Annotated in this window: 53 protein-coding genes, 1 tRNA gene and 1 pseudogene (2 of these 55 cut by a window edge); 32 read left to right on the plus strand and 23 right to left on the minus strand. The window is 69.0% G+C overall.

Annotated features, from left to right (window positions below; genetic code table 11):
* Window positions 1-629, plus strand: the 3' portion of a protein-coding gene (locus tag ACZ6DL_RS00820; protein WP_466048101.1) for a universal stress protein. Its footprint begins 277 nt before the window's first position; only the last 629 of its 906 coding nucleotides appear in the window; its start codon lies beyond the left edge, outside the window; it ends in the stop codon at window positions 627-629.
* Window positions 630-632: 3 nt separating this feature from the next.
* Here the strand turns inward: ACZ6DL_RS00820 and ACZ6DL_RS00825 are convergent, their stop codons facing one another.
* Window positions 633-1,088, minus strand: coding sequence for a hypothetical protein (locus ACZ6DL_RS00825; protein WP_357033133.1), 456 nt, complete (start codon window positions 1,086-1,088; stop codon window positions 633-635).
* Between the two features lie 152 nt (window positions 1,089-1,240).
* On the opposite strand from ACZ6DL_RS00825, the gene ACZ6DL_RS00830 reads away from it, so the two are divergent.
* Window positions 1,241-2,203: a GlxA family transcriptional regulator gene (locus ACZ6DL_RS00830; protein WP_466048103.1), complete on the plus strand. Its 963-nt coding sequence runs from the start codon at window positions 1,241-1,243 to the stop codon at window positions 2,201-2,203.
* Between the two features lie 114 nt (window positions 2,204-2,317).
* Window positions 2,318-2,932 (plus strand): dihydrofolate reductase family protein, encoded by a 615-nt coding sequence (locus ACZ6DL_RS00835; RefSeq protein ID WP_466048105.1) that lies wholly within the window; start codon window positions 2,318-2,320, stop codon window positions 2,930-2,932.
* A gap of 39 nt (window positions 2,933-2,971) precedes the next feature.
* Here ACZ6DL_RS00835 and ACZ6DL_RS00840 read toward each other — a convergent pair whose 3' ends face one another.
* Window positions 2,972-3,901 carry a hypothetical protein gene (locus tag ACZ6DL_RS00840; protein ID WP_466048107.1) on the minus strand — a complete coding sequence of 310 codons (930 nt, stop codon included), beginning with the start codon at window positions 3,899-3,901 and terminating at the stop codon, window positions 2,972-2,974.
* Between the two features lie 306 nt (window positions 3,902-4,207).
* Here ACZ6DL_RS00840 and ACZ6DL_RS00845 point away from each other — a divergent pair, with 306 nt between their 5' ends.
* Window positions 4,208-4,999 carry a DJ-1/PfpI family protein gene (locus ACZ6DL_RS00845; protein ID WP_466048109.1) on the plus strand — a complete coding sequence of 264 codons (792 nt, stop codon included), beginning with the start codon at window positions 4,208-4,210 and terminating at the stop codon, window positions 4,997-4,999.
* Here the strand turns inward: ACZ6DL_RS00845 and ACZ6DL_RS00850 are convergent.
* The 3 genes from ACZ6DL_RS00850 to ACZ6DL_RS00860 all read right to left on the minus strand — a co-directional run bounded on the left by ACZ6DL_RS00850 (window position 4,980) and on the right by ACZ6DL_RS00860 (window position 7,997).
* Window positions 4,980-5,528 (minus strand): thioredoxin family protein, encoded by a 549-nt coding sequence (locus tag ACZ6DL_RS00850; protein WP_466048111.1) that lies wholly within the window; start codon window positions 5,526-5,528, stop codon window positions 4,980-4,982. The two genes, ACZ6DL_RS00845 and ACZ6DL_RS00850, sit on opposite strands and share 20 nt — an antisense overlap.
* Window positions 5,529-5,612: 84 nt before the next feature.
* Window positions 5,613-6,569, minus strand: coding sequence for a threonine/serine dehydratase (locus tag ACZ6DL_RS00855; protein ID WP_466048113.1), 957 nt, complete (start codon window positions 6,567-6,569; stop codon window positions 5,613-5,615).
* Window positions 6,570-6,602: 33 nt separating this feature from the next.
* Window positions 6,603-7,997 carry a bifunctional lysylphosphatidylglycerol flippase/synthetase MprF gene (locus tag ACZ6DL_RS00860; protein ID WP_466048114.1) on the minus strand — a complete coding sequence of 465 codons (1,395 nt, stop codon included), beginning with the start codon at window positions 7,995-7,997 and terminating at the stop codon, window positions 6,603-6,605.
* Window positions 7,998-8,593: 596 nt separating this feature from the next.
* Here ACZ6DL_RS00860 and ACZ6DL_RS00865 point away from each other — a divergent pair.
* Window positions 8,594-9,103 (plus strand): hypothetical protein, encoded by a 510-nt coding sequence (locus ACZ6DL_RS00865; protein ID WP_466048116.1) that lies wholly within the window; start codon window positions 8,594-8,596, stop codon window positions 9,101-9,103.
* A gap of 17 nt (window positions 9,104-9,120) precedes the next feature.
* Here the strand turns inward: ACZ6DL_RS00865 and ACZ6DL_RS00870 are convergent, their stop codons facing one another.
* Window positions 9,121-10,287 (minus strand): FAD-dependent monooxygenase, encoded by a 1,167-nt coding sequence (locus tag ACZ6DL_RS00870; protein WP_466048118.1) that lies wholly within the window; start codon window positions 10,285-10,287, stop codon window positions 9,121-9,123.
* Between the two features lie 87 nt (window positions 10,288-10,374).
* Between ACZ6DL_RS00870 and ACZ6DL_RS00875 the strand changes: the two genes are divergently transcribed.
* Both ACZ6DL_RS00875 and ACZ6DL_RS00880 read left to right on the plus strand, forming a co-directional pair.
* Entirely contained in the window at window positions 10,375-11,076 is a 702-nt protein-coding gene (locus tag ACZ6DL_RS00875) for a TetR family transcriptional regulator (RefSeq protein WP_466048120.1), read from the plus strand.
* A gap of 72 nt (window positions 11,077-11,148) precedes the next feature.
* Window positions 11,149-11,853: a helix-turn-helix transcriptional regulator gene (locus tag ACZ6DL_RS00880; protein ID WP_466048122.1), complete on the plus strand. Its 705-nt coding sequence runs from the start codon at window positions 11,149-11,151 to the stop codon at window positions 11,851-11,853.
* Window positions 11,854-11,980: 127 nt separating this feature from the next.
* On the opposite strand, the gene ACZ6DL_RS00885 is transcribed toward ACZ6DL_RS00880, so the two are convergent.
* The 3 genes from ACZ6DL_RS00885 to ACZ6DL_RS00895 all read right to left on the minus strand — a co-directional run bounded on the left by ACZ6DL_RS00885 (window position 11,981) and on the right by ACZ6DL_RS00895 (window position 14,245).
* A complete protein-coding gene (locus ACZ6DL_RS00885) occupies window positions 11,981-12,385 on the minus strand; it encodes a VOC family protein (protein ID WP_466048124.1) in 405 nt (134 codons plus the stop codon).
* A gap of 54 nt (window positions 12,386-12,439) precedes the next feature.
* Window positions 12,440-12,853: an arsenate reductase ArsC gene (locus ACZ6DL_RS00890; RefSeq protein ID WP_040868829.1), complete on the minus strand. Its 414-nt coding sequence runs from the start codon at window positions 12,851-12,853 to the stop codon at window positions 12,440-12,442.
* Between the two features lie 480 nt (window positions 12,854-13,333).
* Window positions 13,334-14,245, minus strand: coding sequence for an oxygenase MpaB family protein (locus ACZ6DL_RS00895; protein ID WP_466048126.1), 912 nt, complete (start codon window positions 14,243-14,245; stop codon window positions 13,334-13,336).
* Between the two features lie 111 nt (window positions 14,246-14,356).
* On the opposite strand from ACZ6DL_RS00895, the gene ACZ6DL_RS00900 reads away from it, so the two are divergent.
* Window positions 14,357-15,103 (plus strand): SIR2 family NAD-dependent protein deacylase, encoded by a 747-nt coding sequence (locus ACZ6DL_RS00900; protein WP_466048128.1) that lies wholly within the window; start codon window positions 14,357-14,359, stop codon window positions 15,101-15,103.
* Between the two features lie 27 nt (window positions 15,104-15,130).
* Here ACZ6DL_RS00900 and ACZ6DL_RS00905 read toward each other — a convergent pair whose 3' ends face one another.
* Both ACZ6DL_RS00905 and ACZ6DL_RS00910 read right to left on the minus strand, forming a co-directional pair.
* Window positions 15,131-16,429, minus strand: a complete 1,299-nt coding sequence (locus ACZ6DL_RS00905) for a D-arabinono-1,4-lactone oxidase (RefSeq protein WP_466048130.1) — start codon at window positions 16,427-16,429, stop codon at window positions 15,131-15,133.
* Window positions 16,430-16,483: 54 nt separating this feature from the next.
* The gene (locus ACZ6DL_RS00910; protein WP_357116757.1) at window positions 16,484-17,164 is read right to left on the minus strand and encodes a TetR/AcrR family transcriptional regulator; all 681 of its coding nucleotides are present in this window, start codon (window positions 17,162-17,164) and stop codon (window positions 16,484-16,486) included.
* Window positions 17,165-17,281: 117 nt separating this feature from the next.
* Here ACZ6DL_RS00910 and ACZ6DL_RS00915 point away from each other — a divergent pair, with 117 nt between their 5' ends.
* From ACZ6DL_RS00915 to ACZ6DL_RS00950, 8 genes and pseudogenes are all read left to right on the plus strand, one after another.
* Window positions 17,282-18,781: an MFS transporter gene (locus ACZ6DL_RS00915; RefSeq protein WP_466048132.1), complete on the plus strand. Its 1,500-nt coding sequence runs from the start codon at window positions 17,282-17,284 to the stop codon at window positions 18,779-18,781.
* 694 nt (window positions 18,782-19,475) lie between these two features.
* Complete coding sequence (locus ACZ6DL_RS00920; RefSeq protein WP_357116753.1) at window positions 19,476-19,838, plus strand: DUF190 domain-containing protein; 363 nt, start codon at window positions 19,476-19,478, stop codon at window positions 19,836-19,838.
* On the plus strand, window positions 19,835-20,122 hold the full coding sequence (locus tag ACZ6DL_RS00925) for a hypothetical protein (protein ID WP_466048134.1): 288 nt from the start codon (window positions 19,835-19,837) through the stop codon (window positions 20,120-20,122). The genes ACZ6DL_RS00920 and ACZ6DL_RS00925 overlap by 4 nt, the downstream gene beginning before the upstream one ends.
* A gap of 47 nt (window positions 20,123-20,169) precedes the next feature.
* Window positions 20,170-21,813 (plus strand): phosphoglucomutase (alpha-D-glucose-1,6-bisphosphate-dependent), encoded by a 1,644-nt coding sequence (gene pgm / locus ACZ6DL_RS00930; RefSeq protein ID WP_466048136.1) that lies wholly within the window; start codon window positions 20,170-20,172, stop codon window positions 21,811-21,813.
* Window positions 21,803-23,044: pseudogene (locus ACZ6DL_RS00935) on the plus strand (MFS transporter); the annotation flags it as partial. The gene pgm and the pseudogene ACZ6DL_RS00935, both read left to right, overlap by 11 nt.
* A gap of 518 nt (window positions 23,045-23,562) precedes the next feature.
* Window positions 23,563-24,264 (plus strand): DsbA family protein, encoded by a 702-nt coding sequence (locus ACZ6DL_RS00940; protein ID WP_466048138.1) that lies wholly within the window; start codon window positions 23,563-23,565, stop codon window positions 24,262-24,264.
* 722 nt (window positions 24,265-24,986) lie between these two features.
* Window positions 24,987-25,059 (plus strand) — tRNA-Ala (locus tag ACZ6DL_RS00945).
* Window positions 25,060-25,220: 161 nt separating this feature from the next.
* Window positions 25,221-26,042 (plus strand): DUF1206 domain-containing protein, encoded by an 822-nt coding sequence (locus ACZ6DL_RS00950; RefSeq protein ID WP_466048140.1) that lies wholly within the window; start codon window positions 25,221-25,223, stop codon window positions 26,040-26,042.
* A 6-nt stretch (window positions 26,043-26,048) separates the two neighbouring features.
* Here the strand turns inward: ACZ6DL_RS00950 and ACZ6DL_RS00955 are convergent, their stop codons facing one another.
* Both ACZ6DL_RS00955 and ACZ6DL_RS00960 read right to left on the minus strand, forming a co-directional pair.
* The gene (locus ACZ6DL_RS00955; protein ID WP_466048142.1) at window positions 26,049-26,939 is read right to left on the minus strand and encodes a class I SAM-dependent methyltransferase; all 891 of its coding nucleotides are present in this window, start codon (window positions 26,937-26,939) and stop codon (window positions 26,049-26,051) included.
* Between the two features lie 17 nt (window positions 26,940-26,956).
* On the minus strand, window positions 26,957-28,321 hold the full coding sequence (locus tag ACZ6DL_RS00960; protein ID WP_466048144.1) for a flavin monoamine oxidase family protein: 1,365 nt from the start codon (window positions 28,319-28,321) through the stop codon (window positions 26,957-26,959).
* Window positions 28,322-28,551: 230 nt separating this feature from the next.
* On the opposite strand from ACZ6DL_RS00960, the gene ACZ6DL_RS00965 reads away from it, so the two are divergent.
* The 5 genes from ACZ6DL_RS00965 (at window position 28,552) to ACZ6DL_RS00985 (ending at window position 33,776) form a co-directional block, all read left to right on the plus strand.
* On the plus strand, window positions 28,552-29,799 hold the full coding sequence (locus ACZ6DL_RS00965) for a cytochrome P450 (RefSeq protein WP_466048146.1): 1,248 nt from the start codon (window positions 28,552-28,554) through the stop codon (window positions 29,797-29,799).
* A gap of 90 nt (window positions 29,800-29,889) precedes the next feature.
* Entirely contained in the window at window positions 29,890-30,834 is a 945-nt protein-coding gene (locus ACZ6DL_RS00970; RefSeq protein ID WP_466048148.1) for a metal ABC transporter substrate-binding protein, read from the plus strand.
* The gene (locus tag ACZ6DL_RS00975; RefSeq protein ID WP_466048150.1) at window positions 30,831-31,565 is read left to right on the plus strand and encodes a metal ABC transporter ATP-binding protein; all 735 of its coding nucleotides are present in this window, start codon (window positions 30,831-30,833) and stop codon (window positions 31,563-31,565) included. Before ACZ6DL_RS00970 ends, ACZ6DL_RS00975 begins: the two co-directional genes overlap by 4 nt.
* A gap of 25 nt (window positions 31,566-31,590) precedes the next feature.
* Window positions 31,591-32,460, plus strand: a complete 870-nt coding sequence (locus ACZ6DL_RS00980; RefSeq protein ID WP_466048152.1) for a metal ABC transporter permease — start codon at window positions 31,591-31,593, stop codon at window positions 32,458-32,460.
* Window positions 32,461-32,699: 239 nt separating this feature from the next.
* Window positions 32,700-33,776, plus strand: coding sequence for an ADP-ribosylglycohydrolase family protein (locus ACZ6DL_RS00985; protein WP_466048154.1), 1,077 nt, complete (start codon window positions 32,700-32,702; stop codon window positions 33,774-33,776).
* 6 nt (window positions 33,777-33,782) lie between these two features.
* Here ACZ6DL_RS00985 and ACZ6DL_RS00990 read toward each other — a convergent pair whose 3' ends face one another.
* Window positions 33,783-34,721, minus strand: a complete 939-nt coding sequence (locus ACZ6DL_RS00990) for a LysR family transcriptional regulator (protein WP_466048156.1) — start codon at window positions 34,719-34,721, stop codon at window positions 33,783-33,785.
* Window positions 34,722-34,855: 134 nt separating this feature from the next.
* Here ACZ6DL_RS00990 and ACZ6DL_RS00995 point away from each other — a divergent pair, with 134 nt between their 5' ends.
* Window positions 34,856-36,331 (plus strand): MFS transporter, encoded by a 1,476-nt coding sequence (locus ACZ6DL_RS00995; RefSeq protein ID WP_466048158.1) that lies wholly within the window; start codon window positions 34,856-34,858, stop codon window positions 36,329-36,331.
* A gap of 138 nt (window positions 36,332-36,469) precedes the next feature.
* Here ACZ6DL_RS00995 and ACZ6DL_RS01000 read toward each other — a convergent pair whose 3' ends face one another.
* The 4 genes from ACZ6DL_RS01000 to ACZ6DL_RS01015 all read right to left on the minus strand — a co-directional run bounded on the left by ACZ6DL_RS01000 (window position 36,470) and on the right by ACZ6DL_RS01015 (window position 39,505).
* Window positions 36,470-37,420, minus strand: coding sequence for an alpha/beta hydrolase (locus tag ACZ6DL_RS01000; RefSeq protein ID WP_466048160.1), 951 nt, complete (start codon window positions 37,418-37,420; stop codon window positions 36,470-36,472).
* 140 nt (window positions 37,421-37,560) lie between these two features.
* A complete protein-coding gene (locus tag ACZ6DL_RS01005) occupies window positions 37,561-38,100 on the minus strand; it encodes a DoxX family protein (RefSeq protein ID WP_466048162.1) in 540 nt (179 codons plus the stop codon).
* On the minus strand, window positions 38,100-38,546 hold the full coding sequence (locus tag ACZ6DL_RS01010; protein ID WP_466048164.1) for an ABA4-like family protein: 447 nt from the start codon (window positions 38,544-38,546) through the stop codon (window positions 38,100-38,102). Before ACZ6DL_RS01010 ends, ACZ6DL_RS01005 begins: the two co-directional genes overlap by 1 nt.
* Window positions 38,543-39,505 carry a hypothetical protein gene (locus ACZ6DL_RS01015; protein ID WP_466048166.1) on the minus strand — a complete coding sequence of 321 codons (963 nt, stop codon included), beginning with the start codon at window positions 39,503-39,505 and terminating at the stop codon, window positions 38,543-38,545. Before ACZ6DL_RS01015 ends, ACZ6DL_RS01010 begins: the two co-directional genes overlap by 4 nt.
* Window positions 39,506-39,615: 110 nt before the next feature.
* On the opposite strand from ACZ6DL_RS01015, the gene ACZ6DL_RS01020 reads away from it, so the two are divergent.
* Both ACZ6DL_RS01020 and ACZ6DL_RS01025 read left to right on the plus strand, forming a co-directional pair.
* Window positions 39,616-40,275 (plus strand): MerR family transcriptional regulator, encoded by a 660-nt coding sequence (locus tag ACZ6DL_RS01020; RefSeq protein WP_466048168.1) that lies wholly within the window; start codon window positions 39,616-39,618, stop codon window positions 40,273-40,275.
* 60 nt (window positions 40,276-40,335) lie between these two features.
* Window positions 40,336-40,902, plus strand: coding sequence for a type 1 glutamine amidotransferase domain-containing protein (locus ACZ6DL_RS01025; protein WP_466048170.1), 567 nt, complete (start codon window positions 40,336-40,338; stop codon window positions 40,900-40,902).
* A gap of 26 nt (window positions 40,903-40,928) precedes the next feature.
* Here the strand turns inward: ACZ6DL_RS01025 and ACZ6DL_RS01030 are convergent, their stop codons facing one another.
* Window positions 40,929-41,600, minus strand: a complete 672-nt coding sequence (locus ACZ6DL_RS01030; protein ID WP_466048172.1) for a TetR/AcrR family transcriptional regulator — start codon at window positions 41,598-41,600, stop codon at window positions 40,929-40,931.
* Between the two features lie 112 nt (window positions 41,601-41,712).
* On the opposite strand from ACZ6DL_RS01030, the gene ACZ6DL_RS01035 reads away from it, so the two are divergent.
* The 3 genes from ACZ6DL_RS01035 (at window position 41,713) to ACZ6DL_RS01045 (ending at window position 44,479) form a co-directional block, all read left to right on the plus strand.
* Window positions 41,713-42,858 (plus strand): acyl-CoA dehydrogenase family protein, encoded by a 1,146-nt coding sequence (locus tag ACZ6DL_RS01035; RefSeq protein ID WP_357116715.1) that lies wholly within the window; start codon window positions 41,713-41,715, stop codon window positions 42,856-42,858.
* 143 nt (window positions 42,859-43,001) lie between these two features.
* Window positions 43,002-43,466, plus strand: a complete 465-nt coding sequence (locus tag ACZ6DL_RS01040) for a PaaI family thioesterase (RefSeq protein ID WP_466048174.1) — start codon at window positions 43,002-43,004, stop codon at window positions 43,464-43,466.
* Window positions 43,467-44,149: 683 nt separating this feature from the next.
* Window positions 44,150-44,479: a transglycosylase family protein gene (locus ACZ6DL_RS01045; protein ID WP_062969504.1), complete on the plus strand. Its 330-nt coding sequence runs from the start codon at window positions 44,150-44,152 to the stop codon at window positions 44,477-44,479.
* A gap of 210 nt (window positions 44,480-44,689) precedes the next feature.
* On the opposite strand, the gene ACZ6DL_RS01050 is transcribed toward ACZ6DL_RS01045, so the two are convergent.
* From ACZ6DL_RS01050 to ACZ6DL_RS01065, 4 genes are all read right to left on the minus strand, one after another.
* Window positions 44,690-45,430 (minus strand): SDR family NAD(P)-dependent oxidoreductase, encoded by a 741-nt coding sequence (locus ACZ6DL_RS01050; RefSeq protein WP_466048176.1) that lies wholly within the window; start codon window positions 45,428-45,430, stop codon window positions 44,690-44,692.
* The gene (locus ACZ6DL_RS01055; RefSeq protein WP_466048178.1) at window positions 45,427-46,596 is read right to left on the minus strand and encodes a thiolase family protein; all 1,170 of its coding nucleotides are present in this window, start codon (window positions 46,594-46,596) and stop codon (window positions 45,427-45,429) included. Before ACZ6DL_RS01055 ends, ACZ6DL_RS01050 begins: the two co-directional genes overlap by 4 nt.
* A gap of 213 nt (window positions 46,597-46,809) precedes the next feature.
* Window positions 46,810-47,505: a hypothetical protein gene (locus tag ACZ6DL_RS01060; RefSeq protein ID WP_466048180.1), complete on the minus strand. Its 696-nt coding sequence runs from the start codon at window positions 47,503-47,505 to the stop codon at window positions 46,810-46,812.
* Between the two features lie 48 nt (window positions 47,506-47,553).
* Complete coding sequence (locus tag ACZ6DL_RS01065; RefSeq protein WP_466048182.1) at window positions 47,554-48,801, minus strand: PucR family transcriptional regulator; 1,248 nt, start codon at window positions 48,799-48,801, stop codon at window positions 47,554-47,556.
* Between the two features lie 273 nt (window positions 48,802-49,074).
* Here ACZ6DL_RS01065 and ACZ6DL_RS01070 point away from each other — a divergent pair, with 273 nt between their 5' ends.
* From ACZ6DL_RS01070 to ACZ6DL_RS01090, 5 genes are all read left to right on the plus strand, one after another.
* The gene (locus tag ACZ6DL_RS01070; RefSeq protein WP_466049499.1) at window positions 49,075-50,214 is read left to right on the plus strand and encodes a lipase family alpha/beta hydrolase; all 1,140 of its coding nucleotides are present in this window, start codon (window positions 49,075-49,077) and stop codon (window positions 50,212-50,214) included.
* A 165-nt stretch (window positions 50,215-50,379) separates the two neighbouring features.
* Window positions 50,380-51,768, plus strand: coding sequence for a lipase family protein (locus ACZ6DL_RS01075; protein ID WP_466048184.1), 1,389 nt, complete (start codon window positions 50,380-50,382; stop codon window positions 51,766-51,768).
* Between the two features lie 140 nt (window positions 51,769-51,908).
* Window positions 51,909-53,273 carry a glutamine synthetase family protein gene (locus tag ACZ6DL_RS01080; protein WP_466048186.1) on the plus strand — a complete coding sequence of 455 codons (1,365 nt, stop codon included), beginning with the start codon at window positions 51,909-51,911 and terminating at the stop codon, window positions 53,271-53,273.
* Window positions 53,254-54,000: a gamma-glutamyl-gamma-aminobutyrate hydrolase family protein gene (locus ACZ6DL_RS01085; RefSeq protein WP_466048188.1), complete on the plus strand. Its 747-nt coding sequence runs from the start codon at window positions 53,254-53,256 to the stop codon at window positions 53,998-54,000. Before ACZ6DL_RS01080 ends, ACZ6DL_RS01085 begins: the two co-directional genes overlap by 20 nt.
* Window positions 53,997-55,253, plus strand: the 5' portion of a protein-coding gene (locus ACZ6DL_RS01090; RefSeq protein WP_466048190.1) for an aldehyde dehydrogenase family protein. It continues 105 nt past the right edge of the window; only the first 1,257 of its 1,362 coding nucleotides appear in the window; it begins with the start codon at window positions 53,997-53,999; its stop codon lies off the right edge, out of view. Before ACZ6DL_RS01085 ends, ACZ6DL_RS01090 begins: the two co-directional genes overlap by 4 nt.

Genomic DNA, 55,253 nt, shown 5'->3' on the forward strand with positions numbered 1-55,253 from the left:
AGTTGGTGCACGAGCCGGTCGGTCCGGCGCTGCTCGACCGCACCGGCGGAGCTCGGATGATGGTGGTCGGCACCCGCGGTCGCGGGACCGTACAGCGTGCTCTGCTGGGATCGGTCAGTGCGGCGCTGGCGCGACGTGCGCGCTGCCCGGTGGTCGTGGTCCGGGAGGGCGCGCCGCTCACCGCGGAAGCCAGGAAGAACCTGATCGTCGTCGGCGTAGACGGCACCGAGATCAGCGAACCCGCTATCGAAGCGGCGCTGCACGAAGCCTCGGCGCGGGGTGTGCCCCTGCTGGCCCTGCATGTGTGGACGGGTGTCGAACTGCCGTCGGTGAGCGCTGAACTCGCGGTGGATACCGAGAAGCAGATCGTGCTGGCGGAAAGCCTCGCCGGATGGCAGGAGCGGTTTCCCGATGTCGAGATCCGGCGCGAGATCGTGACCGACCGGCCCGAGCGCTGCCTGCTGGAACGTTCCGGGCAGGCCCAGTTGCTGGTGGTGGGCAGCCGCGGTCGAGGCGGGTTCGCCGGCATGCTGTTCGGTTCGACCAGTCAGGCACTGCTGCTGTCGGTGGCGTGCCCCATCATGATCGTTCGCGACGTCTCGATGGCGATCCGCTACCTGCCCGACTGAGCGTCACACTCCGGTCGTCGAGCCCGGCCGCACGATCATCAGAACGGTGACCGCCGCCCACAGCAGGTTGAACACTCCCGTGTCCATGGCGAGACGGCGGATCAGCGCCGGAGTGGTGCCGGTGAGGTCGGCGAGGACTTTCTGCTGCCCGGGCAGCACGAGCAGTGCGAGCACGCCCGCCGCGGCCGCGGTCAATCCGATCGACACCACCAGCCAGGTGTCGCCGAGCACGCCGAGAGCGAGCGCGGTGAGCACGCCGAAAGCCGGGACCGCCACGCCGAGCAGGGCATAGACGCGGCAGATGCGATGCAGCGTGCCGAGGACGGCCGGATCGTGCCCGGTCGCGGTGGCGGCGAGGGCGCGGCGGGTGGTGGCGGGAAACATGCTGGCCGCCACCGTCACCGGGCCGACGGCGATGATCACGGCGAGCACGTGGACCGAGAGCAGGAACTTCGTCACGGCGGTCGACACTAGCCAGGATCTGGCGGGGGCGAAATTGGCGAAAGTGCCATATACCGCTCGATTCTCGCCAAGGCCCGTGAAATGCGGATATTCGGCAGAAGCCAGTTCAGCGCATTGGCTGGAATCAGCCGGACGCCTAAACTATCGCCATGCACACCGTGGTCGTCCTCGCGCTGGACCAGGTGATCGCGTTCGATCTGGCCACGCCGGTGGAAGTGTTCGGGCGTACCTGTCTCCCCGATGGCAGGCCCGCCTATCGCGTGCTGGTCTGCGCGGGCGCCCCGACGGTCGACGCGGGGCTGTTCACGATGCGAGCCCCGCGCGGGCTCGACGCGCTGGGCGAAGCCGACACGATCGTGCTGCCCGGCTGCGCCGACCCGGCCCTTCCGGTGCCGGACGAGGTGCTCGAGGCGCTGCGCCGCGCCGCGGCCGCGGGCACCCGTCTCGCGTCGATCTGTTCCGGCGCCTTCATCCTGGCGGCGACCGGATTGCTGAACGGGCACCGCGCGACCACGCACTGGCTCGCCGCCGCGGACCTCGCGGCCCGCTACCCGGACATCGACGTGGACCCCGACGTGCTGTACGTGGACAACGGCTCGCTGCTCACCTCGGCGGGCGCCGCGGCCGGAATCGATCTGTGCCTGCACATGATCCGCCGGGACTACGGCTCGGCGGTCGCGGCCGACGCGGCCAGGAAGTCGGTCGTCCCGCTGGAGCGGGAAGGGGGGCAGGCGCAGTTCATCGTGCACGACCAGCCGCCGACGCCGCGCGGCTCGGCGCTGGAGCCGGTGCTGCGGTGGATCCAGGACAACTCCGCGCGGGATCTCACCCTCGACGACATCGCCGCCCAGGCCGGGATGAGCACCCGCACGCTCAACCGGCGGTTCCGCGAGCACACCGGGACCACGCCCCTGCAGTGGCTGCTGCGCGCGCGAATCCGGCAGGCCCAGCATCTGCTGGAAGCCACCAGCCACCCGGTCGACCGGATCGCGGGCCAGGTCGGATTCGGCTCGCCCACCGCGTTCCGCGACCGCTTCAAGCGAGTGGTCGGGACGAGTCCGCACAACTATCGCGCGGCATTTCACGGCTCCGATGCGAACCTGTCCGGCTAGCGCGAGCGCGTGCCGGATGGGGCGCGGCGACGGCGGCCGCGCCGACCGATGAGTTCTCGCGCGTCGTCCCGTCGGATCAAGCGACATCGCAACACCGATCCAGGAGCAACGCACATGAGGAAAATCACCGCCGGCCTGTTCATCGCCCTCGACGGCGTCATCGAGGACCCGCAGGACTGGCACTTCCCCTACTTCGACGACGCCATGGGCGCGGCGGTCGACGCCCAGCTCGGCGCCGCCGACACCCTGTTGCTCGGCCGCAAGACCTACGACAGCTTCGCGGGCGCGTGGCCGGAGCGCGAAGCGGCGGGCGGCCCGGAGGCGGCGTTCGCGAAGAAATTGGGCGACGCGCGCAAGATCGTGGTTACCCGGCAGGATCTCGACTTCACCTGGCGCAACTCCGAAGTGATCGACGGCGATCTGATCGACGCGGTGACGGCGCTGAAGAACGAGCCCGGCGGCGACATCGGCATGAGCGGCTCGGTCTCGGTGGTCCGTCAGCTCCTGTCCGCCGGTCTGCTCGACGAGTTGCACCTGCTGGTGCACCCGATCGCGGTCGGGAAGGGCGATCGCCTGTTCCAGGACGGCGCGGCCACGGTCCCGCTGCGCCTGCTGTCCTCGGAGACCTTCCCCACCGGCGTGCTGCATCTGGTCTACACCCGCGACCAGGCCGCGTCCACCGCGTCCTATGACGACGCGAAAGCCCATCTGTCGCAGAGCGTTCAGTAGGCGTCGGCGCCGTCCGGTCGGGCCGTCACGGTGAAGCCCCTAGTGCCCCAGTGCTTTCGCGACGATTCCGCCCGTGACTGCTTTGATGAGATAGCTGGTCGAGTCGTGTGGCGACGCGCCGTTGTCGAAATGCTGTTCGGTGACCGGGATGACGGCGCTGCCGGGGTACGGCGGAAAGAACGAAGTGAGGTCGAGATGTGCCGCCACGAGGTCGTCCTCATCGACCAAGTTGTGCCATTCCGTCACCGATTTCGGCACGGCGCTCGGCTGGGGGCGCAGCCGGTCGTACACCACCGAGCGCAACCCGAGCGGCGAGCCCATGGTCAGCAGGGTCACCGGATGGTCGGTGCGGTGCAGCGCCTCGTAGGCCACCACGCTGCCCAGCGAGTGTGCGACGACCAGGCGGGTTTCGGGACCGACCTGGTCGAGCACCTGCCGCTGGGCATATTCCCGTACGTCGTCGTCGGTGAAATACCGGGCGACCTGGGACAGGGCGCGGATGACGAACTTCTGCGCCAATCCGAAACCGAACGGCGCGAACCAGCGCAACCGCATCAGCGCGTTGAGCGCGGGCCGCAGTCTCGCCTGCGCTCCCTGTGCCACCGCGTCCGGCGGCGGGGGAGTGCCGAGACGACGGGCCGTCGCCCGATCACGCTCGTCGCCCGCGTGCGCGGCGGCCGTCGCCAGCCACTCGGCGGCGAGCTGTTCCATCAGGTCGAGCTGGGCGTCGTCGGGTTCGATCCCCGCGCCCTGCGCGCCCTCGACCAGGAAACGATTGCCGTAGAAGGCCATCCGGGTCGACAAGTCACCGGGAGAACCGTTGCGCCACAAGCGGTCCGCCAGCTCCGGGACGCCGTGGTTGCGGACGCCTCCCGCGAGCCCGGGTAACCAGCGCGCCTCCAAGGTGTCGGCCGATTCCTGTTCCTGCGCGATGCCGTGTACAAGGACGATCGTCGCCAATGTCCCCACCCCTTTCGATCCCCGGTGTCGCCGAACAGTGTCCCTCATCGCGGCCTGCTCGTCAGCACGGGTCTTCTCTCGGGGCGGCGCCGCGTGTGAATCGCTTGTCGAGTGGCGCAATCGAATTGGCGAGACCGAACGGCACACCTTCGGTGACCGAGTGTTGTGGGGACCGGATCCCGGGCTGCCGGGCGAGTGGGAAGCAGGGAGCGTTCCACTGCGCACATCGTGGCGCTCCCGGCGACGATTGACACCCCGTCAGTGCAATGAAACGCTGATTCTTTCTTTGACTCATAGCCGGAAACGGGGTCGATGATGACCAGATCCGAGGGGCGCGGCCCGGGCAAGACGGTGCGAATCGCGATCGTGACCTATCCGGGGATGACCGCACTCGACGCGATCGGCCCGTACGAGGTGCTGCGTTTCGCGCCGGGCGCGGAGGTCCGCTTCGTCTGGCACGAGCCGGGGCCGATCATGACCGACAGCGGGGTGCTGGTGCTGGGCGCCACGCATTCGTTCGATGAGACGCCCGCACCGGATATCCTGCTCGTTCCCGGTGGCCCCGGTTCGGCGGCAGCCGCCGTCGATGACGCGCTGCTGGCCTGGCTGCGCCGAGCGCACCGAAGCACCCTGTGGACGACCTCGGTCTGCACGGGTGCGCTGGTGCTGGCCGCGGCCGGGCTGCTGGACGGACGGCCCGCCACGACCCATTGGCTGGCGCAGCCGGCATTGCGCGCACTTGGAGCGGACGCTCGACCGGACGAACGGATCGTGCGGGACGGAAGAATCGCCACCGCCGCGGGGGTCTCCGCGGGTATCGATCTGGCGCTGTGGCTGGTCGGGGAAGTCTTCGGTGCCGAGCAGGCGCAAACCGCCCAATTGATCATCGAGTACGACCCGCAACCGCCGTACGACGCGGGTCACGTCGGCAAGGCATCGCGCGCCGTGCGGCTGGCCGCCACCGCCCAGCAGGCCCGGACCGTCGTGGAACCGGGGAACTTCGGAGAATTCGCCAGATTGTCGGCCGCCGTGCCGCAGCTGGCGTGGCGCAGTGCGATCCGTCGGGTGCGCGCACGCGGGAAGGTGCTCAGGCGTCCCGCCACTTGATCGAGCAACCCATGCTCGGTCGGTGCGGTTCGGGGGCGGGCCTGCCTGCCAGCACGGCTTCGACGGCCGTGCGCAAGTCGTTTCCGGTCAGCGGCTTCCCGTTTCCGGGCGTCGATTCGTCGAAGGCGCCGCGGTAGGCCAGCCGGAGATTCGCGTCGTAGAGGAAGAAGTCGGGAGTGCACGCGGCGCGAAAGGCCCGGCCCACGTGCTGCTGCTCGTCGACGAGATAGGGGAAGGTCCAGCCGGCGCGGATCGCTTGGTCGCGCAGCCGAAGCGGTGCGTCGTCCGGGTAGGCGGACGCGTCGTTGGTGCAGATCGCCACGGTGGGCATGGACGGCAGGGAATCGACCAGTTCGCCGAGCGCCGCCTCGATGTGCTTGACGTAGGGGCAGTGGTTACACGCGAAGACGACCAGCAGTCCGGGGCCGTCCGCGAAATCGTCCCGGGAGTAGATCCGCTGGTCGAGGTCGGGAAGCGAGAAGTCGGGTAGCGCTGTGCCGATGGGGACCATGTGTGAGGTATGCGCCATGGTGTGCCTTCCGTCGGGATCGCAGAGGACAGCGGGAGCCTAACCCCGTGTCGTCCGATTCGTCGGAAATACGCCGCTGAGCCGTCAGTCGGCGTGGCGGCCGTCCGAACCGGTCAGATCGGACGGATCGGTGTTCGCTCCGCACAGCACCACGCATACGCGTTGGCCCGGGCGAGGCCGGAACGCCGGCTCGTCGCCGAGGATCGCCGCCACGGCGGTCGCCGCACCGTGCTCGACGGCGATGCGGCGCTCCTCCCACAGCTCGCGGCGCGCTGCGACGATCGCGGCGTCCTCCACGAGCACCGACGCCACGTCATACTGCCGCGCGGCCGCCAGCGCCAGTTCCGAGGCCCGCCGGGCGCCGAGCGAGTCGGCGGCCACCGAGTCGACCTCCACGTCGACGACCTTCCCGGCCGCGATCGCGGCATGCAGCGCGCGGCAACGGGCGGGCTCCACGGCGACGGTCTCGACACCGTAGTGATCGGCGGCGGTGGCCACACCCGAGAACAGCCCGCCGCCGACGGCGACCACGACGGCCCCGAGATCCGGGATCCGCTCGCGGATCTCCGTCATCAGCGTGCCCGCGCCTGCGGCGATGAGCGGGTGGTCGTAGGCATGGGAGAGCAGGGCGCCGGTGGTGTCGGCGAATTCGCGACTGGCCGCGAGCGCGTCGGCGTATTGCGTCCCCACCAGATGGACGTCGGCGCCGTAGGAGTTGAGCCGGTCCACCTTGACCCGCGGGGCGGTGGTCGGCAGGAACACCGTGGCCGGAATCCCCTGACTGCGGGCCGCCCACGCACAGGCGAGTCCGGCGTTGCCGCCCGAGGCGATCGTCACGCCCACCCGCGGGAGCGTGCCGTTCTCGCGATGCGCGAGCAAGAAGTTGAGCGCGCCGCGGGCCTTGAAGCTCCCGGTGTGCTGGAGGAACTCCAGTGCGAACCACAGTTCGCCCGCCTGGTCGGCCTGCGCCACCGCCACCGGCCTGACCAGTCCGCTCACCCGTTCGGCGGCGGCCTTCACGTCGCTGTGGGTCAGTTCCACGCTGCTCCTCGGGACATGGTCGTGCGCCGCCGGTCAGTACTCGCGGCGATGCGGGACGAACTCCAGGGTGAGCAGGGCGGCGGCCGCGATCACCACCTCCCGCCAGCGGACCAGGACGTAGCGCTGGTCAGACAGTGCGTGGAACTTCCGCAGGAAGCGGTAGAGCGACTCCAGCCGGATCAGCGGATCGGCCAGGTGTGCCAGCACATAGAACAGGGTGGCCGTGCGCGATTTGTCCTTTTCGGCGAACAACTCCGGGAACGGTGCGAAGGCCAGGGAGATCCGCTGGATGTCATGCGCCGCGGCGTAGTCGACCAAGTCGACGATCATGCGTTCATCCAGGCCGTTGGGCGCGTCTTTGCGCCGCCACGGGACATCCAGGCTCAGTTCCCGCCCGCGCCCGGAAATGCCGTAGCGCTGGAAGCCGACGGGACTGCCGTCCGCGTCGTTGGCGATGACCACCAGCATGTTCGGATTCCGCCCGTCGAGCAGATGGTCCAGGATCATCGAGAAGCCACGGCTCTGCCTGCCGCGGCGCCATTCGTCGACGATGGCCAGCAATTCCTCGCGCCGCGCAGGGGTGAGGGCGGACTCGTACACCACCTCGGTGGTGACCCCGAAATTCCTGGTGCGGCTCACGGCTTGGCGCAGGTTGCGGTACTTGCGTCCGACGAGGTTGAACTCCTCCACCTCGATCGCCACGTCGCGGCCGATCGGCACCGCGCGCAGCCCGCGATGCTCCAGTGCCCACACCTGCCACAGCTCGGCCAGTTCCGGGCTCGCGCCCAGCACGGCGACGCGCCAGCCATGGTTGACCGCGAAGTCGGAGAACGCCGCGACCAGTTCGGGGAATACCGCGCGATCGCCGATCGGATCGCCCGCGACGACGGCGATGCCGAAGCGGGTGCGGTAGCCGATGGCGGCGGTCGAGGACGCGTTGAAGAAATAGGCTTTCGACGAGTGCAGGGCGAAGGGAGCCAGCGGGTCGCCCTCGGTGCGGCCGACCAGTTCGGCCACCCGATACACCTCGCCTGGCTGCGGTCTACCGGTGCGCGGCAGCACCACGACGAATCCGGTGGCGGCCAGCAGGACGAATCCGGCGTCGGCGTGCTCGGCGCGGTAGGCGAGATGCGCGACGGCGAGCACCAGCACCGCGGCGGTGACGTGCGGAAGCGTGATCGGCCTGCGCAGGTGCAGTCCGCGCGCGACGAACACCCCGGACAGCGCGACCCCGACGAACCACCCGTGGTCGGTGCCCTCTTGCGAGGTCGTGTTCGACTCGTAGGCCAGGATCACCGCGATCAGCAGCGCCATCGTGATCAGTGCGGCGCGCGTGCCGGGAGTGGTGGTGAAGGCGGCTGCCCGGTAGCCGCCGAGTGTGGTGGCGCGCAGCGTGCGCGAGCTGGAGGTTCCCTGACCGTCAGGCACGATCGAGCTCCGCGCTACCCTCGCGCTCCGTTACCCACGACAGCTTCGCCATGGTGGTCCTCCACATGATCGCCTACCGAACACACTATGCGGCCCCCCTGGTCCAGGGGAAACACCTTTTCGAAACCAGCCGGTAGGCGGTACGAACCAAGGCGTCACAGACCAACGGCGCCCTAGGGCAAACATCGGACGAATCTTGTCTTATTCCTGGAACGGTTCCGCGGCGATGCCCGTCGCGCGGTGACGCGGGCGGCCGGATCGCCGCCGCGACGATCCGGCCGCCGGAGATCGCCGCGGTCCGCAGTGCGAGCGGTCCGCCCATGCGGTAGCCGATCGCGGCCAGGGGTGCGAGTGAGACGAACTTCGAGCGCGTCCCCCGGATGCGCGCCGATTGCCCGAATGTCGGCATAGGCCCATGGTGGGGAATCTGAAATTCAATCCTATTTCCTTCTCCGGCGGGCGCTTTCGGACATTTGCGGTCGAATTGCCGATTTATCGGCGTGTATCCGAGCTTTTCCTCTTTCCCGTTGTCATGCTCAGTGCCTGGCTGCTCCGAACCAACCGCCTGATGAGTGGGCGCGACGAGAGGTCCGACTGTGAAACTGAGCTGGATGGTGATTCCCGCGCTGGTTGCCGCCGCTGTGTCCGGATGTTCCGACGACACTTCGGCGAGTGAGGCGGCGACCGCGACGAGTCCCGTCGCCGCCCCGAGCGTTCCGGCGACGACGACCGGGGCGCGCGACGAGGAGGTGGCGGACGGCGGTATCCGAATATTGCTGGGCGAATCGAAAAAAGTTCCGGTGCCGCCCGATGTGGTGCTCGATATTCGAGCGCCTGTCGCATGGGGGCAGGCGGCCAACGGGATTCGCTGCACGGTGACCGACAGTTCCGGGCGGAATGAAGATCTGCGCTCTTCCGACGCGAAGAAGACCGAGACGTTCGGCGGGACGGAGTGGGTGACGGTGTGGACGTTCTCCTCCGTGCCGAACAGCGACGTCACCGTGGGCTGCCGGGACCCGGAATCGAAGATCGCCGCGGACCATCGTGAGCCGTACCTGCGCGTCGTGCCGCGCGTGATCGTCCCGATCGCTCCGCCGCAGCGCTGATCCCGCGGGCCGCCCGCTCAGGCGGCGCGCACCGCGACCGGCCGGTAGACCCGGGACGCCAGGGTCTGGAGCACCATCAGGCGGGTCAGCTGGTTGCGCAACCAGATGTGGCCGCCCGTGGCCGGAATCAGCATGGAACTGCTCGCCCGTACCGAGCGCTGTGCCCGCAGTACCGTGGGCCGCAGGGCTTGTTCATAGCGGTGGAAGGCGATCCGATGGTCGCCCCCCGCTGCGGCGAGTTCCGCCGCGAGCAGGTGTGCGCCTTCGATGGCCAGTGCCGCGCCCGCGCCGGACAGCAGGGTCGCGCAGTACCCGGCGTCACCGACCAGGGCGACCCGTCCGCTCGACCAGGCGGGCAAGCGGACCTGGCTCACCGCGTCGAAGTAGAAGCCGTCGTCGGCGGTGGCCTGATCGAGCAAGTCGGGCACCTGCCAGGCTCGGTCGTCGAAATACGCGCTTAGCAGGGCTTTCTGGGCGTTCTCGTCGCGGTGGTCGACATCCAGCACGCGAGCCTCCCGGAAGGCGAAGAACGCCGTGGCGCCGTCGTGCGCCCCCGATCGGTAGACGCCCGCGACCTTTCCCGGCGTGTTGTAGAGCGTCACCGCGTGCGGGCGTCCGAGACCGGCGTCGACGTGGGCGGTGGCGAAGTACACGCCGAGGTGATGCAGCGCGTCGGCCTCCGGTCCGACGGCCAGATTCCTGGTCCGCGAATGCAATCCGTCGGCGCCGATGACCAGGTCGAACTCGGCCTGCTTGCCGCTGTCGAAGGTCACCTCCACGGCGTCCGGGCGCTGGGTGATCGCGGCGATCGAATCGCCGAAGGTGAACTCGACGTCGTCGGCGGTCGCCTCGTACAGCACTTGGGCCAGGTCGCCGCGCATGATCTCGATGTCACCGTCGGCGTTGAAGATGCGCGTGCTCATCCCGGCGACGCGGCGATCGGCCGCGTCGACGAACGTCAGCTCGCGGATGTCGGTGGCCCGTTCGCGCAACGTCGGCAGTACGCCCATCCGCTCCGCGATCCGTACCGAGGACCCCCGGATGTCGACGCCGTTGCCGCCAGGCCGCAGTGCCGGGCTGCGCTCGACCACGGTGGGCCGGAAGCCGTTGCGCACCAGCCAGTACGCGAGCGTCGGTCCGGCGATGCTCGCGCCGGAGATGAGAATGCGGGGATCGTGCGCCATGGGTGCCTCCGTTGTATCGACTGACCGTTGGTCAGTCACGAATGTAAGACACTGACCACCGGTCAGTCAACGGGTAGGATCCGAGGCGTGAGCGACGAGACGACGACCCGCGCGCGGATCCTCGAGGTGGCCATGGACCTGTTCGGGACGCATGGTTATCACCGCACCTCGGTGCGCGCGATCGCCGAGCAACTGGGCATTTCCAAGGCCGGTGTGCTCTATCACTATCCGAGCAAGTACGACATCCTCGCGGGCTTGGCGGAGCCGTTCCTCGCGGCGATGGAGCGCACGGTCGCCGAGGCGGGTGATCCCGATCCGTGCGAGGCCCGCCGCCGGGTGGTCGAAGGGTTGCTCGACGTCTTCCTCGCCCATCGCTACCTGCTGCGGCTCAACGTCCGCGATCTCGCGCTGGCCGCTCCCGGTAGCATCTTCGAGCGGTTCAGCAAGGTCATGATGCAGGCGAACATCCTGGTCGCGGGCCCGGATGCCAGCTTCGCCGAGCGCGTTCGCGCCACCCAGGCGGTGGCGGGGCTCAGCGACCCGGTTGTGCTGTACGCCGAGGCTCCGGTCGACCAGTTGCGTTCGGAGGTGCTGGAAGGGGTGCGTCTGTTGTTGGCGCCCGCGGACCGGACGCCGCCCGCGGCCGCGTCCAGGGGGCGGCCGGGGGCACTGACCCCGCAGCAGGTCGAACTCGCGCGGCGGCGGCACGGCGTGGAGGGACGCGGCGTCGCCGAAATCGCCAGGGAGCTGGGTGTCTCCCGGGCGACGCTCTACCGCTATCTCAAATAGCGGCTTATTTTGAGACGATATTTTTGAGACGCCGCGCGTGTGGTCGGCGGTCCGGAGGGTAGCGTCGGTGTCATGAACGATGCCGCCTACCGGGAGCGGCCATCGCGGTACGAGGGCGCGGTGCGGTGGATCAAGACCGTCGATGGCGGTGGTGCGGCGCTGCCGGTGCTACCCGACGGCTGCATGGATCTGATCTGGATGGACGGCCGGTTGGTCGTCGCGGGGCCGGACACCCGCGCCCACCACCCCGGTGGAATCCCGGGTGATCGGTACGTCGGCATCCGGTTCTTTCCGGGTACCGCACCCGCGTGGCTGGGCGTTCCGGCCCGCGAGTTGCGCAATCGGCGGGTCGAATTGGCTCAGCTGTGGCCATCGGCTGTGGTCCGGCCGCTGGTCGATCGGATCGCGGCCGCCGACGATCAGGCGGCAGCGCTGGAACGCGTCGTGCGGTGGCGCGCGGCCGAGACCGAGCCGGCCGATCCGCTCATCCGGAAGGTGGTCGGCGCGCTCGACGCCGGATGGCCGGTGGCGGCGGTCGCCGACGCGGCCGGACTGGGGGAACGGACCTTGCACCGTCGTTCCCTGGACGCCTTCGGCTACGGCCCGAAAACCCTTGCGAGGGTGTTGCGTCTGCAACGCGCGCTGGCAGCGGCACGCGGCGGCGTGCCGCTCGCCGACACCGCGATGCGGGCCGGATTCGCCGACCAAGCGCACCTCTCCCGCGAGGTGCGCGCGCTGGCGGGAATTCCGTTGGGCGGCCTGCTCGCCAAGTCTTGACCACGTCGATGCGCGCGCGGGCTGGGTGCTGTCCGGGGACGCATCCGACCGGTCGAGACGGCGTACACGGCGGACTTCGTCGGGCAGCGTGTCCGGCTCCGTCTCGCGCCGTGCGGGTGGATATGGTTCAGCTGCTCGCGGACGGAAGAGCGGCGTACAGGTCGACGCCGTTGCCATCCGGATCCTGCACCACCGCGTAGCGCTGCCCCCAGAACGCGTCCCACGGTTTCAGCTCGCCGTGGTACCCGGCGTCCACGAGTTCGGCGTACACGGCGTCGACTTCCGTGGGATCGGCGCAGCGAAAAGCGACTGCGAGACGGCCCGCGCCGGTCGGGGGCCGCCACCCGGTGTGGAACGACTCGATGACGGCTTCGGTGTCCAGTGTGAGCCGCATGCCGTTGGGCAGCGCCGCCTCGGCATGTCCTTCCTGCTCGGAGCCCTCCGGGAAGGGGAGCCCGAGGCGGCGGTAGAAGGCCACCGAGGCGGCCATATCGCTGACGACGATGCCGATGACGTCGAGTTGTGGTGTCATACCGGCAGCGTAGGTAGCGGCGTGCGGACGCGTCTTGAACGAATCGGACAGCGCCTAGCGTGCGGGCGCGGGGACCAGTTCGGCGATGAGGTTCTCCACCAGGATGCGGATGTGGTCGCGGATGGTGCGCACCACGTCGAGGGACTGGTCCGCGGGGTCCGGCAGCATCCAGTCGCGGTAGCTGATGCCGGGGAAGAACGGGCAGGCGTCGCCCGCGCCCATGGTGACCACCACGTCGGAGATGCCGATCGCGTCCATCGTGAGCGGCTTGGGGGCGTGGCCGGAGATGTCGATGCCGATCTCGGCCATGGCGTCCACCACCGTGGCGTTCAGGGCCTCGGCCGGCGCGCTGCCCGCCGATCGCACGTCGAACCGGTCACCCGCGAGGGCGGTGAGGAATCCGGCAGCCATCTGCGAGCGGCCCGCGTTGTGCTCGCAGACGAACAGCACACTGGGCTTGTGGGACATGGGAACGCCTTTCGATGTGCAAGGTGGAGCATAAGTGTGCTGGCCGTCCGGCCGCGGTGAACCGAAACGCTTTCCTAGCGTACGAGATACGTATACCAGCGCGCCGCGAAGCGTTACGGCGCGACGTGCTCTCGCGGGTGCGCGCGTACGGCGACCGCAGGTCACAGGCCCGAATCCGTTATCACGCAGCTTTTGCGGCGCCTCGGGCTGCCGGAGCAATTGCCGCCACTCGCAGGGCAACGCCTCGCATCGATGCGCCGCGCTCCGCTGCTGAGGAATACGTGGTGCGTTCGGCGCAGTGGTGCGGGCGCGGTTCGACCGCTATGCCGCGTCGCGAAAGAGCGGCTCCGAGTTCGCGCCGCCAACACGCGTACCCCGGTCGACGCGGGTCGACCGGGGTACGGGCAGTGTCGGCGAATGGGATCGGGTCGCCCCGCCCCACCGACCGTGGTCACCCGGAAGCGGTTTTCCGGGCACGGGTCAGATCGGACGCAGGTCGATCATCTTGCGCAGCCGCTGCCGGTCGCGTTCCAGGCGGCGTGCTTCGTAGGCGATCGGGAAGTAGCGCAGGCGCTCCGGCAGCAGCGGGACCAGTCGCGCGATCAGCCAGCCGAGCACGCGCAGCTTGCGTTCGTCGGCCGCGGTCCAGGTCAGCCCGAGCTTGCGCCGCGCGACCTCGGGCGTGGTGCCGACCGTCACGAAGTACTGGAGCCAGCCGATCGGCGCCACCGCCGCCTTCCAGGCGGGATGCAGCGCGCGCGGCAGCTGCTTCGGCGGAGCGACGGAGCGGATCACCCGAAGGTAGTCGCGCGCGGTGTCCGTGGCGACCAGGTGGTTGGCGACGGTGTCTTCGAAGAACTTCTCGAACTCGGGGTAGTTCGCGGGGATCTCCTTGGGCGCCACCGAGAAATTGCGCAACAGCTGCAACGTCTCCTGGAAGTACGCCTCTTTGTCCGCCGCGGTGAGCGGTCGCTTGGCGAAGTACTTGGCGCTCTCGGTGAAGGCGAAGGTTCCGGTGTGCAGCACCCAGGCCCACGGGGCGCTGGACAGCGCGGTGTGCCGGACGCCGTTGGCGTCGGTGGTGTTCAGCGACGCGTGCAGTTCGCGCAGGCGGTCGGCCTCGGCCAGCGCTTCCTCGCCGCCGTAGACCCACATCATCACCGACGCCAGGCTGCGCATCGCGCGGCCCATGGGATCGGTGCGGAAGGTGGAGTACTCGTCCACCACCGCGGAGATGGTCGGCTCCATGGTTTGCAGCAGGAAGGCCGAGCCCGCCGTGAGGGAGAAGGTGACCAGACCGGTCTGCTCCCACATCTGTGTCCCCGGTTCGATCGGGCGGCGGGGCGGCAGCGTTCGCGCGCCGGTGGATTCGCGTGCGACGGACGCGGTCATCGTGATCTCCCTTGATCGGCCGAACTCAATACAATGAGATGATAACCCTACAAGTCTCTCATCGTCTATCCATGATCGGTGATCTCGGCGCTGCCCTTAGGCTGTGCGGATATGACGACCGAGTGGCGCAATCGTGGCGGCCGGATCGGGGTGCTCACGGGCGCGGGCATCTCCACCGATTCCGGCATCCCGGATTTCCGCGGCCCGCGCGGGGTGTGGACGAAGGATCCGATCGCCGAATTGCTGTCGACCTATCAGAACTATGTGGCCGACCCCGGCTTGCGGGAACGCGCGTGGCTCGCCAGACGGGACAATCCGGCCTGGCAGGCCGTACCCAACGCCGCGCACAACGCCCTCGCCGACCTGGAGCGGGCCGGGCGGGCGGTCACCATCATCACCCAGAACATCGATCGCCTGCATCAGCGGGCGGGGTCTTCGCCGGAGCGGGTGATCGAGATCCACGGCAACATGTTCGAGGTGGTCTGCATCGAGTGCGACTACCAGACCTCGATGTCCGCCACCTTGGAACGGGTGGCCGCGGGTGAGCCCGACCCGCCGTGCCCGGGCTGCGGCGGCATCCTCAAGTCGGCCACCGTGATGTTCGGTCAGCAGATGGACCGCCGCATCATGACCAAGGCCGCGCTCACCGCGCAGACGAGCGACGTCTTCCTGGCAATCGGAACGTCGTTGCAGGTCGAGCCCGCCGCGTCGATGTGCTCCGTCGCGGTGGAGAACGGTGCGGATCTGGTCATCGTGAACGCCGAGCCGACGCCCTACGACGACATGGCCACCGAGATCATCCGCGAACCCATCGGCACGGCCGTGCCCCGCCTGGTCGCGGAGATTCTCGCCGCGTGACCGCGGCGTGCGTGCGGTGAGCCGGGTTCAGCCGACCGGCCCGAGCACCCGGTCGAGGTAGGGATTGGCGAAACGCCCCTTCGGGTCGAAGCGCCGGCGCACCTCGGCGAACCGATCCCAATCGGGATAGCGGTCCCGCAGGGTCGCCGCGGTCTGGAAGTGGCGTTTGCCCCAGTGCGGGCGGCCCTGGTAGCGGTCGAACACCGCTTCGCAGGCGCGGAAGTACGGCTCGAAGTCCATGCCCCGGTATTGGTGCACCGCGATGTAGCAGGTGTCGCGGCCGCCCGCCGGGGACAGGAAGGCGTCGTCGGGTGCGACCCACCGCACCTCGATGGGCATCGGGGTATCGAAACGAGTGGTCAGTTCCTTGATCTCGCGGATCGCGTCGACGGAATGCGCGCGCGGGATGGCGTACTCCATCTCGGTGAAGCGGACCAGGCGGGGCGAGGCGAACACCCGGTAGGAGCGGTCCACCTGACGCCGGTAGCTGCCCGCGTAGGCGGCGCTGCGCTGGATGAAGGGGACCAGGCGCGGTTGCCTGCGGCTCAGTCTGCACAGCGCGTCGAACAGGTGATTGGACATCAGGATGTCGGCGAACCAGTCCACCGCCTTGGGGCGCGGCTGCTCGGGCAGGGTCACGCGATTGTTGCGCTTGGTCATGGCCAGCGGACTGTGCGCGAACATGTAGAACTCGAAATGGTCGTTGCCGTCGATGAACGAATCCAGGTCCGAGAGCACCTCCTCCACCGGGATCGGCCGTTCGACGCCCTCCAGCACGAACGACGGCGCCATCCGCAGGGTCACGGCGGTGACGACACCCAGTGCTCCGATGCCGACCCGCGCCGCCCGCCAGCCGTCGGGGTCGGTGTGCTCGTTCAGTTCCACCCGGGCGCCGTCCGCCTGCGTCAATTCCAGCGAATGCACCGCGGCGGACAGGTTCTGCAAGGTGGCGCCCGTGCCGTGGGTGGCGGTGGCGATGGCGCCCGCGACGGTCTGCACATCGATGTCGCCCAGGTTCGGGAAGGCGAGGCCGTGCTCGTGCAGGGCGGTGCTGGCCGCGTTCAGGCTGATGCCCGCTTCCACCCGCACCAGGCCGCTCGCCTGGTCGACATCGATGACGCGGTTCAGCTTCGCCAGGCTCAGCAGCGTGCCGTCGGTCAGGACGGCGTCGGTGAACGAATGACCGGTGCCGGCGACGCGCACGGTCCGGCCGGCGGCTTCGGCGTCGGCGAGCAGGCCGACGACTTCCTCGACGGAGCGCGGTGTGGCGATGATCGCGGGCGCACACTGTTGATCGCCTGCCCAGTTCACCCACGAGTTGGTCATGTGACCAACTTTACGGGAGCGAACGTGACGTGCGCTACTTACGGTGCGATTTCGCTACCGCTTGCGCCAGCCGCAGGTCAGATGCTGCTTGGCGTGCTCGACTTCGGCGTCGGTCAGCGGGGGGACATCGAGATGCCTGCGCGGCGTGCCGTCGCCCCGCAGGCCGTTCAACATGATGGCCATATACCGCTGCCAGACATCGGGATTGACCGGCTTGGCGAACTCGGCGAGCCCGTCGACCATGTGCACGAGTGCGAAGAAGTCCGAGGGCTCGATGCCGTCGGCGAGCACGCCCGCGTCGCGCGCGCGAGCGCAGATGGCGGTCACGGTGGGCTTGATGCGATCGCGCACGACCGCGAACCGGTCGGTCTCGTCGTCCTCGAGTTCGAGCATGACCTCGCTGAAGCCTCGGTTGGTGGCCATGTGTCTGCACGCGTACTCGAAGAATTCGACGAGTCCGAACCAGGGGTCGGGATGTCGGTAGGCGGCGTCGGCCGCGTCGGCGAAATCGTTCAGGTTCTGGTCGAAGACCTCGACGATCAGTTCCTTCTTGTTCGCGAAGCGGCGATAGACCGTACCGACACCCACGCCCGCGCGTTCGGCCACGTCGTCGAGTGTGATCTCGAGTCCGTGGTCGGCGAACAGTTCCCGCGCCGCGGCGATGATGCGCTGCTGATTGCGTGCGGCATCGGCCCGCAGACGCCGGGGTGGAGAGGCGACCGTGGCGTGATTCACACCGCCATTCTATCAACCTCGGGGATTAACCGGAGGCGTTGTCTCCGTTATCGTGATAGCTTCTTCAGTTAAGTGGAGGAGTTTCCTCCGGATCAATGCTAGAGACAAAGGGGACACATGACTACCGCCATCGACCGTGGGGCCCCCGCCCCTGAGCAGACGGGAAGCGAGCGGCGCGGCTCGCACGCCCTGCGCTGGTGGGTGCTCGCCGTCCTCGGTGTCGCCCAGCTGATGGTCGTGCTCGACGCGACCGTGGTGAACATCGCGCTGCCCGCCGCGCAGGCGGATCTCGGCTTCAGCGACGGCGACCGCTCCTGGGTGGTCACCGGCTACGCGCTGGCGTTCGGCAGCCTGCTGCTGCTCGGCGGACGCCTCAGCGACCTGTTCGGCAGGCGCAACACCTTCATCATCGGCCTGGTCGGCTTCGCGGTCGCCTCCGCCATCGGTGGCGCGGCCACCAGCTTCGAGATGCTGGTCGCCGCCCGGGTCGGACAGGGTGTCTTCGGCGCGCTGCTGGCGCCCGCCGCTCTCTCGCTGCTCACGGTGACCTTCACCGAGCCGTCCGAGCGGGCGAAGGCGTTCGGCATCTTCGGTGCCGTCGCAGGCACCGGCGGCGCGATCGGGCTGCTGCTCGGCGGCGCGCTCACCGAATGGGCCTCGTGGCGCTGGGTGATGTTCGTCAACCTCGCCTTCGCGGCCGTCGCTCTGGTCGGCGCGGTGCTGCTGCTGGCCAAGCACGCGAGCACCGAGCGGCCCAAGCTGGACATCCCCGGCACGCTCGTGGTCACCGCCGGTCTGTTCGGCATCGTCTACGGGTTCTCGCACGCGGAGTCGGACGGGTGGACCAACGGCGTCACCCTCGCGTTCCTGCTCGGCGGCGCGGCGCTGATCGCGGTGTTCGCCTGGCTGGAGACCCGGGTCGCGCACCCGCTGCTTCCGATGCGGATCGTGCTCGACCGGATGCGCGGCACCTCCTACCTGACGGTGTTCGTCATGGGCATCGGGATGTTCGCGATCTTCCTGTTCCTCACGTATTACATGCAGCTCACCCTGGGCTACTCGCCGATCATGACCGGCGTCGCGTTCCTGCCGATGGTCGCCGCCATGGTGGCCTCCTCGACCACCGCGCCGTCGCTGCTGCTGCCGAAGCTCGGCCCGAAGATCGTGGTCAGCGGCGGCTTCCTGATCGCGGCGGCGGGCATGGCCTGGCTGACCCGGATCGGCTTGGACACCGGCTACGCCAGCCACATCCTGCCCGCCCTGATCCTGCTCGGTCTCGGCCTCGGCGGCGCGATGTCGACCGCCTTCCAGGGCGCCACCTCGGGCGTGCAGCACGAGGACGCGGGTGTGGCCTCGGCCATGATCAACACCAGCCAGCAGGTCGGCGGCTCGATCGGCACGGCGTTGCTGAGCACGATCGCGGCGTCCGCGGCCACCGACTACCTGTCCACCCGCACGCCGGATCCGCTGTCCATCGCCCAATCCGCGATCGAGAGCTACACCACCAGTTTCTGGTGGGCCACGGCGATCTTCGTGGCGGGCGGCATCCTCACCGCGGTGCTGATGCCGAGCACGGTGCCGGTGCCCACCGAGGGAGAACCGGTACTCGCGCACTGATCCGAGTGCGCCACCGCCTATCCGGTTCCGTATCGCACGGCCGCCGCTCCCGCGACCTCGTCGCGGGGGCGGCGGCCGTCGTTGTCGGACCGCACGGCGCGCGATCCGCTTCGTCGGTGCGCGCGGCGAGGTGCACGCGTCGTACCCCACCCGAATCTGTGCTCCGCGATTGCCAATCGGCCGCTCTCGGCGTGCGAGTGCCGTGTCGAGGAGGAACCCTTCGGTCCGCCGCCGCCATCCGAATCAGGGCGGTCCGCGGCGTCGCGCGGACTCGCGCCGCCCGTCCGCCGCGCAGGCAAAGTGCTCCAGAATCACTGTTATCGGTGCAAGATACAAGGTAAGTAAATGCGGCGGGCTGTGCTGTGAGCGGCCCCCTTTCCGACCTACGCGGTAAATATCGTGGGATGCTTTGCACATCGGAACCCGCGAGGATTCCGGCCGCTCACGCGTGGGTAGCCAAGAGACTGCTGCGCACCCTTCTCGGCATCGGCGCACCCGGCGGTCGCACCACCCTCTCCACCCCACCCGCGGGGTTCGTAGACTCCTCGGACCGGGCGCGGCACTCCCCGCGCTCGGCCGCCTCGGGGAGTGGCGGTGGTGCGGCCGGGACGGCGGAGCCCGGCGGGCATGGCACGGTGATTACCTGGTTCGGCTCGGCGATCGACGGGAACGGCACGACGGAAGGGGGCAGGCAATGAGTGGTTCGCAAACGGGCGCTGCCACGGCGGGACGATGGCGGCCCGCCGCACGGCTCACCGTGCTGCTCGACGAGGACGACAAGTGGCGGCACACGCCCCTGTATCACGAGATCGTGCGCCGGGCCAGAGATACCGGCCTGGCGGGGGCCAGCGTGTGGCGTGGCATCGAGGGCTACGGTGCGTCCTCGCACGTGCACACCACCCGGATCCTCGACGTCGCCGACCACCTTCCGTTATTGCTGATGCTGGTCGACGAGCCGGAACGCCTGCGCGCCTTCGTCGAGCGGAATGCCGAGCTGTTCGCTTCGGTCAACGTCACCTTGGTGCCGGTGGACCAGTGGCAGGAAGGTGAGCGATGACCAGACGCGGCAAGCCCGCCGGATCCGCCGTAGCCCCTGTGGCCGCAGCGGGTTTCACCTCGCCGCCGCTGTCATACGCGGCGGCCGTTACCATTGTCGGTTCGGCGCGGCTCGGCGATCTGAGCGGCGCGTCGGCGGGCCATCGGCCGCTCGCCGCCGCGGAAGCAGGCTTCCGCACCGTGCCGACCACGTTCAACATGTACGGCTACGAGATGTTCCGGCGGGTGGCCGACGTGAACGACGTGGCCGTGGGGTCGGCGGTGGTCGGGCGGTCGTGGACATGATCCTCATGACGAGCCGGGCGCAGCCGATACGGAAGGGAGACCCGAGCATGGCCCACGATCGAGCCGGGCGTTCCGCACGTCCCACCGATCTGGAAGACATCGCGCACCTGGTGACGGCGTACTACAGCCGTGTTCCGGACGCGTCGGATCCGGCCCAGCGGGTGGCGTTCGGAACGTCGGGACATCGCGGCTCCAGCCTGGACGGCGCCTTCAACGAGGCGCACATCCTGGCGATCACGCAGTCGATCGTGGAGTACCGCGCCACCCGGGGCATCACCGGCCCGGTCTATCTCGCCAGGGATACCCACGCCCTGTCCGAGCCCGCCTGGACCACCGCGCTCGAGGTGCTCGCCGCCAACGACGTCACCGCGGTCATCGATGCGCGCGACCGCTACACCCCCACGCCCGCGCTGAGTCACGCTGTGCTGCGCCACAATCGGGGCGGCGCCAAGCATCAGGCCGACGGCATCGTGGTCACCCCGTCGCACAACCCACCTCGCGACGGCGGCTTCAAATACAACCCGCCGCACGGCGGCCCGGCGGACAACACGGCCACCGACGCCATCGCCGCGCGCGCGAACGAACTGCTGCGTGACGGGCTCACCGGGGTCAAGCGCACCACGTTGCAGCGCGCGCTGGCCGACGGCGTGGAACGCTACGACTATCTCGACAACTACATCGACGACCTGCCCAACGTGCTGAACCTGGACGCGATCCGCGGCGCGGGCATCCGGCTCGGCGCCGACCCGATGGGCGGCGCCAGCGTCGACTACTGGGAGGAGATCGGTCAGCGCTACGATCTCGAACTCGAGGTGGTCAATCCGTTCGTGGATCCCACCTGGCGGTTCATGACCCTCGACAGCGACGGCAAGATCCGGATGGATCCGTCCTCCCGCTATGCGATGGCTTCGCTGATCGGGATCAAGGACGACTACGACATCTCCACCGGCAACGACGCCGACGCCGACCGGCACGGCATCGTCACGCCCGACGGCGGGTTGATGAATCCGAACCACTTCCTCGCGGTGGCCATCGAATACCTGGTCGCCAACCGGATGGGGTGGGATGCGCTGACCAAGATCGGCAAGACCGCGGTGACCTCGTCGATGATCGACCGGGTCGTCTCCGTGCTCGGGCGCGACGTGCACGAGGTGCCCGTCGGATTCAAGTTCTTCGTTCCCGGATTGTTCAGCGGCAGCCTGGCATTCGGCGGGGAGGAGAGCGCGGGCGCGTCGTTCCTGCGGATGGACGGCACGGTCTGGACCACCGACAAGGACGGCATCCTGCTCGCGCTGCTGGCCGGCGAGATCGCCGCGGTCACCGGCCAGAGCCCGTCGGCGCGCTACGTCGAACTCGAACGCCGCTACGGCAGCCCCGCCTACGCGCGGATCGACGCACCCGCCACCGTGGAACAGAAACAGCTGCTCGCGAAGTTGACTCCGGACATGATCACGACGAAGGAGATCGCCGGCGAGCCCGTCACCGCCGTGCTCACCAGGGCTCGGGGCAACGGCGCGCCACTGGGCGGCCTGAAGGTGACCACCGAGAACGCGTGGTTCGCCGCGCGCCCCTCCGGCACCGAGGACAAGTACAAGATCTACGCGGAGTCGTTCCACGGACCCGAGCACCTCGCCGAGGTGCAGACCGCCGCGGAGGAATTGGTGGGGCAGGCGCTGTCCGGTGACCGGTAGATCCAAGCCCCTGCCCAGCGAGATCTGGGTGCTGGTCGGGGGCGCGTTCGTCATCGCCATCGGGTTCGGCCTGGTCGCCCCGGTGCTGCCGCAGTTCGCGCGCGGATTCGGCGTCGGCGTGGCGGCCGCCTCGGCCATCGTCTCCGCGTTCGCGCTGATGCGGTTGCTGTTCGCACCCGTGAGCGGGCGGCTGGTGCAGCGGCTGGGGGAGCGCTCGGTCTACCTCGGCGGGCTGCTGATCGTCGCGGCGTCCACCGGCGCGAGCGCCCTGGCCCAGAGCTATTGGCAGCTCATGGTGCTGCGGTCGCTCGGCGGCATCGGCTCGACCATGTTCACCGTGTCGTCGCTGGCGCTGGTCATCCGGATGTCGCCGCCCGAACAGCGCGGCCGGGTCTCGGGACTGTGGTCGACCAGCTTCCTGGTCGGCTCGGTGAGCGGGCCGCTGGTGGGCGGCGGGTTGTCCGGGCTCGGGCTGCGCTGGCCGTTCGTCATCTACGCCGTGGCGTTGTTCGTCGTCAGCGTCGTGGTGTACTTCAGCCTGCGCAATTCGGAGTTGGCAGCGCCGGAGCCGGTAGGCGGCGCCCGCATGATGTCCTTCCGCGAGGGCTGGGCGCGGCCGGAGTACCGGGCGGTGCTGCTGTCGAACTTCGCCAACGGAGCCGCCGTGTTCGGTGTCCGGATGGCTCTGGTGCCGCTGCTCGTCGTCGAGGTGCTGCACCAAGCGCCGGGTATGGCCGGTGTCGCGTTGACGGTGTTCGCCGCGGGCAACGTCACGGTGCTGTTCGCCGCGGGGCGGCTGTCCGACCGGTGGGGACGGAAACCCTTCGTGATCAGCGGCTCGCTGGTGTGCGCGGTCGGCACGGCGGGGCTCGGCCTGGCCACCGACCTTCCCTGGCTGCTCGCCACCTCGTTCCTGGCCGGGGTCGGTTCCGGCATGTTCACCCCTACCCAGCAGGCGGCCGTCGCCGACATCATCGGCCCCAAGGCGCGCGGCGGGCCGGTGCTGGCCGGTTTCCAGATGGCCGCCGACCTCGGCACCGTCATCGGGCCGGTCGCCGTCGGAGCCCTGGCCCAGCAGGTGTCCTACGGTCTCGCGCTCGGAGTGACCGGCGCCCTGCTCGCGGTTGCGGCGCTCGTCTGGACTGTCGTGCCCGAGCCGCTGCGGCGGGGGGCTCCCGCTCACTCGGAGATGCCGTCCGAACGCTCCGCGGGAGCGGACGACGCCGAGCGGCAATCGGCGCGGATCGACCGTGCGCTGAACGAAGTGTCCGGCGCGCCGGTCGCCGACAGTCCGGTGCCAGTGGTGGCCGAGCCTATGGCGGTTCCGGGAGTGGGTTCGGCGGATCCGCAAGTCGTGGTTGATCGGCGGGAGTCGGTGACGGATAGTGTCCCGACGGTGGCGGAGTCCGACGGGCCGTCTGGCTGTCCCCCGGCCGGGATCGGCGATCACCGTGGTGCGGCAGCCGACGCCAGACCCGTGCGGACCGCGCCGGCCACCGCGGTCGTCGACTCCGACGAGGCGGAATATCCGCCGGGGCGCCCGATGTCTCGCGGCAAACGTCGGCGACCGGAGCGGCGTGCCCGCCGCAAGCGCTGAGCTACCCGGAAGCGGTCCCGGATTCCCGGCGAGCATTCCGGTAGCCGCGCGGTAGGCGGCCGTCGGATCAGTGGCCCGGCGGGGGGAGCGGCGGTTCGTTGCGGCAAAGTGTCAATGTGAGCGAATCGCGTTCGAACTACACTCCACGGCCGATGTCCAGTGCGACCACCTACGCGCTCGGTGCGGTCGCTCTCGTGCTGATCGTGCTCATCGTCATCGCGGCGATCCGCTGGGGGCGAGACGACGCGGCCGTCCGCAACGACGGCTACGGTTCGGTGCGGGACCCCGCGGTGCACTCGATGCTCGAGCAGAACGGGTCGATCCTGCTCGGCCGCCCGGACGCGAAGAAGACCATCGACATCTTCGAGGACCCGCTGTGCCCCGGCTGCGGCAGCCTGGAGCGCATCTACGGCCAAGAGATCGCGCAGCAGATCGATGCGGGCGCGCTGGCCGTGCGCTATCGCCTGGTGAACTTTCTCGACGGCCGCTCCCGGAGCAAGGACTACTCGACGCGCGCCGTCGCCGCGAACCGGTGTGTGGCCGAAGCGGGTTCGGGGCCGGTCTACTCCAAGTTCCACACCGAACTGTTCACCGCGAAGCGTCCCAGCGAAGGCGGCGCCGACCTGAGCAACGAGGAACTCGCCGCGATAGCGGGCGACGCCGGAGCCGCCGAGCCCGTGCGGCAATGCATCGCGACCGGTGCCGAGGTCGACTCCGCGCGCAACACGGCGATGGCGCAGACCGCGGCGCTCGGCGAAGCGCTGGGCGGCTCCGCGGCCACCCCCGCGGTGTTCGACGGCACGACCAAGGTCGACACCAACGACGAGAACTGGGTGGTTTCGCTCGCCGGTTGAGTAGGGCTGAAGGCGCCGCGCGTGAGTGTAGGGCCGACATCCGCCGAGCACGTCCCGACCTCAGACACAGCGGACCTTCACTAGCTGCATCAACGGGTGCTGGCGGCATCCTCGGCCGCCCATGGGGGAGAGAGGATAGGCGCGGTAACCGACTCAGGCCCAGCTCGTACCAGGCAAGGTCGGTGATCTTGTCCTTCCGGCGGGCTCCGTCGCCGGATGCCGACTCGGCAATGTAGTCGAGTTCCTTGTGATCCGGGCGAACGGAAGGACCGGGACGCCGACTCCACCAAATCGACGCCCCGGCCCACTCGACGGCACGACCCGACATCCCCAGCCCCCGAGATCGCCGCTCGCCGAGTTTTCAGTTGGCCTGGGGCCGGGCAGCGGCTCCACCTGCCGCTGCCCGGCCCGCGCACTCGACAGCGCGATCCGGCCCCCTGTCCCTAGACCGCACCTCGAGGTGTCTCACATCCGCTCCGACTCCCGTCGGGGAGCCGGACACTCGAAACGAACAAACCAGCAACCCCATCTGCTCTGGCCGTTCCGAGCGTCCAACCGGCTATCGCCCTACGCCCTGATCGAAATTCGATTCGAACATGTGTTCGATACTAAGCCAATTGGTCCCCCTCTGTCACCCCCTGAATCGAGGCGATTTGGTCGCCGACATGCCGTTGGTGTAACTTCATTCAAGCGCGGCCGGGAAGCCGGAGCGCAACCAACCAGGGGCTATGGCGCAGCTGGTAGCGCACCACACTGGCAGTGTGGGGGTCAGGGGTTCGAGTCCCCTTAGCTCCACTTTTCTTCTCGAAGGCTCATGCTCACCCAGAGCATGAGCCTTTCCCGTTTCCACGGTGTTCACGGGTGCGATTCCGCCATGTGCTTTCCCGGCGGATCTGGGTAACCGGTCGATGTTCTGTGACCGGCCCCCGTGCCGCAGCACCCGTTGGAGAAGCATCATGACTGACACGAATCTCTCGCACGCCTCGTCCACCGCGGGTCGGATCGCCCAGAACGACATGTTCGCGCGGTTTGCCCGCGCGGGCTACGTCATGTCGGGCCTGGTCCATCTGCTGATCGGCTACATCGCCATCCGGCTCGCGCTCGGTGGCGGGGGTAGCGCCGATCAGTCGGGGGCGATGGCCGAACTGGCCGCTAAACCGGGTGGGGTGGTCACCCTGTGGATCGGCGTGGTCGCGTTCGTGCTGATGGCGCTGTGGCGGCTGGCGGAGGCGGTCTTCGGCAAAGCGTCCGAGCCGGGCTCCGGCAGCGTGAAGTCCGAGGCGTTCGACCGGGTCAAGGCGCTCTCGCTGTCGGTGGTCTACCTCGCGTTCGCGATCACCGCTTTCCGCTTCGCGCAGGGCAGCGGACAGTCCAGCAGCAGTCAGAGCGTCGGGCTCACCGCGCGTCTGATGCAGCACACGGCGGGAACGGTCGCGCTGGTCGTGGGCGGACTGATCATCATCGGCGTGGGCGGCTACCACGTGTACAAGGGAGCGAGCCGGAACTTCCTCGACGACCTCCGAGGGACCCAGGGCGCCTTCGTGCGGCGGCTCGGCACCGTGGGATACATCGCCAAGGGACTCGCCGTCGCCGCGGTCGGGTTGCTGGTCATCCTCGCCGCGACGAAAGACGATCCGAACAAGTCCGCCGGGCTGGACGGAGCCTTGAAGACGCTCGGCGCGCAACCCTTCGGCGTGGCCCTGCTCCTCATCGCCGGGTTGGGCATCATCACCTACGGGCTCTACAGCTTCGTCATGGCCCGCAGCGCCAAGATGTAGGGCCGGTCAACGCACCGCGGTCAGCAGCCGGGACTGCCGCCACAGGTTGTCGAGTTCCTCGGGGAGGTCCGGGACCGATCGCCCGTAGGACGCGGCCAGCTCGCTCGGACTGAAGCAGCGCACCGACCAGCCGTGGCCGGACAGCCACTGCGCGGGATCGGCCCGCTCGTCGTCGTAGAACAGTTCGGCCGGGTCGATGTCCCCGAACGGGTTGCAGCGGTCGAAATACTTCGTCTCGATGCTCGCGAAGCGTTTGACGTCGACGCCGGTCACGAAGCTCTCCACGGCGAGGTGGCTGCCGGGTGCGGACAGCTCGTCGATGTGCTCGAACAATCTGTCCTGCGCCGCGCCGGGCAGATAGGGCAGCAGCCCCTCGGCCGACCATGCGGTGGGCTCATCGGGGTGGAAGCCCGCGCCGCGCAGTGCGGCCGGCCAGTCCTCGCGCAGGTCCACCGGCACTGTGCGCCGCCGGGCCTTCGGTCGTGCGCCGTTCTCGGTGAGAACCTTCTCCTTGAACTCCAGGACTTTGGGCTGATCGATCTCGAACACCGTGGTCGCCGGGGGCCAGTCGAGACGATGCGCTCGCGCGTCCAATCCCGCCGCGACGATCACGGCTTGCCGAACGCCGTCCGCGACGGCCGACAGGAAGAACTCGTCGAAGAACTTGGTGCGCAAGCCCATGAAGCCGGGGACCAGCGGCGTGTCCGCGAGCGGGGAGGGATCGGCCAGCAGCCCGGTGAAATGCGGATGACCCGCGGCCGCCACGAACAGCGGCGCGTAATCGTCCTGGATCAAGGGATCGGGAGAGGCCGCCTCCAGCGCACGAAACGTCGCCACACCCAACGCGGTGAGCCCGACGCTACTGACGATGTCCCAGACGTCTCCATCGGTTCGCATACCGCACCCACTTCCCGTCAGCCCACCACGGCGGTCTCGTGTTCCATGACTTCGCTGGCCGCGCGTTCGCCGGAGCGGATGGCCCCGTCGATCCAGCCGCACATCACCGCGGAACTCTCCGTGCCCGCCCAGTGGATGCGTCCGCACGGCTCGCGCAGCGCATGGCCGAATTGCGTGAGCACGCCGGTCGGCGCGTGGCTGAGCATGCCGCCGCCGGAGTACCGCTCGGCACTCCAGTTCTGCTCGATGTACTCGACGGGGGAGCCCGCTTTTCGGCCGAACCGCTCGACGAGTGCACCGAGTACCGCGCTTCTTCGTTCGGTTTCGTCGAGTCGGCCCACCTGTCGTGCGATGGGCCCCTCGATGATCACGCACAGGACCCCGGGCCGTCCGGTGTCCGTGCACGCGTCGATGGTGACCGTGGCGGGCGAGCCCGGGGCTACCGACTGTCCCGACAGGCCGTCGTCGCGCCAGAACGGTTCGTCGTACACGGCGGAGACCTTGATGATCGAGCCGCTCGGCATGCGCTGATGCAGGAACGATCGGTCTACCGGCAACATCGGCCGGTAAGAGATCTGGCCTGCGATCGCGAGGGGGACGGCTACGATCGCCCGGCGCGCGCGCACCGTCAGATCGGTCGCGCGGACCATGACTCCCTCGTCGTCCTGATGGATGCAGCGCACCGGCTGCGACAGGTGGATCGAATCGCCGAGTTCGGCCGCCATCGGCCGGTAGATCGCGCCCATGCCACCGACCGGCCGAGCATCCTGCGCCGCGTCTTTGACGCCGAGGACGAAGCTGGGCCCCCCGCCCGACGCCATCTGGTACAGCACGAAAAGCAACGACACCTCCGAGGCCGCTGACGTGTAGCAGCCGGCTATGGCCGTCTCGAGCAGATCGTGCGCGGGCTTGGACAGCACATTGCCTTCCAGCCAGTGCGCCAAGCTGACCTGATCCCACTTGTCGGCCTTCTTCGCCGACCACGGCGCTTCCAGGGGAACCGACTTGCACATATGCCCCAGCTCGAGGAACACCGCCCCGAGGTTCATCGTCGCCCACGGACTCATGGTCCAGGGGATGGTGCCGGTGTACCGGTGCTGCTTGCCGTCGACGACCATCATCGCCTCGCCGTCGGTGTACTGCTTGTAGCTCGGTACCCCGTATTCGGTCATCAGCGCCCGGACGCGATCTTGACCCGGCCCGATCCAGGCGCCGCCGAGATCGATCCACGACCCGTCGTCACGCACTCGGGTGAACGTGCGCCCCCCGAGCCGGTCGCGCGCTTCCAGCAGCGCCACCGATCGGCCCATTTGTTTCAGCCGCAGCGCGGCCGTCAGTCCCGCGAAACCCCCGCCGATTACGCAAAAGTCGACGTCTGTCATGGCGTGCCGTCCTCGTGTCGCAGTAGCGCGCACGGCCGCCGTGTCACCTGCGCTCGACCGGAGCTCTCAGCACAGCGGGTGCATCGCCTTCGATCAGGTCTACGCGTCGAATCTCGGGCAATTCTATAGCAAATTGCACTGGGCGGTCATCTCTCGCCATTTGCCGTACGGACGCTCGGCAAGCTGCCTACGCTTCTGATCTTGTTGTCCGACCGCCTGGAGCCCTTTCGATGACGATGTCCCCGTCCTCCGCGCACAGCCACGCGCCGCATGGTTCGCCGATCGATACCGACGGACCGCGGATCCCTTTGTACTCCGCCGAATTCGCCGCGGACCCGCACGCTGCCTATCGCGAGATGCGGACGCGGTACGGCTCGCTGGCGCCGGTGGAACTGGCGCCGGATATACCGGCGACGTTGGTGATCGGCTATCACGCCGCCGTGCGGATCGTGAACGACCCGGAGCACTTTCCGGCCGACCCCCGCGCGTGGCAGCAGGACGTCGCCGCCGACTGCCCGGTGCTGCCGATGATGCAGTGGCGGCCCAACGCGTTGCGGAATGCCGGGGCCGAGCATGCCCGCTACCGGCAGGCCAACGTCGCGGGGCTGGAGAAGATCGACCTGTACGGCTTGCGCGACACGGTCGCGCAGCTGGCGACGCCGCTGATCAACTCGTTCTGCGCGGACGGGTCCGCGGATGTGGTGCGCCAGTACGCGTTTCCGCTTTCCTTCGCGGTGCTGAACGCCATGCTGGGTTGCCCGGCCGAGATCGCTCAGCGCGCCGCCACCGGCATGGCCGCGATCTTCGAGGGTGTCGATGCCGAGCGCGGGAACAAGATGCTCATCGATTCGCTGGGGGAACTGACCCTGCTGAAACGGGCCGAACCCGGGGACGACATCACCACGCGGATGCTGCGGCACCCGGCCGAGCTGAGCGACACCGAAATGGTGCACCAGCTGGGCACGCTGTACGGCGCCGGCATCGAGCCCCAGCAGAATCTGATCGTCAACACGCTGCTGCTGATCCTCACCGACGAGCGGTTCGGCGGCAGTGTGCTCGGCGGCAGCCTGTCCACCCGGGACGCTCTGGACGAGGTGCTGTTCAACGATCCGCCGATGGCGAACTTCTGCTTCAGCTTCCCGAAGCAGCCGATCCTCATCGACGACGTCTGGTTGCCCGCTCATCAACCGGTCGTGATCAGCATCGCCGCCTGCAACACCGATCCCGCGATCCGCGCCGGACAATTCGCGGGCAATCGTGCCCATCTCGCGTTCGGCGGGGGTCCGCACGCGTGTCCGGCGAATTCGCTCGCCTATCTGATCGCCCAGGACGCGATCGATCAACTGCTCGACGCCCTGCCGGAGATCCGCCTCGCGGTAGAGCCAGGTGAACTGACCTGGCGGCCGGGCCCGTTCCACCGAGCGCTGACCGCTCTGCCGGTCGTCTTCCCGGAGTCTGCGCCGTTGCCGCTGCTGTGAGCCGTGGGCAACCACCGGACGCGACGAGCGCGAGGTGTTTCATCCGCTCGAACTTGTAAGTTAGGTTCGCCGAACTTATCATCTCTGTGCATGAAGGTTCGGCTCCACCACATGCTCGCTCGGTCTCCGCGTCGATGGGTGGCGGTAATGGCGGTGGGTGCCATGGCATGCGCCCTCACCGCCTGCGCCGCGACGGAGGCGGGCGCCGACGACCGGCCGGTGGTGCTCACCACGTTCACGGTCCTCGCGGACATCGCCCGGAACGTGGCGGGCGAGCACTTGACCGTGGAGTCGATCACCAAGGCGGGCGCGGAGATCCACGGCTACGAGCCGACACCGGGCGACATCAAGAAGGCGTCCAAAGCGGATCTCATCCTGGACAACGGGCTGAATCTTGAGGCGTGGTTCGCCCAGTTCGTCTCCGACCTGCGGGTGAAACACGTCGTGGTGAGCGAGGGCGTCGCCGCGCTGCCGATCCGCGAGGACGCCTACCAGGGCAAACCGAACCCGCACGCGTGGATGTCGCCGCACAACGCCCAGATCTACGTCGACAACATGGTGCGCGCGTTCGGTGAACTCGCACCTGCCCACGCGGCCGATTTCCGCGCCAACGCGGAGCGGTACAAGTCCGAGCTGCGCACGGTGCACGACGAATTGACCGGCACCTTGAACGCCCTACCGCCGAACGAGCGCGCTCTGGTCACGTGCGAGGGCGCCTTCTCCTACCTGGCCCGCGACGCCGGACTCACCGAGAAGTACATCTGGGCGGTCAATGCCGAGCAGCAGGCCACGCCCCAGCAGATCGCGTCGGCCATCGACTTCGTCCGAGGACAGCGGGTGCCGGCGGTGTTCTGTGAGTCCACGGTGTCGGACGCGCCGATGCGCCGGGTGGTCGAAGCCACCGGCGCGGCGTTCGGGGGCGTGCTGTACGTCGATTCGCTGTCGGAGGCGGACGGGCCCGTGCCGACCTACCTGGCGCTGATCAGGCACGACGCGCAGACCATCGGTTCCGCGCTGACGGGCCACCGCCCATGAGCACGCCCGCGATCGAGGTGCGCGGCGTCACCGTCCGCTACGGCGAGGTCCCCGCGCTCGAGAATGTGGACCTGACCGTCGACGCGGGGCGGGTGTGCGGTCTCATCGGGATGAACGGCTCCGGCAAATCCACCTTGTTCAAGACGATCATGGGTCTCGCCCGGCCCGACCGGGGGACGGTGCGGATCGACGGCGGCGCCCCCGTGACGGCGCGCCGGGCGGGGATCCTCGGTTACGTCCCGCAGAGCGAGGACGTCGACTGGACTTTCCCGCTTTCGGTGCGGGATGTGGTGATGACCGGGCGATACGGGCGGCTCGGTATCACCCGCCGGGCGCGCAGGGCCGATCGGGAAGCCGTCGCGCAGGCGCTGGAGCGGGTGGAACTGACCGATCTCGCCGACCGGCAGATCGGCCGGTTGTCCGGCGGGCAGCGCAAGCGCGCCTTCGTCGCGCGCGGACTGGCGCAGGGCGCGACCGTTCTGCTGCTCGACGAGCCGTTCGCGGGCGTCGACAAGCGTTCGGAGGCCACGATCACCGCGCTGCTGCGCGAGCTCGCCGCCGACGGCGCCACCATCCTGGTGTCGACGCACGATCTGCACGCCCTGCCCGGCCTCGCCGACGAGGCGGTGCTGCTGATGCGAACGGTGCTCGCCCAGGGCAGCCCTGATGCTGTGCTGCGCCCGGAGAACTTGGCCAGGGCGTTCGGCCTGGATGTGATGAACCGGGTGTGAGCCCGGCCGAGTGTGGGACGGACGCATGAGCTTCACCGAAATCTTCATCGACCCTTTACGTTACGAATTCATGGTGCGTGCGCTGGCCACAACCGTGACCGCGGCGCTGGTGTGCGCGGTGCTGTCCTGCTGGCTGGTGCTGATCGGGTGGTCGCTGATGGGGGACGCCGTCTCGCACGCCGTGCTGCCCGGCGTGGTGCTGGCCTACATCCTCGGGCTGCCGTTCGCGGTGGGCGCGATCGTGTTCGGGTTCCTGGCGGTGGCGTTGATCGGCGTGGTGCGCGACACCAGCCGGATCAAGGAGGACGCCGCCATCGGCATCGTCTTCACGACGCTGTTCGCGTTCGGCCTGGTGCTCGTCTCGGTGACGCCGAGCCAGACCGACCTGAACCACATCGTGTTCGGCAATCTTCTGGGTGTGAGCCGCGCCGAGCTGATCCAGGTGGTGATCCTGGCCGCGATCACCCTCGCCGCGCTCGTCCTCAAACGTCGTGACTTCACCCTGTACGCCTTCGACCCCACGCACGCGCACGCCATCGGCCTCAGCCCCCGGTTGCTCGGCACGGCACTGCTCGGCCTGCTGGCCCTCACCGCCGTGGTCGCCCTGCAAGCGGTCGGCGTGGTCCTCGTGGTGGCCATGCTCATCATCCCGGGCGCGACGGCCTACCTGCTCACCGACCGCTTCGGCCGGATGCTGATCATCGCCCCCACCGTCTCGGTGACCTGTGCGGTGGCGGGTCTGTACCTGAGCTACCACCTGGATACGGCTCCCGGCGGCATGGTCGTGGTGGTCCAGGGACTGTTCTTCACGGCCGTGTACCTGTTCGCACCCCGGCAAGGCGTGCTCGGACGGCGGATCTTCGCGGCGCGTCGCGCGGATTCGGTGAGCGCTTGATCGGCGACAACCCGGCGACCGAAAGGTTGGGTTCCGTGCCGTCAGGACTGGATTTCGTTGCGGCCGAGCGCTTCTCGGACAAGCGCGCGAGCTTCGCGGACGCCGGTCGCGGATGCCGCTCTTCAACCAGCGCGTCCCGGCCGTCCGCACCTTCCCGGCGCCGATCCGGCACCGGACCGACATGGGCCCGCACCGTGGTGGTGGACCGCGCTCCGCATGCGCGAAGATGATGTCTCGTGGTGGATTACACGACGATCTTCGATCGGGTCCGCGGCTCTCTGCTGGGCGGAGCGGTGGGAGACGCGCTGGGATGGCCCATCGAATTCCTGCGGCTGGAGCAGATTCGGCAACGCTACGGCGACGACGGGGTGACGGGCTTCCTGCCGCAGCACGCCGTGGACGCACCGCAGCAGATCACCGACGACACCCAGATGACGCTGTTCACCGCGGAGGGATTGCTGCGGTCGCAGCCGGGCGCCGATCCGGTGCCCGCGCTGCGCCGAGCGTATCTGCGCTGGTTGCAGACCCAGCGTCAAGAGGAGCCCGCGCCGCACGTCGACGGGTGGCTGGCGAGTCTGTCCTTCCTGTACGCGACGCGCGCACCGGGGAACGCGTGTATGTCCGGCCTGAACCAGCAAGCGCGGGGATACCTCGCACCGGCGCCGCTGGGCGAACCCGGTCCGGTGAACGCGCATTCGAAAGGCTGCGGAACGGTGATGCGGTCCGCGCCGTTCGGACTGGCGGGTGTGGGGCCGGACCAGGCGTTCACCACAGCGGCACGGGCCGCGCAGCTGACCCACGGACATCCCACCGGATATCTGGCCGCGGGCGCGTTCGCCGCGCTGATCGATCGCGTGGTGACCGGTATCGAGTTGCCGATCGCGGTGCGCGAGACGGTCGACCAGCTTCGGGCCCATCCCGCGAGTGCGGAAACCGTTGAGGCACTGACCCGGGCGGTCGAGTTGTCCGACGGGGCGGTCTCCGCCGAACGGGTTGAGCAGGTCGGCGAGGGGTGGATCGCGGAGGAGTGCCTGGCCATCGCGGTGTATTGCGCTCTGCACGCGGCCAGGACCGGCGATGTGCGCGCGGCGCTGCTGCTGTCGGTGAACCACTCCGGCGACTCCGATTCCACCGGTGCCGTGGCGGGCAATCTGATCGGCGCCGTGCACGGCGTCTCGGGACTGCCGATGGAGTGGGCGGCCGCGGTCGAGGGGCGCGATGTGCTGGTCCGGGTCGCCGACGATCTCGTCATGAACTTCGGTCTCGGCGACCGGGCCGCGCTCGCCCCGCGATACCCCCGCGACGAAGGTCTGTGACGACGATCAGGACGAGGATTCCTCGTGCACCGCGTTCTCCGCTCCCGTGCCGTCCGGTCGCCGGCACACCTCGCGCACGCGTCCGCGCAGCCAGCGGTGCGCCGCGTCCGCCTCGAACCGGACGTGCCACAGCAACGACACCGTCACCTCGGGAGCGCGAAAGGGCAGGGCGAACGAGTGCATCCCGCGCCGCAGGACCGTGGTGTGGCGCTCCGGAACCGTCGCGACCAGATCCGAGGATCTCGCCAGCGCCAAGGCGGCGCCGAAACCGTCCACGACCGTCACGACCTCCCGTCGGTGGCCGGTGGGGTGCAGAGCCTCGTCGACCAAGCCCTCGTCCAGGCCGCGCCGCGAGACGTGCACGTGCCGCGCGGAGGTATAGCGGGCCGTCGTGATCATCCCGGCGCGCAGCGGATGCTCGCTGCGCACCACCCCGATGAACCGGTCGGCGAACAGGAACGTGCTCGCGATATCCGGAGGCAGCGCGCGCTCGATCACTCCGACCTCCAGGTCGACGCTCCCATCGCGCAAGGGACCGGTGTCCTTCTTCGTCTTCTGCGCGAAGCGCAGCCGAACGCCCGGGGCGGCGCGGCCGACCTCGGCCACCAATTCGGGGCCGAACCGCTCCACGAAGCCGTCGCTGCTGCGCACCGTGAAGGTCCTGGCCAGCCCGGCCAGGTCCAGCGTGCCTGCCGGCCGCAGCACCTCTTCGGCCTCCCGGACCAGGTCGCGCACGCGGTCGCGCAGTTCCACCGCGCGCGGTGTGGGCGTGAGCCCGCGGCCCGACCGCACGAGCAGCGGGTCACCGGTGGCCCGGCGCAACCGCGCCAGCTGGCGGCTCATCGCCGACGGGCTGAGCGCGAGCCGTTCGCCCGCCCGGGTGACGCTGCCCTCCTCGAGCAGGACGTTCAGAGTGATCAGCAAGTTCAGATCGGGCCCGGCCATGCGCACACGATCGCACAAGCTCGTTCGTGACATGGCGTTCGGTGCACAATCGGCTTTCCATTTGTGCGCCTTCCGCCAGGTGAGGGCGGGATCTAGCGTCCAGGGGGACACCCCCGATCGAAGAGGTCATCGTCGTGAAACCAGCGCAACCACCCGCGCGGACATCGCCCGTTCACCCTGCGCGCTCGGCCCGGCCGCTGCTCGCGCTTTCGCTGTCGATGATGCTGCCGTCGCTGAGCATCAGCATCGCCAATGTCGCGCTGCCCGCCATGGCGGTGGCGTTCGGCGCTTCCTTCCACCAGGTGCAGTGGGTGGTGATCGCCTATCTGCTGGCCACCACGTCGCTGATCGTCGGCGCGGGCAGGCTCGGTGACGTCACAGGTAGACGACGGCTGCTGCTCGTCGGCATCGGCGTGTTCACCGGCGCGACGCTGCTGTGCGGTCTCGCCCCGAACCTGGCCGTCCTGGTCGCCGCTCGGGCGCTGCAAGGCGCCGGCGCCGCGTGCATGATGGCGCTGACGATGGCCCTCGTCGGCGAAACCGTTCCGAAGGACCGCATCGGCAGCGCCATGGGTCTGCTCGGAACGATGTCGGCGGTGGGCACCGCGCTGGGTCCCTCGCTCGGCGGAGTCCTCGTCGCCGCCTTCGGCTGGCGCGCCATCTTCCTGGCCATCGTGCCGATCGGGCTGCTCACGATCACCCTGTCGAACCGCGCGCTGCCCGTGTCCGCGCCGGAGAGGAAACCCGGGCGGTCGCGTTTCGACATCCTGGGCACGTTGTTGCTGGCTTTCACCCTGGGCGCCTACGCCACGGCCATGACGATCGAGGGGAGGTTCGGCCCACTCGGTATCGGGCTGCTCGGTGCCTGCGCGGTGTGCCTCGGTCTGTTCGTCGTGGCCGAGCGCCGGGTCGACGCCCCGCTGCTCACCTTCGGCATATTCCGTGACCCCGTCCTCGCCGCCGGTCTGGCGACGAGCGCCTTGGTCTCGACCGTCGTCATGACCACCCTTGTCGTGGGCCCCTTCCACCTCGCCCGTGCCCTGCATCTCGCTCCCGCCGCTGTCGGGTTGGTGATGGCGGCGGGTCCGGCGGTGTCCGCCCTCACCGGTGTGCCCGCGGGGCGCGCCACTGATCGCTTCGGCGCCGGGCCGATGGTGGTGGTCGGGCTCGGCGCCGTGATCGGCGGCACGACCTCGCTCGCGATGCTGCCCACCACCGCCGGGGTCATCGGATACGTGCTGCCGCTGATGATCACGACCTGCGGCTACGCGCTGTTCCAGGCGGCCAACAACACGATGGTCATGAACGACGTCGCACCGCACCAGCGCGGGCTGGTGTCGGGCATGCTGAACCTTTCCCGGAACCTGGGCCTCATCACCGGAGCCTCGGTCATGGGAGCGGTCTTCGCCTTCGCGGTCGGCGCGAGCGATGTCACCGTCGCCGCACCGGAGCAGGTGGCACGTGGTACGCAGTGGACCTTCGCCGTCGCAGCGCTTCTCGTCACCTGCGGTCTGGTGATGGTTCTGGCGGTACGAGTGCGCAGCTCTCGCCCGCGTCGGCCGTCGGACGCCGGAAAGCTCGATGGCGGGCATCGAGACCGACACGAATAACGCTGTCGGACAACGGTGCCCGCCCTCGGATCTGGGACCTGACGGGGTTCGGCCTCGCGTGCTGTCCGGCAAGACGGGGGTCGTCGGGGCTCCGCCCCGTGGGTAGCAGGGGGAGCGCCCGACGGCTCGAAAGAACCCTTATGCGCCCAGTGTGGGGGCCAGGTGCGGCCAGGACTCGTGCAGGTCGGTCTCGAATTGCCCCCAAGTGTGCGAGCCCTCCGAGCGGTTGACGTGAATCGCCGGTAGCCCGAGTTCCTCGAGACGGTCGGCGAAGGCCGCCGTACAGGAACTCGCGATCGCCTCGAGCGGGGGGAAGGGCAGGCCGCGATCTATCGCACCCGGAGTGCCCGAAGCGGCGGACAAGAAGATGGTCTTCCCGGCCAGCGCACTCGCATTGGCGAAAGCGTCGTGTGCCCGCCAGAGCGCGTCGCCCGGCGATCCCCACATGTTTCCCGGGTTTCCCCCGCCACGGATGACCTGCGCGGTGACCATCGCCGCGCCTGCGGCGTCCGCGGCCCACGGGCACCCGCTGTAGGCCGCCACGGCGTCGTACACCTCGGGCGCCTGGATCGCGAGGTCGATCGCGGAGCCCGCGCTCATCGACACCCCGGCGATCGCGTTGCGCCCGGTCGTCCCGAGTTCGGCGTCGAGGGTCGGCGGAAGTTCCCGGGTCAGATAGGTCTGCCACCGGTTTCGTCCGACCGCCGGATCGTCGGCGCGCCAGTCGGTGTACATGCTGTACGCGCCACCGACCGGCATCACCACATTGACTCGCTTGTCGGCGAAGAACTCACGTACGTCCGTGTCGTCCCACCACGAGATCCCGTCCACCCCACCGCCGATTCCGGTGAGCAGATACAGCGTGGGCGCCGGACCGCCCCCCGCCGCGCGGATCACCCGATTGGTGACCACCCGATCCATGGACGGCGAATAGACATCGATCTGCGATACGGAGCCGCCGAGCGGAACCTGCCCGACCACGTGCGCGCGAGCCGCCTCGGCCGCGGCGGGTCGTACGGCGAAGACGGACACTGCGACAGCGGTCGCCAGCGCGCTGACGAGCACGCCCAAATACTTAGAAGCACTCACTATTCCGTTGTACCCATCCGCGGCCTCGGCACTCATTGCGCCGTAACATCTCTCGGTCAACTATGAGTCGAAACCTCATGAAGGCAACGGTTTTCGATGATGCGTCAATGGATTGTGTTTCCCGGTATGGCGCTGGGCTGTCAGGCCACCGTGTTCTCCGGAGCGCTCCCTGCTGAAAGGCCGCGGTCACGTTCACCTCGTCGGGTGGACCGCAGGACACCGGCCGCCCACAGCGCCGCGCCGATGTACAGCGCCTGCTCCGGAATACGTGCCCACAGCGGTGTCGCGGGCGCGCCGTTGAACGGGATGTCGGAGACGGCTGCGTAGATGTTGGCGGGCAGCATCACGACGAACAGGGCGGTGAGCCCGAGCCCCGCGGCGCGGCGGGTGCGGGTGCGGAACAGGCCCGCCGCGCCGAGCAGTTCCAGGACGCCGGTCAGGTAGACCATCGCGCCGGGAAACGGGACCACCGGCGGCACCATCGGGAGCAGATCGCCGTGGGTGGGAACCGGGGAGTCGGCGAACGCCTCCGGCAGGAAATGCGTTGTGCCGGTCATGATCAGCATCACGCCGAGGGCGTAGGCGGCGCAGGTGGGCCAGGCGGCGAACCGGCGCGCGCCGAGGGCCCCCGCCGTGCGCAGCGCGAACAGGGTGGTCAGCAGAACGATGAGGGTTTCCATCATGCCTCCATGGGGACGGTCCGGCCGGGCGCCGGGGTCGTGGTGAATCGGATGAGCAGGTAGAGCAGGACGCCGAGCGGCGCGAAGAGGATGGTGAGCACGAGCAGCGGGCTGATCAGTAGCGATGGCAGGCCGCGGGTGCGGCTGTCGGAGAAGATCCAGCGCCCGAGGAACAGGTCGAAGGCCACGAAGTGCGCCCATGCCGCCGCTGCCCCGGAACTTTCCCCGAGTACGGCCCGCAGGCCGGACAGCTCCGGACGGATCAGCGCCGCGGCGAACGCGCCGAACTCTGGCACGACCAGGGCCGCGTAGATGATCAGGGGCGGGAGGCAGATGAGCGGCGAGGCGACGAGCGCGGCGGTCCTCCGCCATGTCGGCGCGAGGATCATCAGTGCCCAGAACGGCGCCGCGAACCAGAAGGTGAGGTCGAAGAGCAGTTCCGTCATCGGTTCGCACCAGCCGGGAAGCGCCGCGCCACAATGTGTTTCGGTCGCAGCGCGGTGGCCGTGAACGCCGTCGCGCCGAGCGCGGTCGCAGCGAAAGCCGCCAGGGTGGCCGCGTCGGGATGGACCACCGACTGCCCGCGCAGCGCCTGCCAGGTCAGCACCGTGACCAGCGCCGCGTAGGTCGCCGCGGCGGTCACGACGAGCGTTCGCCTGGTCTGCGCCGAGCGCAAGGCCGGGATCCGCCGCGAACCGTACTCGAGGGCGAGCAGCACCAGCGGAATCACTTGCAAGGCGTGCATTCCGAGAAAATGCGGGACGCGCAGATCGCCGCCCGCCGTGCTCCAGCCGAGCAGGGGCAGTCCGGGGCCGCCGTCGGCAAGCCCGACGGTGTGGGCGCCGCTGATCGAACCGCCCGCCGCTTGCTGCTCGGGCGTTGCCCGCACCATCAGCATCCCCAGTGCGGCGCCCGCGAGCGAGAGCGCGGCGCCGTACCGGATCGCCGCGTTGCGGGCCGGGTCGGCCGCCGGGTCGGCGAACAACGCCGCCGACGCGATGAGGGTGGCGATCCAGACCACCACGATGGACGAACCCATGACGTTCCACAGCGCCGCGTTCAACGGCGTCGTGAAATTGAAGTGGCTGGTCGTCCCCCGCACGATCTGGGTGGTGATGACGATCAGTTCCACTGCCAGGCCGAGCGCCGCCACCGTCCCCGCCCACCAGGCGATGCGCCGCCATCGAGTGAGCTGGGCGAACAACCACGCCCAGGTCACGGCGTAGATCAGCACCGAAAGAGCGAACTTGGCGGATTTGGCCCAGATCGGCAACCCGGTCAGGGTGCGGTCGTCGATGATCATCCCCCCGATCGACCAGACGACCAGCAGCGCCATCGCCACGGCGAGCAGCATCAGCGGCCGATGCCAGGAGAGTGCGGGGAAACGCTGGAAGAGGGCGGTCACGACACGTAGACCTTTCGGGAACTCGGACTATCGATAGTTGTACTATCAGCAACGATTATGGATAGCTGTACTATCTGCTGTCAAGAAGCCGACCCAGTCCGAGGAGTCCGATGCGGATCGCCGAGCTCAGCCGCGCCAGCGGCGTCCCCTCCGCGACGATCAAGTACTACGTGCGCGAGGGGTTATTGCCCTCCGGTGTGCGAACCCATCGCAATCAGGCCGAATACAGCGATGCCCACGTCAGCAGGCTGCGGCTGATCCGGGCGTTGGTGGACATCGGCGGTGTGTCCATCGAAGCGGCGAAGGAACTGCTCGCGGCGCTCGACAGCGGCAGCCTGTCGGCGCGGGAGTCGCTCGGTCATGTGCAGTACGCGCTGGGCGGGCGGAGGTCGCAGGTCGGTGACGAGCAGCGGGAGGCCGCCGCGGCGGATGTTGCGGCACTGCTGGACCGGCGCGGCTGGCGGATCCACGACGACAGCCCGGCGCACGGCACCCTCGTGGACGTCTGCGCCGCCCTGCGCATGCTCGGCCACGACGACGTGGTCGCCGCGATGGACGACTACGCGGTCGCGGGGGAAGCCATCGCCGCCACCGACATCGCCCTGGTCCGCGACCAATCCGGCCTGGAACGGATGACCGAAACCGCCATCGTCGGAACGATTCTGGGCGACACCCTGCTCGCCGCGCTGCGCAGGCTGGCGCAGGAGCATCTCTCCAGCACACTGTTGCCGCCGGAAGAGGACGCGGCCCGCACCGCAGGCGAGGTTTAGCCCGGCCTTCGCGCGGCATGCCGGAAGGAGGACCAACCCGAGGCGAAAGGAGAGTCGCTCATGACCGATCAGTTGGATGGAACGCGCGTGCTGATCATCACCTCGAACACGGGGGTGGAGCGGGACGAGCTGTTGGTGCCGCGCGACGAACTGCGCAAGCGCGGCGCGCGGGTCACCCACGCCGCGCCGAAGCGGCAAGAGGTGCAGACGTATCAGCACGACACGGAGAAAGACGCCGTCGTGCAACCGGATACGTCGCTGCACGAAGTGTCGGTAAACGATTTCGACGTACTCGTCGTGCCCGGCGGCACGGTGAACGCGGACAAGTTGCGGGTCACCGACCGGGCGATCGAATTGGCCAAGGAGTTCGCGGGCGCGGGCAAGCCGATCGCCGCGATCTGTCACGGCCCGTGGCTGCTGGTGAACGCCGAGCTGGTGCCGGGTAAGACGCTGACCTCGTACTTCTCGCTTCGCGCCGACATCGTCAACGCCGGCGGCGACTGGGTCGACGAAGCGGCGGTGCGCTCCACCGAGGGTGGGTGGACGCTGCTCACCTCGCGCAACCCTGGTGATCTCCCCGATTTCGTGCACGCGATCACGCGCGAAGTGGTCCCTGCCGCACGGTGACCAGCGATCTCGCGTAACGTGCCGGTTCAGTTGCCCGGCAGTGGTTTTCGCGGGTCGATCGCGATGCCGAGGTCGCGCAGGCGGTTGTCGATGAGCAACCAGCACTCGGTGGTCAGGCGGGCGACGAGGGCGGTCTCGGTGGTGTCGTGGTGCTCCAGCCACCAGCGCACCGAGGCGTCGACCAAGCCGAGCAGTGCGACCACCACCCGGTCCGCGGCCAGTGGGTCGGCCCCGAAATCCGGCAGGTAGCGCGCCGCCGCCGCGGATATCTCGGCGGCGAAAGCGCTTCCGCCGACGCGCGGCTCGTTGCGGCCGCGCCGGTAGTCGCGTCCGACCAGGAAGCGATAGAGATTGGGATGCTCGGCTGCCCACCGCACGTGCTGGGCCAAAGGCGCGCGGATGATGTCCAGCGGTGTGCCGTCCACGGCCAGTTGCGCGCGAATCCGTTCGGTGAGATCCCGGTGCGCGTGCCGGGCGACCGCCAGGTCGAGTTCCTCTTTGCTGGCGAAGTGCCGGTAGACGTGCGTGCGGGCCAATCCGGCCCGATCGGCGATCCGGCCGGTGAGTGCGTGCGGGCCGTCCTCCTCGATCGCCGCGATCGCGGCTTGCACGATGGCGCGGCGACGCTCGTCCCGGCCTGGCCGGTTGCTGGTGGACCGTCGCGCGTCGGCGGTGTCCACCCAGGGTTGTCGTGCCACGCGGCTCAGCGTATCCGCCGTCCGATCGAGTGGTACACCTTGTACCCGGCAGTCGATTGGTACACACTGTACCCGTAACTGTCGGTATCAGACTTTCGCGAGGACACACCCGATGACGACCTACCGGTCCGCCTGGCTCGACGACGACCTGGACGCCCTGCGCGAGCTCGCCCGCTCGTTCTTCGCGAAGGAGTTGACGCCGAACATCGACAAGTTCATCGAGCAGCACCACGTCGACCGTGACTTCTGGACCAAGGCGGGCGCGCTCGGCCTGCTGTGCGCGTCGATCCCGGAGGAGTACGGCGGGGGCGGCGGCACCTTCGCGCACGAGGCCGTACTCATCGAAGAGCAGGCCAAGGCGTTCGACACCTCCTGGGGCGCCACGCTGCACAGCGGCATCGTCGCGCACTACCTGCTGCACTACGGCACCGAAGAGCAGAAGCGGCAGTGGCTGCCGAAGATGGCCAGCGGTGAGGTCGTCGGCGCGATCGCCATGACCGAGCCCGGCACGGGGTCGGACCTGCAGAACGTGAAGACCAAGGCGATCCGCGATGGCGACGAATACGTGGTGAACGGCTCCAAGACCTTCATCACCAACGGCAGCCAGGCCGACCTCATCATCGTGGTCGCCAAGACCGACACCAGCGAGGGCGCGGGCGGCATCTCGCTGGTTCTGGTCGAGGCCGACCGGCCGGGCTTCCGGCGCGGCCGGGTGCTGGACAAGGTCGGTCAGAAGGGGCAGGACACCTCGGAACTGTTCTTCGAGGACGTCCGGGTTCCGGTGTCGAACCTGCTCGGCACGCAGGAAGGCCAGGGCTTCGTCCAGTTGATGCAGCAGCTCCCGCAGGAGCGGCTGATCATCGCCGTCGGGTCGGTGGCCGGGATGGAGGCCGCGCTGGAGGTGACGCTGCGCTACACGAAGGAGCGGCACGCCTTCGGCAAGCCGCTGTTCGCGTTCCAGAACACCAAGTTCACCCTCGCCGAGGCGGCCACGGAGACCCGGGTGGCCCGCGTCTTCCTGGACGACTGCATCGCGCGGCATCTGCGCGGAGAACTGGACATCCCGACCGTCGCGATGGCCAAGTGGTGGACCACCGACCGCGCCATGTCGGTGGCCGACGACTGCCTCCAACTGCACGGCGGCTACGGCTACATGACCGAATATCCGATCTCCCGGATGTGGACCGACAGCCGGGTGCAGAAGATCTACGGCGGCACCAACGAGATCATGAAGGAGATCATCGCCCGCAGCCTCTGATCGGGTGGCCGACGGTGTTGGCGCAGCGCCAACACCTTGTCGGTGCGCCGGCCCGGGGGCCTACGCTTCGGTGAGGTCCACCCAGGTGGCCGTGGCAGAGACAACGAGGTGCTGGCCACCTCCGGCGTGAAGGGACGATTGCGATGAGCGACGTCGAAACTCCTCCGTTCAAGGACATCGTCAACGGGGCACTGGAATTCACCATCCCGATCGCGCACAAGATGGGCGTGCAGGCGGTGGAGGTGCGCCGCGGTTTCGCGGCGACCTCGGTGCCCGCCGAGGGCAACGGCAACCACTTCGGCGTGATGTACGCCGGTGTGCTGTTCACCGTCGCCGAGATCCTCGGCGGCGCGATCGCGGTCGCGACCTTCGACAACTCGGCGTTCTATCCGCTGGTGAAGGACCTGCGCATCTTCTTCCGCAAGCCGGCCAAGACCGACGTGCGCGCGGAGGCGACGCTGTCGGAGGAGGAGATCGCGCGCATAAGCGAAGAGGCGGCCGCGAACGGCAAGTCCGACTTCACGTTGCGTGCGGTGGTGACCGACGCCGACGGTGTGGTCGTCGCGGAGACCGAGGGGCTCTATCAGTTGCGGGCGCACGGGAAGTAGTCCGAGTCGTTACCTACGGCAGTGGTCGCGGCCGCTGTCGTGCCCGGGGTGGCGAACCGGTCGTGTGTCGCCAGGCGGGGGCCGCGGAGGCGAAGACGCTCTCGTCTCCGCGGCCCACGGCTATAACGCCTGGTCCGCGCCGTTTCAGCTAGGTCGGCGTGAACGCGCCCGCGATCGTGCGACGCGTCCGCGGAGGCATCGTATCCAGGTCACGGATCGCTTCCGCGCCGCGCCGTCGTCGCATCGGGGCGAGGCGCGGAAAGTGGTCGATATGGAGATAACGAGTCGGTCGCTGGAGCCGCCCGAGCGGCCCGCGGGACGGGTTGTCTACCTACTACCGCAAGTCGTGGACCTGGGAAAATGCGACTCGTTTCACGATCTAATCGTGATCTCGAACACATAACGGAAGCATTACGCACGTTCGATATAGCGGATTTTCCGCCGATCGACCTGGGGGAATGGCCGGGAGTCTCGACCAGGGGTCAAACGTCGCGGCACGTTATTCGAACGTGATCTGTCGCGACATCTCCGCTAACGTCGGTGACGGCTCGGGGCAACACCGAGATCGAGCTCGAATCGCAGAACGCCGGAAACCCTGTCCCGCGGTTCGAGTGTCCACAACCTTCCTGGGGACAGGGGCGCGGCGATATACGCCGAGCCGGTGGGCGCAGGCGGGAAATCTCATGTCGCATAACCGTAAATTCACCACTCGTGTTCTCGGCTTCACCGCGGCCATCGGCGCTTTCGTCGCCGTGCCGTTCGGTCTCTCGACCGCCACCGCGTCGGCCCACAACTGGGACGCCGTCGCGCAGTGCGAGAGCAGTGGCAACTGGTCCACCAACACCGGTAACGGCTTCGCGGGCGGCCTGCAGTTCACCCAGAGCACCTGGGAGGCCAACGGCGGCTCCGGCAGCCCCTCCAGCGCCAGCCGCGAAGAGCAGATCCGCGTCGCCGAGAACGTGCTCGCGACCCAGGGTCCGGGCGCCTGGCCCGTGTGCGGCGCCTACCTCTGATGCGCCACCGGCGCCTACCGCTGAGTTTCGGTAGGCGCCGGGCTAATTCTCGGCGGTAAATGCCGAGCGGCGATTACGCGTAATCGCCACAATCGCGTCGGACAATTCAGCGTCGAATTGTCCGGCCCGATTAGGAATTCACCGGACGCGGATTCGCGCGCTACTTCCGACGACGGACCCCGCGCTTCGGTCGCTGTCGGGTAACGGTGCTCAAGCGCGCCACAGCTGGTCACCGGCACGGGACAGCACGATGTTCGGCACCACCGCGTTGCGGGACAACCGGGTGATCGCCAGCACCATCTCGGCGATGTCACCGGTCGTGAGCATGGCCGACCGGTCGAGTACCTCCCGCTTCCACGCGGTCATATCGGTGTCGACGTAACCGGGAGACACCGCCGTCGCACTGACGCCGTTCCCGGACTCCTCCAGCGAAACCGTCTCGCACAGCGAGATGAGCGCCGCCTTTGTCGCGCCGTAAGCGGCGAGGCCCGCTTCCCCCGCGACGCCGGTGATCGACGCGAGCGCGACGATCTTCGCGCCGCGCTCGCGGTCGGTGCTCGCGCTCTTGCGCAGCAGCGGAAGCGCCGCCTGGATCAAGGTCAACGGCGCGCGGAAATTCACATCGAGCATGCGCTCGTACGCCTTCGCGGGCAGGTCGGCCACCGCACCCGCCGTGCCGGTGCCCGCGCTCAGGACCAGCACGTTCATCCCACCGAAGCGTTCCTCGTGTGCCTGCGCCAGAGCGCGCACCTGATCGAGGTCGGTCATCTGCGCGACCACGGTGTGCACCTCGGCGCCCGTCTCCTCGCGCAGGCGGGCCGCGGTCTGCTCGAGGGTTTCGGGCGTGCGCGCGGCCAGCGTCAGGTGATAACCCTCGCCCGCCAGGCGGCGCGCCACCTCCGCGCCGATTCCGCGCGACCCGCCGGTGACCAGTGCCGTGCGGTCGCTCATCCGAGGCGTTCGATGATCGTCGCGTTGGCCAGACCGCCCGCCTCGCACATCGTCTGCAGGCCGAAGCGGCCGCCGGTCTGCTCCAGGTGGTTGACCAGGGTCGACAGGATGCGGGTGCCGGAGGCGCCCAGCGGGTGGCCGAGGGCGATGGCGCCGCCACGGGGGTTGAGCTTGTCCGGATCGGCGTTCACCTCCTGCTGCCAGACCAGCGGCACGGGGGCGAACGCTTCGTTCACCTCGTAGGCGTCGATGTCGTCGATGCTCAGTCCGGCGCGATCCAGCACCTTGCGCGTGGCCGGGATGACGGCCGTGAGCATGAGCAGCGGATCGTCGCCCACCACGGCGAACGAGTGGAAGCGGGCGCGCGGGCGCAACCCGAGCTTCGCCGCCGCCTCCTCGCTCATGATCAGCGCGGCGGACGCGCCGTCGGTCAGCGGCGAGGAGTTGCCCGGCGTGATCGACCACTCGATCTCGGGGAAGCGCGCTGTGTACTGATCGTCGACGAAGGCGGGCCGCAGCTTCGCGAGGCTTTCGCCGGTGGTGGCGGGCCGGATGGTCTCGTCGGCCGTCAGCGTGCCCGCGGCGACCAGTTCGTTGTCGAAACCGCCCGCCGCCGCGGCCTCGGCCGCGAGCCGATGTGAGCGGGCCGCGAACTCGTCGAGCGCGGCGCGATCGAACTTCCACCGGGCGCTGATCACCTCGGCTGCGATGCCCTGCTGGATCAAGCCCTCCGGGTACCGGTGCGCGAGCGGGCCGCGGTTGGCGTCCTTGCCCTGGCTGTTGGAGAACATCGGCGCGCGGCTCATCGACTCGACACCGCAGGCGATCGCGATGTCGTAGGCGCCCGCGATGACACCCTGCGCCGCGAAGTGCGCCGCCTGCTGGCTGGACCCGCACTGCCGGTCCACCGTGGTGGCGGGCACCGACTCCGGGAACCCGGCGGCCAGCGCGGCGGTCCTGCTGATGTTGAACGCCTGCTCCCCGCTCTGCGTGACGCATCCGCCGACCACATCGTCCACCAGCGCGGGATCGAGGTCGTTGCGGGCGACGAGTTCGGCGAGCACGCCCGCCAGCAGGGTGGCCGGATGCACTTCCGACAGGCCGCCGCCTGCCTTGCCCTTACCGGACGGTGTACGGACGACATCGACGATGACGGCGGACCTCATAGCCCTCTCCGATCAGTTAAGTTAACTGCCATTCACAGTGAAGTTAACACAGGTTCGCGCTCTCGGGCCAGGTCGGGTGGTGCTCAGGTGGGATCGCGGACGCGGCGACGGGCGCGGCCCCGCGTGATGAGCCCGGCGCGGGTGAGGACGCGATGGCGGTGCTGCGGTCGACGCCCGCGAGCGCGTCGGCGACCCTGGTGTGCTCGGGCCCTGTCAGGCCGCGGTCAATCGCAGCATCGAGCGCGCGCCGCGCTGGAACTCGAAGTCCACTTCGGCGATGGCCGTTCGAATTCCTCCGGCGTGCAACGCCTTTCGGAGGCGATCGAGCAGGTCGTCCAGCGGCCCGCCCGCGTGGTCGACGAGTGGGAACACCCGGACCTCGCCACGGCTCGATCGCGCCAGTTCCCGCAGCGTCGCCAAGTGGAAGTCGAAATCGAGGCGGTCGGCGTAGGTGAACAGCAGATGCGAACTCAGCACCAGGTCGAAGGCGCGATCGGGAAAATCGAGCGCGGGCAGGAGGCCGAAGCGGTAGCGCCACGGGTTGGCGCGCAGATCTTCGGCGAACCGGGCCGCGGCGGCTTCTCGCACAAGCCGATGGCCGTCCGAATCCCCGTAGAAATCCCAGACGTAGCGGTCGGCGGCTGTCGTGTGGGACGTGCTGTGCTCGAGTTCCTCGGCCGCCAGAGCGGTCAGCTCCGCGGCGGGCAGCCGATAGACCGGATCCACAGCGACCACCCGCGCGCCGAGCGCGGCCGCCTCCACCGCGAAGCTCGCGGCGCCTCCGGGGCAGTCGAGGATCTCGCCACACAGGTCGTCGTCGGTGAGCGCGAACATGGCCCGGTATTCGCTCAGCGATCGACCGGTCAGCAGATAGCCGCCCCCCTCGATCGACCCGTGCTCGTCTCCCATGCGTCGGACGGTAGCCACGACCGGCGCGCGGCGCGAGCGAGTTTCCGGCTAGGACCTGCCCTCACCGGCCGGCCGGACGGGATACAGGCGCTGAATCGTCAGCGCGGCCGCCAGTAACCGCGAATCGTGCGGATCGGTGGGATCGACGCCGGTGAGTTCGGCGACGCGGCGCAAGCGATAGCTGAAGGTGTTGGGGTGCACGTGGATCTCGGCCGCCGCGGCTTTGCGATCGGAGCCGTGGCGCAGGTGCGCGTCGAGCGCCTCGAGCAGGTGCGGACTGTCCAGAATGGGGGAGATGCGCTCGGCCAGCCGTGCGCGCGCGGTACCCGGTCTGGTGAGCTGGTATTCCAGCAGCAGGTCGTCGAGCCGGTAGACGCCCGCGGGCTTGCCGAGCAGTCGTGCGAGTTCGGCGAGGTCGGTGGCTTCCTTCGCGGTCCGGGCGATGGCGTCCCGCGGCACGGACGCGTATTCGGCGAGGAACACCGGCGCCCCGAGGTGTTCGGTCAGTTCCTCGGCCAGCCGGTGGTAGCGCGTGTCGTCGAGTTCGGCGTCGGAAGCGCTGGGCAGCAACGCGATTCCGGTCCAGCCGTCGAAAGTGGCCAATGTGGTGGTGCCCGCGAGAGCGTCCAAGGCGCGGTGCAGCAGCCGGATGCGTCGCCGCCCGACGAGCGTTGCGGCCGTGCTCGGCTGGTCGTGGTGGCGGATGTGGATCGCGAGCACCGTGTATTGCTCGGCGAGTGCGGTGTCCGCCCGCGCGGCCAGCTCGGCGGCGGGCAACCCGTGCAGCAGCGCCGAGCACAGGGCGCGACGCGCCTCTCGTTCGGCGTTGTAGATGGACTGCTCGACCTCAGTGTAGGCCTCGACGACGGTGATGTTGATCCGCATGAGCAGCTCGAGCAGCCTGCTGACGACCAGGACGAGTTCGTCGAGTTCTTCGCGGGAGGCCAGCGCGGCCGCCTCGTGGAGCACCGACTGCGCGGAGCCGTGCATGGCCTCGATCAGCACGGGCAACGGGAGCCGGTCCTCGGCGTGCCGCTCGGCCACCGGAGCGACGAATGTCGCGACCTCGGCCTGAGTGAAGTTGCGCTGTTCGCCGATCGCCTGGAGCACCGCGCGGCCGCAGGCGTAGATCGCCGGAAGCACCTCGGCCGTGAAGTGACCCTCCGGCAGGTCGGCGGCCGGCGGGGTGGTGCCGAGACCTGCGGCGAGCATGCGCTCGGCGATCTGGGGCCAGCGAGCCAGCAACCGGGCGACGAGCGGGGCGTCTCCGGCCACCGGGGACAACACGACGGACATGGGCCGATTGTTTCCGACCACACAAACGGCGGCAAGGCCATGGGCGTGGTCGCCCGAATTTTGGCTCGCGCGCCAATATTCCGGATGGAATGTTCTCCTCGAGGTGCAGTGACACCGGCCCGGAGAGCGCCCTACATTCGAAAAGCGGCTCATGAATATGGCCCCGATCACATCTCCCTCCGAATGTGGCGCGGGATACATTCGGAGGCGGTGCTCGACGCACCGCCGAGTCGCGTTCGTTCGGTGCGAATGGAAGTGAACTCGATGTTGGCAATGATGCACAACGCTCGGCAGGCGATTCTCGGGGCCGCGGTGATCGCAGGGGTGACAATGGCGACCGCGCTCGGCGGCGGGATCGCGCACGCACAAGAGGAGATCGAACCGACCCAGCAGGCCCTCGCCGATTACATCAGCGCGGGCCTGAACCCCGCCCCGGACGGCAGGCAGCCCCGCGCGATCGTGGACGCGGGCAGTTCGTCGGGATGGGCGACCAGCGTCGCGTCCGACGCGTCCGGCGAAGGCCCGGAGCTGTCGGCGTATCTGGCCGCTTTCGGCTACGGGCTGACTCATCCCGACGCGGCTCCGCCCGGCGCCAACCGCTGGAACTGCGCGCCGTCCGCCGAGCACCCGCGGCCGGTGGTGTTGCTGCACGGCACCTGGCTGAACGCCTACGACACCTTCGCCTCCCTGTCGCCGCGGCTGGCGCGCGCCGGATTCTGCGTGTTCGCCTTCAACTTCGGGCGATCCGGCCTGATGCAGGGCGGCGGCCTCGGACCGGTGCTGCCCGGGCGCTTCGGTGTGGGGCGGATGGAGGATTCGGCGGCGCAATTGCGGGACTTCATCGATCGTGTGCTGGGCGCGACCGGCGCACAGGCCGTCGACATCGTCGGGCATTCCCAGGGCGGAACGGTCGCCAACCACTATCTGAAATTCGAAGGCGGGCAGGGCAAAGTGGGCAAGCTGGTGAGCCTGGGCGCCACCCACCACGGCACCTCCCTCATGGGCATGGCGACACTGGGCCGGATCATCAACAACCTGGGCGTCGATATCCTCGGGTTCTACGAGCCGCTGGTCGGCATCGCCAATATCCAGCAGGCGGTGGGCTCGTCGTTCTACGTCGGCCTGAACGCGCAGGGCGACACCGTGCCCGGCGTCGCGTACACGGCGATCGGCTCCCGGCACGACGAGGTCACCAACCCTTATCAATGGACATTCCTGCAGGCCGGTCCGGACGCGACGGTGGACAACGTCACACTGCAAGACGGGTGCGAGCAGGATATGTCCGACCACCTGACGATGATGTATTCCCCGCGGGCGGCCTCGATCGTGCTGCACGCGCTGGATCCGGTCGCGCACCCGTCGCTGGAATGCACCTTCAACCCGTGGATGATCGGCGGCAACGGCAGCTTGTGAGCCACGCTGTCACTGCATCGGCGCGAGAATTCGTGAGCGCTCGGATTGGCGTGCGAGCCAATTCTTTTCCGGCCGCCGCATTGGTTGGGTGGAATACGGGCCACCCCGCTGTCGTCGCACGGCGGCGCCCGCGATCACGGCCGTGCCGTCGGAAAGGAATACCGGATGAGTGTGGAGCTCGAATGGGACGGCGGCCCGGTGCCGCCGGAGCCCGCGGCGTTCTCGGATGGGCCGATGTTGCCCGAAGACGATCCGTTCTACGTCCCACCGCCCGCGGTCGGGCCCTTGCGCCCCGGCGCGATCGTCCGCACGCGCGCGGTGGAGATCGGATTCTTCGGTCTTGTGCCGCAGCGTATCTCGGCTTGGCAGTTGCTCTATCGCACCTGTGACTTGCATGGTGTGCCGGAGGTCGCGGTGACCACGGTGCTGCTGCCGTGGGGCGCGGATCCGGCCGAGCCGCGCCCGCTGGTCTCCTTCCAGTGCGCGATCGACGCGGTCGCCTCGAAATGCCTGCCCTCGTATTCGCTTCGGCGCGGAGCACGGGCGGTCGGTTCGATTCCGCAGCTCGAGCTGCCGCTGATCGTCAGCGCCCTGGCGCGGGGCTGGGCGGTGTCGGTTCCGGATCACGGCGGAACGGCCGGCCGGTTCGGGGTGGCCAGGGAGCCGGGATATCGCGCGCTGGACGCGGTCCGCGCCGCCCTCTCCTTCCTGCCGTTGGGTCTGGATCCGGCTACACCCATTGCGCTGTGGGGATATTCGGGCGGGGGATTGGCCACCGCCTGGGCCGCGGAGACGGCCGCCGAGTACGCGCCCGAGTTGAATGTCGTCGGCGCGGTGGCCGGATCGCCGGTGGGTGATCCGGCGGCCGCGTTCGTCCGGCTCAACGGCACACTCTTCGCGGGATTCGCGGCCGTCTTCACCGCCGGACTGCGCCGCGGGTACCCCGAATTGGACCGCATGCTGCGCGCCCACCTGGACGCGCGGTATCTGGGCTGGCTGGCCGAGACCGAGACCACCGCGACGTTCCCACTGCTGTATCGCTTCGCCCGGCGCGACATCGACAAACACAGTGGCGCGGGGCTCGCCGCCATGATCGAGCAGGACGGGGTGCGGCGGATCCTCGACGACATCCACCCCGGCCGCCGGGCGCCCGTGATGCCCATGCTCGTGCTGCAAGGCGTGCACGACGAGGTGATCGCGGCCGCCGACGTCGACGGCCACGTCGCGCGCTACGTCGAAGCGGGGGTCCACGTGCGCTACCTTCGCGATCGGCTCAGCACCCATCTGTTGTTGCAGTTCCTGGCGCTGCCGGTGATGGTCGACTGGCTCGCCGGCCGCTTCACCGGCCGCGAGTTGCCCGCGGCCGGTACGTGGACCCGGTGGTCGCTCGCCTTCGCCGGTCCGGCGCTGAGCGGTCACCTGAGTTTCGCGGCCGTGCTCGCCCGCATGTGGCTGGGACGGCCGATCCGTGGAGCGCGCCCGCCGGTGATGGCGCGCCCCCGACCGCGTCGCCCGTCCGTCCTCCCCGCCGCCCTCCGCAATCCGTTGTCCTGACCTCTGCTCGCGCCGGCGAGTGCCGCTGAGCTGGCCTGATCCCGCACCGGCACGCCGTGCGGACGAGATTCGGGTGTCGCCTCACAAAGGTGTCCGTTTTGCTCTAGCGTGAGCACGGTTGGTGCCGAGAGGGGTCGTGGATGCGTAGCGGGATGCTGAGTGTGGCGCAATTGCGGGACCGGGTCGACACCGGCGAGATCGACACGGTGCTGGTCGCCATGACCGATATGCAGGGGCGATTGCAAGGAAAGCGCTGCGCGGCACGTTATTTCCTGGACGAGGTGGTCGAGCACGCCACCGAGGCGTGCGGCTACCTGCTCGCGGTGGACGTCGACATGACGACGGTCGACGGTTACGCGCTGTCGTCCTGGGAGACGGGGTACGGGGACGTCGTGCTGCGACCGGATCTGCGGACGCTGCGGACGACGCCGTGGTGGCCGGGCACGGCGCTGGTGCTGTGCGACGTCGAGCACGTGGTGCCGCAGGGACGGCCCGTGCCCGCCTCGCCGCGGCAGGTGCTGCGCAATCAGCTGGACCGGCTGGCCGAGCGCGGCCTGCACGCGTTCGTCGGGACCGAACTCGAGTTCCTGGTCTTCGACGACAGCTACGAGGCGGCCTGGAACGCCGGGTATCGCGGGCTGACGCCGGCCAACCAGTACAACGTGGACTACTCGATGCTGGGCACCGGGCGGATCGAGCCGTTGCTGCGCCGCATCCGTAAGGAGATGGACGGCGCCGGAATGTATGTCGAGTCGGCCAAGGGCGAATGCAACCCCGGCCAGCACGAGATCGCGTTCCGATTCGACGAAGCCCTGGCCACCTGCGACAACCACAGCATCTACAAGACCGGCGCGAAGGAGATCGCGGCCCAGGAGCGGCGCAGCTTGACGTTCATGGCGAAATACAATGAGCGCGAGGGCAATTCCTGTCACATCCACCTCAGCCTGCGCGACGACGCGGGCAAGCCGGTGTTCGCGGGTGACGGGGCGGAGGGCATGTCGCCGCTGATGCGGCATTTCATCGCGGGCCAGCTGGACTGCCTGCGTGAGTTCACCTACCTGCTGGCGCCGAACATCAACTCCTACAAGCGGTTCGCCGCCGGTAGCTTCGCGCCCACCGCGATCGCGTGGGGGCGGGACAACCGCACCTGTGCCATCCGCGTGGTGGGCGAGGACCATTCGCTGCGGTTCGAGAACCGGGTGCCCGGCGGCGACGTGAACCCGTACCTGGCGGTGGCCGCCCTGATCGCGGCGGGACTGCACGGCATCGATCGCCGGCTGCCGCTGGAGCCGGAGTTCCGCGGCAACGCCTACCACTCCGAACGCCCCCGGGTGCCGCGGACGCTGCGCGAAGCGGCCCAGCTGTTCTCCGGCAGCACGGTGGCCCGCGCGGCCTTCGGTGATGATGTAGTGGAGCACTACCGCAACGCGGCGCGGGTCGAGCTGGACGCCTACGACGCCGCGGTCACCGACTGGGAGCGTATCCGTGGTTTCGAACGACTCTGAGGTCGCGGGAGCCCGTCCCGTGATCGGCCTGCCCACCTATGTGGAGCGGACCCGGTTCAACGCGTGGGATCTGCCGAGCGCGGTCCTGCCGCACGCCTACGTCGAGATGGTGGCGGCAGCGGGCGGCATCCCGGTGTTGCTGCCGCCCGCGGGCGTCGCGCGTCCCGAGCTGGTGCGGCGGCTCGACGGATTGGTGCTGACCGGCGGCGCGGACGTGGATCCCGCTCGCTACGGTGTCTCTTCGGCGGGGATCCCCGGCTACACCAGGCCCGACCGCGACGAGTCGGAGTTCGGGCTGTTCGAGCTGGCCAGGGCCGCGGGCCTGCCGATTCTCGCGGTGTGCCGCGGCCTGCAACTGGCGAATGTCGCGCTCGGCGGCACGTTGATCCCGCATCTGCCCGATGTCGTCGGTCACGAGGAGCACTCCGGCGTCGAGGGCGGGTTCACCGCCACCCGGGTGCTGACGATCGCGGGCAGCCGCGTCGCCCGCCTGGCCGGTCCGGAGCTGAAGGTGCACTGCCACCATCACCAGGCCGTCGACCGGCTGGCCGAGGGCCTGACCGCCACCGCGTACGCCGCCGACGGCACGATCGAGGCCGTGGAATCCACCGACGGGGCGTTCCTGGTCGGTGTGCAGTGGCACCCGGAGGCCGACGTCACCGATCGCCGGTTGGTTCGGGCACTGGTGGTAGCGGCGGAGACCTATGGAAGGGAGCGCGACCGGTGACGACAGCGCAGGTGGTCAACCCGGCGACCGAGCAGGTGGTCACCACCGTGGAACTCGCCGGGGAAGCGGAGACCGACGCCGCCATCGCCCGCGCCCAGCGCGCCGCGACCGCGTGGCGGGAGGTGGCGCCGGGGGACCGGGCGCGATTGCTGCGCCGGTTCGCCGAGGTGGTCGAGTCGGATCTGGAGCACCTCGCCGGGCTCGAGGTGGTCAATTCCGGGCACACCATCGGCAACGCGCGATGGGAAGCGGGCAACGTCCGCGATGTCCTGCACTACGCGGCCGGGATGCCGGAACGTCTGCTGGGAAACCAGATTCCGGTGGCGGGCGGGGTCGACATCACCTTCCACGAACCGCTCGGCGTCGTCGGGGTGATCGTGCCGTGGAACTTCCCGATGCCGATCGCGGCGTGGGGCTTCGCGCCCGCGCTCGCCGCGGGCAACACCGTCGTACTGAAACCCGCCGAGGTCACGCCGCTGACCGCCCTGCGGCTCGGCGAACTCGCGCTCGAGGCGGGCCTGCCCGATGGCGTGTTCCAGGTACTGCCCGGCAAGGGGTCGGTGGTGGGGCAGCGCTTCGTCACCCACCCGGCCGTCCGCAAGGTGGTGTTCACCGGCTCCACCGAGGTGGGCACGCAGATCATGGCGGGCTGCGCGCGGCAGGTGAAGCGGGTGACGCTCGAATTGGGCGGCAAGAGCGCGAACATCGTCTTCGCCGACGCCGATCTGGAGCAGGCGGCGGCGACCGCGCCGTACGGCGTCTTCGACAACGCCGGGCAGGACTGTTGTGCCCGATCCCGCATCCTGGTGCAGCGCAGCGTGTTCGATCGCTTCCTCGAACTGCTGGAACCCGCGGTGCGCGGTGTGCGGGTCGGTGACCCGTCCGACGAGTCCACCGAGATGGGACCGCTCATCTCGGCCGCGCACCGCGAGCGCGTCGCCGCGTTCGTGCAGCCGTCCACCGAAGTCGCGTTCACCGGCAGCGCGCCCGAGGGACCGGGATTCTGGTATCCACCGACCGTGGTGCTGCCCGGGGCCGCGACCGACCGGGTGCTCACCGAGGAGGTGTTCGGCCCGGTGGTCGCGGTGCTCCCGTTCGAGGACGAGGCCGACGCGCTGCGCATCGCCAACGATACGAATTACGGCTTGTCCGGCTCGATCTGGACCCGGGACGTCGGCCGGGCGCTGCGCGTGGCCCGCGGTGTGGAGGCGGGCAACCTGTCGGTGAATTCGCATTCTTCCGTGCGGTATTGG

The sequence above is a fragment of the Nocardia sp. NPDC041819 genome (assembly GCF_055590505.1).

Coding starts and splice junctions, on each gene's coding strand:
- ACZ6DL_RS00915 (WP_466048132.1), top strand. CDS start 17,282: ATGACTACCGCCATCGACCGTGGGGCCCCCGCCCCTGAGCAGACGGGA.
- ACZ6DL_RS00950 (WP_466048140.1), top strand. CDS start 25,221: ATGACTGACACGAATCTCTCGCACGCCTCGTCCACCGCGGGTCGGATC.
- ACZ6DL_RS00905 (WP_466048130.1), bottom strand. CDS start 16,429: ATGACCAACTCGTGGGTGAACTGGGCAGGCGATCAACAGTGTGCGCCC.
- ACZ6DL_RS01020 (WP_466048168.1), top strand. CDS start 39,616: ATGCGGATCGCCGAGCTCAGCCGCGCCAGCGGCGTCCCCTCCGCGACG.
- ACZ6DL_RS01005 (WP_466048162.1), bottom strand. CDS start 38,100: ATGGAAACCCTCATCGTTCTGCTGACCACCCTGTTCGCGCTGCGCACG.
- ACZ6DL_RS01045 (WP_062969504.1), top strand. CDS start 44,150: ATGTCGCATAACCGTAAATTCACCACTCGTGTTCTCGGCTTCACCGCG.
- ACZ6DL_RS01050 (WP_466048176.1), bottom strand. CDS start 45,430: ATGAGCGACCGCACGGCACTGGTCACCGGCGGGTCGCGCGGAATCGGC.
- ACZ6DL_RS01065 (WP_466048182.1), bottom strand. CDS start 48,801: ATGTCCGTCGTGTTGTCCCCGGTGGCCGGAGACGCCCCGCTCGTCGCC.
- pgm (WP_466048136.1), top strand. CDS start 20,170: ATGGCCCACGATCGAGCCGGGCGTTCCGCACGTCCCACCGATCTGGAA.
- ACZ6DL_RS00835 (WP_466048105.1), top strand. CDS start 2,318: ATGAGGAAAATCACCGCCGGCCTGTTCATCGCCCTCGACGGCGTCATC.
- ACZ6DL_RS00940 (WP_466048138.1), top strand. CDS start 23,563: ATGTCCAGTGCGACCACCTACGCGCTCGGTGCGGTCGCTCTCGTGCTG.
- ACZ6DL_RS00975 (WP_466048150.1), top strand. CDS start 30,831: ATGAGCACGCCCGCGATCGAGGTGCGCGGCGTCACCGTCCGCTACGGC.
- ACZ6DL_RS00880 (WP_466048122.1), top strand. CDS start 11,149: ATGAACGATGCCGCCTACCGGGAGCGGCCATCGCGGTACGAGGGCGCG.
- ACZ6DL_RS00870 (WP_466048118.1), bottom strand. CDS start 10,287: ATGGCGCACGATCCCCGCATTCTCATCTCCGGCGCGAGCATCGCCGGA.
- ACZ6DL_RS00925 (WP_466048134.1), top strand. CDS start 19,835: ATGACCAGACGCGGCAAGCCCGCCGGATCCGCCGTAGCCCCTGTGGCC.
- ACZ6DL_RS00830 (WP_466048103.1), top strand. CDS start 1,241: ATGCACACCGTGGTCGTCCTCGCGCTGGACCAGGTGATCGCGTTCGAT.
- ACZ6DL_RS01075 (WP_466048184.1), top strand. CDS start 50,380: ATGAGTGTGGAGCTCGAATGGGACGGCGGCCCGGTGCCGCCGGAGCCC.
- ACZ6DL_RS00900 (WP_466048128.1), top strand. CDS start 14,357: ATGACGACCGAGTGGCGCAATCGTGGCGGCCGGATCGGGGTGCTCACG.
- ACZ6DL_RS00955 (WP_466048142.1), bottom strand. CDS start 26,939: ATGCGAACCGATGGAGACGTCTGGGACATCGTCAGTAGCGTCGGGCTC.
- ACZ6DL_RS00970 (WP_466048148.1), top strand. CDS start 29,890: ATGAAGGTTCGGCTCCACCACATGCTCGCTCGGTCTCCGCGTCGATGG.
- ACZ6DL_RS01010 (WP_466048164.1), bottom strand. CDS start 38,546: ATGACGGAACTGCTCTTCGACCTCACCTTCTGGTTCGCGGCGCCGTTC.
- ACZ6DL_RS01070 (WP_466049499.1), top strand. CDS start 49,075: ATGATGCACAACGCTCGGCAGGCGATTCTCGGGGCCGCGGTGATCGCA.
- ACZ6DL_RS01055 (WP_466048178.1), bottom strand. CDS start 46,596: ATGAGGTCCGCCGTCATCGTCGATGTCGTCCGTACACCGTCCGGTAAG.
- ACZ6DL_RS00980 (WP_466048152.1), top strand. CDS start 31,591: ATGAGCTTCACCGAAATCTTCATCGACCCTTTACGTTACGAATTCATG.
- ACZ6DL_RS00990 (WP_466048156.1), bottom strand. CDS start 34,721: ATGGCCGGGCCCGATCTGAACTTGCTGATCACTCTGAACGTCCTGCTC.
- ACZ6DL_RS01080 (WP_466048186.1), top strand. CDS start 51,909: ATGCGTAGCGGGATGCTGAGTGTGGCGCAATTGCGGGACCGGGTCGAC.
- ACZ6DL_RS00895 (WP_466048126.1), bottom strand. CDS start 14,245: ATGACCGCGTCCGTCGCACGCGAATCCACCGGCGCGCGAACGCTGCCG.
- ACZ6DL_RS00885 (WP_466048124.1), bottom strand. CDS start 12,385: ATGACACCACAACTCGACGTCATCGGCATCGTCGTCAGCGATATGGCC.
- ACZ6DL_RS00890 (WP_040868829.1), bottom strand. CDS start 12,853: ATGTCCCACAAGCCCAGTGTGCTGTTCGTCTGCGAGCACAACGCGGGC.
- ACZ6DL_RS00850 (WP_466048111.1), bottom strand. CDS start 5,528: ATGGCGCATACCTCACACATGGTCCCCATCGGCACAGCGCTACCCGAC.
- ACZ6DL_RS00845 (WP_466048109.1), top strand. CDS start 4,208: ATGACCAGATCCGAGGGGCGCGGCCCGGGCAAGACGGTGCGAATCGCG.
- ACZ6DL_RS00965 (WP_466048146.1), top strand. CDS start 28,552: ATGACGATGTCCCCGTCCTCCGCGCACAGCCACGCGCCGCATGGTTCG.
- ACZ6DL_RS01040 (WP_466048174.1), top strand. CDS start 43,002: ATGAGCGACGTCGAAACTCCTCCGTTCAAGGACATCGTCAACGGGGCA.
- ACZ6DL_RS01025 (WP_466048170.1), top strand. CDS start 40,336: ATGACCGATCAGTTGGATGGAACGCGCGTGCTGATCATCACCTCGAAC.
- ACZ6DL_RS01060 (WP_466048180.1), bottom strand. CDS start 47,505: ATGGGAGACGAGCACGGGTCGATCGAGGGGGGCGGCTATCTGCTGACC.
- ACZ6DL_RS01035 (WP_357116715.1), top strand. CDS start 41,713: ATGACGACCTACCGGTCCGCCTGGCTCGACGACGACCTGGACGCCCTG.
- ACZ6DL_RS00920 (WP_357116753.1), top strand. CDS start 19,476: ATGAGTGGTTCGCAAACGGGCGCTGCCACGGCGGGACGATGGCGGCCC.
- ACZ6DL_RS00960 (WP_466048144.1), bottom strand. CDS start 28,321: ATGACAGACGTCGACTTTTGCGTAATCGGCGGGGGTTTCGCGGGACTG.